Annotated in this window: 53 protein-coding genes (2 of these 53 cut by a window edge); 26 read left to right on the forward strand and 27 right to left on the reverse strand. The window is 74.1% G+C overall.

Annotated features, from left to right (window positions below):
• On the forward strand, positions 1–526 hold the 3' portion of the coding sequence (locus FHU28_RS17700) for an NAD(P)/FAD-dependent oxidoreductase (RefSeq protein WP_184685612.1). Its footprint begins 773 nt before the window's first position; 526 of the gene's 1,299 nt are visible here — the last part of the coding sequence; its start codon lies off the left edge, out of view; its stop codon occupies positions 524–526.
• 17 nt (positions 527–543) lie between these two features.
• On the opposite strand, the gene FHU28_RS17705 is transcribed toward FHU28_RS17700, so the two are convergent.
• From FHU28_RS17705 to FHU28_RS17715, 3 genes are all read right to left on the reverse strand, one after another.
• The gene (locus FHU28_RS17705; protein ID WP_260413056.1) at positions 544–1,674 is read right to left on the reverse strand and encodes an AI-2E family transporter; all 1,131 of its coding nucleotides are present in this window, start codon (positions 1,672–1,674) and stop codon (positions 544–546) included.
• Between the two features lie 40 nt (positions 1,675–1,714).
• On the reverse strand, positions 1,715–2,500 hold the full coding sequence (locus tag FHU28_RS17710) for a spermidine synthase (protein WP_184685614.1): 786 nt from the start codon (positions 2,498–2,500) through the stop codon (positions 1,715–1,717).
• A gap of 71 nt (positions 2,501–2,571) precedes the next feature.
• Positions 2,572–3,543, reverse strand: a complete 972-nt coding sequence (locus FHU28_RS17715) for a DUF2267 domain-containing protein (RefSeq protein WP_184685616.1) — start codon at positions 3,541–3,543, stop codon at positions 2,572–2,574.
• 182 nt (positions 3,544–3,725) lie between these two features.
• Here FHU28_RS17715 and FHU28_RS17720 point away from each other — a divergent pair, with 182 nt between their 5' ends.
• Positions 3,726–4,037 (forward strand): hypothetical protein, encoded by a 312-nt coding sequence (locus tag FHU28_RS17720; protein WP_184685618.1) that lies wholly within the window; start codon positions 3,726–3,728, stop codon positions 4,035–4,037.
• Positions 4,038–4,117: 80 nt separating this feature from the next.
• On the opposite strand, the gene FHU28_RS17725 is transcribed toward FHU28_RS17720, so the two are convergent.
• Both FHU28_RS17725 and FHU28_RS17730 read right to left on the reverse strand, forming a co-directional pair.
• Positions 4,118–4,465, reverse strand: coding sequence for an STAS domain-containing protein (locus FHU28_RS17725; protein WP_311773611.1), 348 nt, complete (start codon positions 4,463–4,465; stop codon positions 4,118–4,120).
• Positions 4,466–4,508: 43 nt separating this feature from the next.
• A complete protein-coding gene (locus FHU28_RS17730; RefSeq protein ID WP_311773612.1) occupies positions 4,509–4,853 on the reverse strand; it encodes an STAS domain-containing protein in 345 nt (114 codons plus the stop codon).
• Between the two features lie 257 nt (positions 4,854–5,110).
• Here FHU28_RS17730 and FHU28_RS17735 point away from each other — a divergent pair, with 257 nt between their 5' ends.
• The 5 genes from FHU28_RS17735 (at position 5,111) to FHU28_RS17755 (ending at position 9,447) form a co-directional block, all read left to right on the forward strand.
• Positions 5,111–6,871, forward strand: a complete 1,761-nt coding sequence (locus FHU28_RS17735) for a PP2C family protein-serine/threonine phosphatase (RefSeq protein WP_184685621.1) — start codon at positions 5,111–5,113, stop codon at positions 6,869–6,871.
• Positions 6,868–7,914 (forward strand): cobalamin B12-binding domain-containing protein, encoded by a 1,047-nt coding sequence (locus tag FHU28_RS17740; protein ID WP_184685623.1) that lies wholly within the window; start codon positions 6,868–6,870, stop codon positions 7,912–7,914. The genes FHU28_RS17735 and FHU28_RS17740 overlap by 4 nt, the downstream gene beginning before the upstream one ends.
• Before the next feature lie 76 nt (positions 7,915–7,990).
• Positions 7,991–8,338 carry an STAS domain-containing protein gene (locus FHU28_RS17745; protein ID WP_184685625.1) on the forward strand — a complete coding sequence of 116 codons (348 nt, stop codon included), beginning with the start codon at positions 7,991–7,993 and terminating at the stop codon, positions 8,336–8,338.
• Positions 8,339–8,409: 71 nt separating this feature from the next.
• Positions 8,410–8,856, forward strand: a complete 447-nt coding sequence (locus tag FHU28_RS17750) for a response regulator (protein ID WP_116510576.1) — start codon at positions 8,410–8,412, stop codon at positions 8,854–8,856.
• A 117-nt stretch (positions 8,857–8,973) separates the two neighbouring features.
• Positions 8,974–9,447: an ATPase gene (locus FHU28_RS17755; protein ID WP_073829760.1), complete on the forward strand. Its 474-nt coding sequence runs from the start codon at positions 8,974–8,976 to the stop codon at positions 9,445–9,447.
• A 10-nt stretch (positions 9,448–9,457) separates the two neighbouring features.
• Here FHU28_RS17755 and FHU28_RS17760 read toward each other — a convergent pair whose 3' ends face one another.
• A complete protein-coding gene (locus FHU28_RS17760; RefSeq protein ID WP_184685627.1) occupies positions 9,458–10,297 on the reverse strand; it encodes a hypothetical protein in 840 nt (279 codons plus the stop codon).
• 352 nt (positions 10,298–10,649) lie between these two features.
• Here FHU28_RS17760 and FHU28_RS17765 point away from each other — a divergent pair, with 352 nt between their 5' ends.
• Positions 10,650–11,600 carry an endonuclease/exonuclease/phosphatase family protein gene (locus FHU28_RS17765; protein ID WP_184685629.1) on the forward strand — a complete coding sequence of 317 codons (951 nt, stop codon included), beginning with the start codon at positions 10,650–10,652 and terminating at the stop codon, positions 11,598–11,600.
• Positions 11,601–11,604: 4 nt separating this feature from the next.
• On the opposite strand, the gene FHU28_RS17770 is transcribed toward FHU28_RS17765, so the two are convergent.
• Together FHU28_RS17770 and FHU28_RS17775 are read right to left on the reverse strand one after the other, a co-directional pair.
• On the reverse strand, positions 11,605–12,033 hold the full coding sequence (locus FHU28_RS17770) for an OsmC family protein (protein WP_013285994.1): 429 nt from the start codon (positions 12,031–12,033) through the stop codon (positions 11,605–11,607).
• Between the two features lie 79 nt (positions 12,034–12,112).
• Complete coding sequence (locus tag FHU28_RS17775; protein ID WP_184685630.1) at positions 12,113–13,060, reverse strand: serine/threonine-protein kinase; 948 nt, start codon at positions 13,058–13,060, stop codon at positions 12,113–12,115.
• Between the two features lie 128 nt (positions 13,061–13,188).
• Between FHU28_RS17775 and FHU28_RS17780 the strand changes: the two genes are divergently transcribed.
• Complete coding sequence (locus tag FHU28_RS17780) at positions 13,189–13,413, forward strand: hypothetical protein (RefSeq protein ID WP_073829757.1); 225 nt, start codon at positions 13,189–13,191, stop codon at positions 13,411–13,413.
• A 3-nt stretch (positions 13,414–13,416) separates the two neighbouring features.
• Here FHU28_RS17780 and FHU28_RS17785 read toward each other — a convergent pair whose 3' ends face one another.
• Both FHU28_RS17785 and FHU28_RS17790 read right to left on the reverse strand, forming a co-directional pair.
• A complete protein-coding gene (locus FHU28_RS17785) occupies positions 13,417–14,214 on the reverse strand; it encodes an alpha/beta fold hydrolase (RefSeq protein ID WP_184685631.1) in 798 nt (265 codons plus the stop codon).
• A complete protein-coding gene (locus FHU28_RS17790; protein WP_184685632.1) occupies positions 14,211–15,104 on the reverse strand; it encodes an SDR family oxidoreductase in 894 nt (297 codons plus the stop codon). Before FHU28_RS17790 ends, FHU28_RS17785 begins: the two co-directional genes overlap by 4 nt.
• A gap of 136 nt (positions 15,105–15,240) precedes the next feature.
• On the opposite strand from FHU28_RS17790, the gene FHU28_RS17795 reads away from it, so the two are divergent.
• From FHU28_RS17795 to FHU28_RS17815, 5 genes are all read left to right on the forward strand, one after another.
• Complete coding sequence (locus FHU28_RS17795; protein WP_073829754.1) at positions 15,241–15,987, forward strand: response regulator transcription factor; 747 nt, start codon at positions 15,241–15,243, stop codon at positions 15,985–15,987.
• Positions 15,965–17,497, forward strand: coding sequence for a sensor histidine kinase (locus tag FHU28_RS17800; RefSeq protein WP_184685633.1), 1,533 nt, complete (start codon positions 15,965–15,967; stop codon positions 17,495–17,497). The genes FHU28_RS17795 and FHU28_RS17800 overlap by 23 nt, the downstream gene beginning before the upstream one ends.
• Before the next feature lie 45 nt (positions 17,498–17,542).
• Complete coding sequence (locus FHU28_RS17805; protein ID WP_184685634.1) at positions 17,543–19,969, forward strand: ArnT family glycosyltransferase; 2,427 nt, start codon at positions 17,543–17,545, stop codon at positions 19,967–19,969.
• 3 nt (positions 19,970–19,972) lie between these two features.
• Positions 19,973–21,196 (forward strand): dolichyl-phosphate beta-glucosyltransferase, encoded by a 1,224-nt coding sequence (locus tag FHU28_RS17810; RefSeq protein ID WP_184685635.1) that lies wholly within the window; start codon positions 19,973–19,975, stop codon positions 21,194–21,196.
• 98 nt (positions 21,197–21,294) lie between these two features.
• On the forward strand, positions 21,295–22,020 hold the full coding sequence (locus FHU28_RS17815; RefSeq protein ID WP_184689665.1) for a helix-turn-helix transcriptional regulator: 726 nt from the start codon (positions 21,295–21,297) through the stop codon (positions 22,018–22,020).
• Positions 22,021–22,031: 11 nt separating this feature from the next.
• On the opposite strand, the gene FHU28_RS17820 is transcribed toward FHU28_RS17815, so the two are convergent.
• Positions 22,032–22,433 (reverse strand): VOC family protein, encoded by a 402-nt coding sequence (locus tag FHU28_RS17820; RefSeq protein ID WP_184685637.1) that lies wholly within the window; start codon positions 22,431–22,433, stop codon positions 22,032–22,034.
• 180 nt (positions 22,434–22,613) lie between these two features.
• Here FHU28_RS17820 and FHU28_RS17825 point away from each other — a divergent pair, with 180 nt between their 5' ends.
• From FHU28_RS17825 to FHU28_RS17840, 4 genes are all read left to right on the forward strand, one after another.
• The gene (locus FHU28_RS17825) at positions 22,614–22,772 is read left to right on the forward strand and encodes a hypothetical protein (protein WP_184685639.1); all 159 of its coding nucleotides are present in this window, start codon (positions 22,614–22,616) and stop codon (positions 22,770–22,772) included.
• Positions 22,769–24,184 carry a methyltransferase domain-containing protein gene (locus tag FHU28_RS17830; protein ID WP_184685642.1) on the forward strand — a complete coding sequence of 472 codons (1,416 nt, stop codon included), beginning with the start codon at positions 22,769–22,771 and terminating at the stop codon, positions 24,182–24,184. Before FHU28_RS17825 ends, FHU28_RS17830 begins: the two co-directional genes overlap by 4 nt.
• On the forward strand, positions 24,177–26,240 hold the full coding sequence (locus tag FHU28_RS17835) for a sulfatase-like hydrolase/transferase (RefSeq protein ID WP_184685643.1): 2,064 nt from the start codon (positions 24,177–24,179) through the stop codon (positions 26,238–26,240). The genes FHU28_RS17830 and FHU28_RS17835 overlap by 8 nt, the downstream gene beginning before the upstream one ends.
• A 176-nt stretch (positions 26,241–26,416) precedes the next feature.
• Positions 26,417–27,700 carry a citrate synthase gene (locus FHU28_RS17840; RefSeq protein ID WP_184685645.1) on the forward strand — a complete coding sequence of 428 codons (1,284 nt, stop codon included), beginning with the start codon at positions 26,417–26,419 and terminating at the stop codon, positions 27,698–27,700.
• A gap of 177 nt (positions 27,701–27,877) precedes the next feature.
• On the opposite strand, the gene FHU28_RS17845 is transcribed toward FHU28_RS17840, so the two are convergent.
• The 11 genes from FHU28_RS17845 to FHU28_RS17890 form a co-directional block, all read right to left on the reverse strand.
• The gene (locus tag FHU28_RS17845) at positions 27,878–29,275 is read right to left on the reverse strand and encodes a glycosyltransferase family 4 protein (protein ID WP_184685647.1); all 1,398 of its coding nucleotides are present in this window, start codon (positions 29,273–29,275) and stop codon (positions 27,878–27,880) included.
• Positions 29,276–29,332: 57 nt separating this feature from the next.
• The gene (locus FHU28_RS32730; protein ID WP_260413058.1) at positions 29,333–29,458 is read right to left on the reverse strand and encodes a hypothetical protein; all 126 of its coding nucleotides are present in this window, start codon (positions 29,456–29,458) and stop codon (positions 29,333–29,335) included.
• An 85-nt stretch (positions 29,459–29,543) separates the two neighbouring features.
• Complete coding sequence (locus FHU28_RS17850) at positions 29,544–31,511, reverse strand: TOMM precursor leader peptide-binding protein (RefSeq protein ID WP_184685649.1); 1,968 nt, start codon at positions 31,509–31,511, stop codon at positions 29,544–29,546.
• Positions 31,508–33,406: a hypothetical protein gene (locus FHU28_RS17855; RefSeq protein ID WP_184685651.1), complete on the reverse strand. Its 1,899-nt coding sequence runs from the start codon at positions 33,404–33,406 to the stop codon at positions 31,508–31,510. Before FHU28_RS17855 ends, FHU28_RS17850 begins: the two co-directional genes overlap by 4 nt.
• The gene (locus FHU28_RS17860) at positions 33,403–34,284 is read right to left on the reverse strand and encodes a TauD/TfdA family dioxygenase (RefSeq protein ID WP_184685653.1); all 882 of its coding nucleotides are present in this window, start codon (positions 34,282–34,284) and stop codon (positions 33,403–33,405) included. Before FHU28_RS17860 ends, FHU28_RS17855 begins: the two co-directional genes overlap by 4 nt.
• Complete coding sequence (locus FHU28_RS17865) at positions 34,277–35,887, reverse strand: nitroreductase family protein (RefSeq protein WP_184685655.1); 1,611 nt, start codon at positions 35,885–35,887, stop codon at positions 34,277–34,279. The genes FHU28_RS17860 and FHU28_RS17865 overlap by 8 nt, the downstream gene beginning before the upstream one ends.
• Before the next feature lies 1 nt (position 35,888).
• Entirely contained in the window at positions 35,889–36,677 is a 789-nt protein-coding gene (locus tag FHU28_RS17870; protein WP_260413059.1) for an ABC transporter permease, read from the reverse strand.
• Positions 36,678–36,684: 7 nt separating this feature from the next.
• Positions 36,685–37,479 (reverse strand): ABC transporter permease, encoded by a 795-nt coding sequence (locus tag FHU28_RS17875; protein ID WP_184685657.1) that lies wholly within the window; start codon positions 37,477–37,479, stop codon positions 36,685–36,687.
• Positions 37,476–38,483: an ABC transporter ATP-binding protein gene (locus tag FHU28_RS17880; RefSeq protein ID WP_184685658.1), complete on the reverse strand. Its 1,008-nt coding sequence runs from the start codon at positions 38,481–38,483 to the stop codon at positions 37,476–37,478. Before FHU28_RS17880 ends, FHU28_RS17875 begins: the two co-directional genes overlap by 4 nt.
• An 18-nt stretch (positions 38,484–38,501) precedes the next feature.
• On the reverse strand, positions 38,502–39,854 hold the full coding sequence (locus FHU28_RS17885) for a glycosyltransferase family 2 protein (protein ID WP_184685660.1): 1,353 nt from the start codon (positions 39,852–39,854) through the stop codon (positions 38,502–38,504).
• Between the two features lie 92 nt (positions 39,855–39,946).
• Positions 39,947–40,165 carry a hypothetical protein gene (locus FHU28_RS17890; protein WP_184685662.1) on the reverse strand — a complete coding sequence of 73 codons (219 nt, stop codon included), beginning with the start codon at positions 40,163–40,165 and terminating at the stop codon, positions 39,947–39,949.
• 545 nt (positions 40,166–40,710) lie between these two features.
• Between FHU28_RS17890 and glgX the strand changes: the two genes are divergently transcribed.
• The 3 genes from glgX to treZ are packed head-to-tail and all read left to right on the forward strand — an operon-like array spanning position 40,711 to position 46,865.
• Positions 40,711–42,831: a glycogen debranching protein GlgX gene (gene glgX, locus FHU28_RS17895; RefSeq protein ID WP_184685664.1), complete on the forward strand. Its 2,121-nt coding sequence runs from the start codon at positions 40,711–40,713 to the stop codon at positions 42,829–42,831.
• Between the two features lie 3 nt (positions 42,832–42,834).
• Entirely contained in the window at positions 42,835–45,135 is a 2,301-nt protein-coding gene (treY, locus tag FHU28_RS17900; RefSeq protein WP_184685666.1) for a malto-oligosyltrehalose synthase, read from the forward strand.
• Positions 45,132–46,865 carry a malto-oligosyltrehalose trehalohydrolase gene (gene treZ, locus FHU28_RS17905; protein WP_184685668.1) on the forward strand — a complete coding sequence of 578 codons (1,734 nt, stop codon included), beginning with the start codon at positions 45,132–45,134 and terminating at the stop codon, positions 46,863–46,865. Before treY ends, treZ begins: the two co-directional genes overlap by 4 nt.
• Before the next feature lie 4 nt (positions 46,866–46,869).
• Here the strand turns inward: treZ and FHU28_RS17910 are convergent, their stop codons facing one another.
• Positions 46,870–49,698, reverse strand: coding sequence for an AfsR/SARP family transcriptional regulator (locus FHU28_RS17910; protein ID WP_184685670.1), 2,829 nt, complete (start codon positions 49,696–49,698; stop codon positions 46,870–46,872).
• Between the two features lie 120 nt (positions 49,699–49,818).
• Positions 49,819–50,439, reverse strand: coding sequence for a calcium-binding protein (locus tag FHU28_RS17915; RefSeq protein WP_184685672.1), 621 nt, complete (start codon positions 50,437–50,439; stop codon positions 49,819–49,821).
• A gap of 233 nt (positions 50,440–50,672) precedes the next feature.
• Between FHU28_RS17915 and FHU28_RS17920 the strand changes: the two genes are divergently transcribed.
• The gene (locus tag FHU28_RS17920; protein ID WP_184685674.1) at positions 50,673–51,320 is read left to right on the forward strand and encodes a maleylpyruvate isomerase family mycothiol-dependent enzyme; all 648 of its coding nucleotides are present in this window, start codon (positions 50,673–50,675) and stop codon (positions 51,318–51,320) included.
• Between the two features lie 24 nt (positions 51,321–51,344).
• On the opposite strand, the gene map is transcribed toward FHU28_RS17920, so the two are convergent.
• Positions 51,345–52,118, reverse strand: coding sequence for a type I methionyl aminopeptidase (gene map / locus FHU28_RS17925; RefSeq protein ID WP_184685676.1), 774 nt, complete (start codon positions 52,116–52,118; stop codon positions 51,345–51,347).
• 66 nt (positions 52,119–52,184) lie between these two features.
• Here map and FHU28_RS17930 point away from each other — a divergent pair, with 66 nt between their 5' ends.
• The 3 genes from FHU28_RS17930 to bla all read left to right on the forward strand — a co-directional run bounded on the left by FHU28_RS17930 (position 52,185) and on the right by bla (position 54,269).
• On the forward strand, positions 52,185–52,475 hold the full coding sequence (locus FHU28_RS17930; protein ID WP_073829730.1) for a helix-turn-helix domain-containing protein: 291 nt from the start codon (positions 52,185–52,187) through the stop codon (positions 52,473–52,475).
• Positions 52,476–52,524: 49 nt separating this feature from the next.
• Positions 52,525–53,133, forward strand: a complete 609-nt coding sequence (locus FHU28_RS17935) for a DUF6518 family protein (protein WP_184685678.1) — start codon at positions 52,525–52,527, stop codon at positions 53,131–53,133.
• 239 nt (positions 53,134–53,372) lie between these two features.
• On the forward strand, positions 53,373–54,269 hold the full coding sequence (gene bla / locus FHU28_RS17940) for a class A beta-lactamase (protein ID WP_221454131.1): 897 nt from the start codon (positions 53,373–53,375) through the stop codon (positions 54,267–54,269).
• A 13-nt stretch (positions 54,270–54,282) separates the two neighbouring features.
• On the opposite strand, the gene FHU28_RS17945 is transcribed toward bla, so the two are convergent.
• Positions 54,283–55,761, reverse strand: coding sequence for a glutamate-cysteine ligase family protein (locus FHU28_RS17945; protein ID WP_184685682.1), 1,479 nt, complete (start codon positions 55,759–55,761; stop codon positions 54,283–54,285).
• A gap of 156 nt (positions 55,762–55,917) precedes the next feature.
• Here FHU28_RS17945 and FHU28_RS17950 point away from each other — a divergent pair, with 156 nt between their 5' ends.
• The gene (locus FHU28_RS17950; RefSeq protein WP_184685684.1) at positions 55,918–56,289 is read left to right on the forward strand and encodes a DUF3817 domain-containing protein; all 372 of its coding nucleotides are present in this window, start codon (positions 55,918–55,920) and stop codon (positions 56,287–56,289) included.
• Here FHU28_RS17950 and FHU28_RS17955 read toward each other — a convergent pair.
• Positions 56,270–56,372 carry the 3' portion of an alpha/beta fold hydrolase gene (locus FHU28_RS17955; RefSeq protein ID WP_184685685.1) on the reverse strand. 788 nt of this gene lie beyond the right edge of the window, so 103 of the gene's 891 nt are visible here — the last part of the coding sequence; its start codon lies beyond the right edge, outside the window; the stop codon is at positions 56,270–56,272. The genes FHU28_RS17950 and FHU28_RS17955 overlap by 20 nt on opposite strands.

Raw genomic sequence — 56,372 nt, forward strand, 5'->3', positions numbered from 1 at the left:
CGTCTGGTGCGTCGGCGTACGCCCCGACCCGTTCGTGGCCGACCTGGGGCTGCGCACCGAGAAGGGCCGGCTGGTGGTCGACGAGTACCTCAACGTCCCCGGCTTCCCGGAGGTGTTCGCCTGCGGCGACGCCGCCGCCGTGCCCGACCCGACCCGCCCGGGACAGGTGTGCGCGATGACCGCGCAGCACGCCCAGCGGCAGGGCAAGCTGGCCGCGCACAACATCGCCGCGTCCTACGGGCAGGGCACCCGCAAGTCGTACAAGCACCACGACCTGGGCTGGGTCGTCGACCTGGGCGGCAAGGACGCGGCGGCGAACCCGCTGAAGGTGCCGCTGGCCGGGCTGCCGGCCAAGGCCGTCACCCGGGGCTACCACCTGCTGGCGATGCCGGGTAACCGTCCCCGGGTCGCGGCAGACTGGGCGCTCGACGCGACGCTGCCCCGCCCGGCCGTACAGCTGGGCCTGGTGCCGGCCAACGCGGTGCCGCTGGAGAGCGAGTCCCCGGAGCTGGCCCGCCGCGGCTGACCGTGGCCCGAGCGCCGTCAGGCCGGATCCCGGCCTGACGGCGCTGCGTCCGCGTCCGGGCCTGACGGCTCGACGTCTGCGTCCCCGCCCGACGGCTCGCCGTCAGCCGGGCGGGGCAGGGCCTGCCGCCCGGCGGGCACGAACTCGCGCAGCAGCACCTGCGTGATGCCGGCCGCCGGGATCGCCAGCAGTGCGCCCACCAGCCCGGCCAGCTCGACCGACAGCAGGACGCTGACCAGCACCGTCAACGGGTTCAGCCGGACCGCGCGGGCCATGATGACCGGTTGCAGCAGATGGTTCTCCACCTGCTGGTAGACCACGAAGAAGACCAGCACCACGATGCCGGCGGTGGGGGAGTGCAGGAACCCCGCGCCGGCCGCGGCGATCGCACCGAGCGTGGCGCCGACGAGCGGGATCAGGTCGAACACGGCGACCGTCAGCGCGATCACCGCGGCGAACGGCACACCGAGCAGGAACAGCACGACGAACGTCAGACCGCCGCAGATCACGCTGATCAGCAGGTTGCCGCTCAGGTAGCCGGTGACGATCCGGGACGAGTCGCGCCCGATGCGCCGCAGCCGCGCCGCCGCGCCGTCGCCGGTCAGCCGCAGCGTGGCGGCCACGATCTTCGGCGCCTCCAGGACCATCAGGTACGCCAGCACCACCACGGTGACCAGGGCGGCAACCGCCTGGACGACGCTGCGAACCACCCCGACTGTCGGGTCACCGAGCCGGGCGCCGAACCGGCGGAGCTGGCCGGGTTCGGCGTACCGGAGCAGGTGGAAGCGCTCCAGCAGCCGCCCGAACGGTCCCTGTCCGGCCTGCGCCTCGCGTACCAGCTCCGGCGCCCGGTCTGCGAACCGGCCCACCTCGTCCACCAGCGGCACCACGATCAGCGCGCCGATGGCGGCGAACAGCGCGAACGCGGCCAGGAAGACCAGCAGCGTGGCGAGCGCGCGGCGGCGTACCCGACGTTCCAGACGGTCCACGAGCGGTTTGAGGGCGACCGCGAAGAACACCGCCACCAGCCCCCACACCAGCACCCGCCGGGTGGCCCAGACCAGCGCCAGTCCGACCGCAGTGGCGAGGACCAGACCGATCACAATCAGCGTCCGGCGCGCGGTGGACCGGTCCGAGGCGGCGCTCATCCGGCGCGGCTACCCGCCGCGCGGGTGGGGAAACCCCGGCTCAGCCCAGGTCGGCGTCGGTGACCGGGAGGGCGCCGGCGGCGAAGGCGTCGAGCGTCGCGGCGTGCAGCACCGTGCCGGGCACCGGATCGGCGGCGACGCGGTTGGCGAGCCGGTCCACCGGCAGCCGCCCGGCGGCGGGCGACGCGGCCAGCACCACGTTGCCGTACCGCCGCCCGCGCAGCATGCGCCGGTCGGCCACCAGGCAGACGTCGGCGAACACCGCCCGCAGCGTGGCCACCTGTCCCCGGGTGTGCGCCAGCGGCGGCAGGTCGGTGAGGTTGATCAGATAGAGGCCGTCCGGGCGCAGCACGCGGGCCACCTGCGCCGCGAACTCGAGCGCCGCCACCTGCGGAGGCATCCGGGCCGCCCGGTACACGTCGGCCACCACCACGTCGTACGCCCCGGACGGCGCCTCGGTGACCGCCTCCCGGGCGTCGCCGAGCGCCACCACCACCTCCGGCGGCAGCGGCGGCAGCTTGCGCCGGACCAGCTCGACCACGCCCGGGTCCCGCTCGATCACCCGTTGCGCCGAGCCGGGCCGGGTGGCGGCGAGCCAGCGCGGCAGCGTGAGCGCGCCCCCGCCGAGGTGCAGCGCGGTCAGCGCCACGCCCCGGGGGGCGGCCAGGTCGATCGCGGCGGCGATCCGCCGCACGTACTCGAAGTGCAGGTACCGGGCGTCGGCGACGTCCACGTACGACTGCTCGACGCCGTCGGCCAGCAGCGTGCGCCCGGACGGGCGGGCCGGGTCCACAACGATCTCCAGGGCCTCGGCGTCGCGTTCCACGGCGGGACACGCTACCTCGCGGCGGCGGGCGGCCCCGGCCCGCGGGGGACCGGGGCCGCGCCGGCGCCGGCTCAGCCGGCGGCCATTCCGGCGCCCGCCTCGTCGACTGCCGCGTCGACCCGGTGCGCGAGGTCCACGTCCGCCGCGGTCACGCCGTCGACCTGCTGCGTGCGGACCGTGAGCACGGCGTTGTCCGGGTCCGGCCGCCCGATCTGCGGCGCGCGCCCGACCTCGGCCTTGAGCTGGTCCAGCCGGTCGAGCACCCGGTCCAGGTTGCCGCCGGGCAACTCGATCGTGCGCACCAGCGACCGCCGGTCGCTGGACCAGTAGGGCAGCGAGGCGAGCGCGTCACGCAGCTCCGGCTCGGTCAGCGGCGCGGTGGCCGAGGACGCGCCCACCAGGCCGCCGCCGTAGTCGGTCGGCCCGAGCAGGTCGCGCAACTCGTCCGGTACGCGTAGCGACTCGACCAGTTCCGCGTCGGCCTCGGCGAGCGCGGCGAGCGTCGCCCCGGCCTGGTACCGCGCCTGCTCCGGGGTGAGGCGGCTGTGGCGGCCGACCTCGGCCAGGAAGCCGGGCAGGTCGCGGCGGCGTTCCATGCCGTCCACCGGCACCACGTCGTGCAGGGTCAGCGGCACCGCGTCCAGCAGCCGTTCCCGCTCCGCCTCGTCCAGCGCCCACGCCAGGGCCAGCACTGTCGCCTCCGCCGCCACCTTGGCCTGGGTGAAGTCCACCCCGGCGCGCCGGCTCACGTCGTCGACGAGATCCCGGTAGCCCAGGGAGAGGCCGGGTGACGGCTGCGGGTCCGGCAGCGGGCGCGGCCGCTCCGCGACGCCGACCGGCGGCGGCGCGGGACCGCCGCGCGTGGTGTCCGGCTTGTGTCGCCCGGCCGGCGGCGGACCGGACCGGTCGTGCTGGTCCAGCGAGGTGACCTGCTTGGACGCGCTCAGGCTGGCGCCGATCTGGCTCGGCCGCAGCCCTCGCTCGCGGGCCTGACGGGCCAGGGCCCGGCGGCGCTGGTTGTCGCCCTCCATCTGCTTGCGCATCGTCGCACCTCGTTCCTGGTCGGTTGCGCTTGCGCCGACCGCGTTCCCGTCGCTGCCGGGAAGCTAACGGGGGGCCGCCCGGCGGAGGCTTCACTCGCTGCGGGTGAGGAGCGCTCACCCCGGCGGGCGGCAGGATCGGATGGACCGGACAACTTCCGACGCACGCGGAAGGGCAGGTCGGCATGAAACGGATCGTGGAGATCGTCCCCGCCCGCCCCGGGTGGTACGCCCGCTGGCGCATCGGCCCGGACGTCACCCGCTGCTACCCGGTGACCCTCTGGGCGCTGCTGGAGCACCACGACGGCACCGGGCGTGAGGTGATCGGCGTCGACTGCGTCGGGCAGTGGCCCGGCGCGGACGACGACGGGGATACCGGAGACTTCGTCCGTTATCTGTTCCAGACGCCCGATTCCGGCGCGCCGGAGGACGCCGAGGCCCCGCTCGCGGAGCCGCGCGACAGCGGTCCGCGCCGGCAGGCCGCGCCTGCCGCCTGAGCCATCCTCCCGGCCCCCGGCCCCCGGCCCCTGGTCCCAGGGCCGGGGGCCACCCCTTCCCGGGAACGCCGCGCGGGCGGTCAGCCCACCTCGCGGGCGCTGCCGGTGACGCTGCGGGGCGGGGCGGCCAGCAGCTCGGCCAGGCCGGTGCGGTCCAGCAGATGCCGGATCTGGGTGTTCGTGTTCCGCAGGCGGACCGCGCCGGTGCCGGAGCGGTGGATCACCACGAGCGCGCTCAGCCCGGAGGAGTCGCAGAGGACCACGCCGGCGAAGTCGAGCTCCACCTCCTGGTAGCCGTCGAGGCGAAGCTGCGCCACGGCCTCGACGAGTTCCGGGGCGGTGTCGAAGTCCAGCTCACCGGCCAGCCGCACCCGGGCGGCGCCGGCGTCGAGCCGGTCCGCCTCGATGGTCAGCATCTGGGAGGGCACGCGTCCATGTTCCCAGCCGGGCACCGGCGGGAAACCCCCGGGGTCACGCGGAGGCGGCCGAATCCACGGCGGGCCACCCGGGCTGGTCGTCCACCGGGGAACGGTCGAGCAGGCCGGTGACGCCGGTCAGGTCGAGAATGGTCTCCAGGAACCGCGGGACCGCGCGAAGCTCGATGCGGGTGCCGGCCTGCTGGCCCTCCCGCCAGGCGTACACGATCACCGACAGGCCGGTGCTGTCCAGGAACAGCAGGTCGGCGAAGTCGAACACGAGCGTCGCGGGACGCCCGGCGAGCAGCCGGTCGACCTCCGCGCGCAGCGGCGTCGCCGTGGCGTAGGCCAGGTCGCCGCTGACGCCGAGCACCGGGACGGCCGGGTCGGAACGATCCACGGAGATGCTCAGCGGGGTCGCCTCGGGCCTTATGCGTTGAGGAACCACCATCACGCCTTTCCGCACGCTGCCGGTCGGGCAGGATGCCTGGATCGTAACAACAGCGGCACCGCTCCGCTGGGCGTGCGCGAGCCGCCCCGGCAGCGCTGCTGGGGTGGCGGTCCCGGCACACCGGCGTAGGGTGGGGCGTAGAGATCTGACCACAGGCGCCCCGCCGGCGCCCCGGGGGTGCCGACGAGGAGAGTGGGGCTCAGCTGGTGACTGCTGCCGACGTCAGGGGTACCGACCCGGGCGACGGACGGATCTCCACGCCCAGCGCCGCACGGTCCACGGCGTGGTCCGCCGCCGCTCCGGCGACGCCCGCCCTGCCGCCGCTGGCAGCCGACCGCGGTCCCGCCGTCCCGGACTGGTCCCAGGTCGTCGAGCACTTCCGGGAGGGCCTTGTCGTCTGCGACGCCGACGGCGTCGTGCGGCACGTCAGCCCGGTCGCGGAGCGCCTGCTTCCCGAGGTGAGCGCCGGCGAGCTGCTCGTCGCGGCGGGCGTGGACGCGCTGCGCGGCGACGGACCGGCCGAGTTCACCCACCACGGGCGGCGGCTGCGCGTACGGCCGGTCGCGCTGTCCGGTCACCGGCGCTGCTGGTACGTCGAGGACGTCACCGAGAGCGTCAGCCGGGCCGACGCGCTGCTGGCCGAGCGGGCCCGCTCGGCGTTCCTCGCCGTCGTCGGCGAGAAGCTCGGCAACCCGTTGCACCCCGACCGGGCGGCCGCCGCGGTGGTCCGCCTCGCCGTGCCGACGGTGGCCGACGTGGCGGTCCTGGTGCTCGCTCCCCGCTCCGGCCGGTCCCGGTGGTGGCGGGCGGTACGCGCGGACGACCAGGCGCCAGTGGTGGACAGCGGCATGCTGCCCGCCCCGGCGCTGCCCGCGGCCATCGAGGCCGGCCTGTCCGGCGCCGAGCCGCACGAGATGGACTGGCTGGTCGAGCAGGCCGCCGAGGCGGGCTGGCTGCCCGGTCTGGACACCGCCGGCGCCGTCGCCCGGGTGGTGCCGCTGCCCGGCCGGGAGGCGCCGGCCGGCGCGCTGCTGGTGGCCCGTCGCGCCGACCGCTGGTACGACGAGGCCGATGTGGACCTGATCCGCGCGTTCGCGGCACGGGCTGGCGCGGCGCTGACCACCGCCCTGCTCTACCGCGACCAGGCCGAGGTCGCCGACACACTGCAGGCCAGCCTGCTGCCGGTCGAGCCGGCACCCGCGGCCGGCGTGCAGTGGGGCACCGCGTACCGGCCCGCGCAGGCGGGCCTGCGCATCGGCGGCGACTTCTACGGTTCGCACCAGCTCACCGACGGCGGGTCGGTCTTCTTCCTCGGTGACGTGTCGGGCAAGGGCGTGGAGGCGGCCGTCTTCACCGGCCAGCTGCGCCAGTGCCTGCAGGCGTTGCACCGGGTCGAGACCCAGCCCGGGCGGCTGCTGAAGCTGCTCAACGACGCGCTGCTGGAGACCACCCAGGCGCACGGGCAGGGCCGGTTCGCCACCATGGTGCTCGGCGTGGCGCGCCCGCACCGCGACGGCGGCCTGACCCTGACCCTGGCCGGTGGCGGGCACCTGCCACCGCTGGTGCTGCGGGAGTCCGGTGACGTCGAGGTGGTGCCGTTGCGCGGCATGCTGATCGGCGTGGTGCCCGATCCCCGCATCGGCGAGGTCATCGTGCGCCTGGCGCCGGGGGAGACCTGCCTGTTGTACAGCGACGGGGTGACCGAGGCGCGGGGCGGCCTGCGCGGCGACGAGCAGTTCGGCGCCGAGCGGCTGCTCAACGCCGTGGCCGGCTGCCACCGGATGCCGGCGCCCGCGCTGGCCGAGCGGATCGAGCAGGTGACCTGCGACTGGCTCGCGCACGGCGACCACGACGACATCGCGGTGCTTGCGCTGCGGGCGACCGGCCCGGCCGGGCGGACGCCCCGGCACCTGCACGCGGTGCCCGAACCGGGCGCGGCCGAGCGAACGAGGGAGTGGTCCGCGTGACAGTGCCGGTTGTCGAGGCCGATCCGGGTCACGCCTTCGCCCGTTACCTGCAGTGCCTGGCCGACGCCGACGAGGCCGCCGCCGTGGCGGTGGCCAGAGAGCTGCTGGAGGCCGGTGTGCCCGCCGAGCGGGTGCTGCTCGATCTGGTCGCCCCGGCGCAGGCCGAGGTGGGCGAACGGTGGGCGCGCAACGAGTGGAGCGTCGCCGAGGAGCACGCCGCCACGCACATCAGCGAGCGGGTGGTGGCGGCGGTGGCCGCGTACGCCGATCCCCGGCCGACCCGCGGACGGATCGTGATGGCCTGCATGGACGGCGAGTGGCACGCGCTGCCGGCCCGGCTGGTGGCCGAGGTGCTGCGGCTGCGCGGCTGGCAGGTCGTCTTCCTCGGCGCCAGTGTGCCCGCCGCCCACCTGGTCTCCTACCTGCACCGCTACGACGCGGAGGCGGTGGCGCTCGCCTGTGCCCTGCCGATGCGGCTGCCGCACGCGCATCGGATGGTGGAGGCGTGCCGCCGCTCCGACGTGCCGGTGGTGGTGGGTGGCCGGGGCTTCGGCGAGGACGGCCGCTGGGCGCGTGTGCTGGGTGTGCCGTGGGCGCCGGACGCGCCGGCCGCGGCCGACCTGGTCGCCGACGAGCGGGCGCTGCGCGAGGTGCCGCCCGCCCAGCTGGACCACCTGGCCGACGACGAGTACGCCAGCCTGGTCAAGCGGCGCGGCGAGCTGATCGACAGCGCCCTGGCCGACCTGCGGGAGCGGGTGCCGTCGGTGGCCGGCTACACCCCGGCGCAGCTCGACTCCACGATCAGCGACCTCGGCTACATCGTGGACTTCCTGGCCGCCGCGCTCTATGTGAACGACGGGACGCTGTTCACCGCGTTCGTCGAGTGGCTGGTGGAGATCCTGGTCAGCCGCGGGGTGCCGGCCGCAGCGGTGGGACTGACCCTGGAGCACTATGGACAGCAGCTGCGCGACTTCCCGCGCGCAGCCGGTTTCCTCGACCGGTCCCGGGCTCTGGTCGGCGGCCTGTCGGCGGCGGGCCGCTGACGGCATCCGGGTGGGCCGTCCCATATACTTGCACTACTGCAAGGGTTTGCCTGCGGTGGGAGCGAGGGGGACCGTTGTGACGTTCACCGTCACGTACGCCCGGCGGAACGAGGGCGACGCCTGCCTCCGGCTGGCCGGTGAGCTCGACCTGAGCACGGCCCCCGAGCTGAACTCGGCGATCGACCGGCTGGTCGCCGAGGGGCGGCGTGAGTTGCTGCTCGACCTCGCCGAGCTGACCTTCTGCGACTCGACCGGCATCGCCGCCTTCCTCCGCGGGGACAACCTCGTCGCCGCCGACGGTGGCTGGCTGCGCCTGACCGGGGCGACCGGCCGGGTGGCCCGGGTGCTCCACGTGACCGGGCTGGCCGAGGTGCTCCGGTACCCCCGTTACACCGTCGACCCGGCCGAGCCGGTCGCCTCCTGATCCGATACATTTCCCCGCCAGCAACCGGCCGCCCGGCCGGCCGCCCTCCTCGAGACAAGCAGGTAGAACGCATGGGTCAGACCAGCCCGAGCCCGGTTCGCATCCTGGTCGTGGACGACGATCCGGGTGACGTCCTGATGATCGAGGAGGCGCTCGCCGACTCCGACGTCGACAAGGTGATCGACGTGGTCGCCGACGGTCAGGAGGCGATGGAGTTCCTCCGTCGCGAGGGCCGGCACGCCGAGGCGCAGCGCCCGGACGTGATCCTGCTCGACCTGAACATGCCCCGGATGGACGGGCGGCAGGTGCTCGGCGAGGTCAAGGGTGACGAGAGCCTGCGGACCATCCCGATCGTGGTGCTCACCACCTCCAACGCCGACACCGACGTGGTCAGCAGCTACACGTTGCAGGCCAACGCGTACGTGACCAAGCCGATCGACCTGGACGACTTCAACGACGTGGTACGCCGCATCGACGAGTTCTTCGGACGGGTGGTCGTGCTCCCGAAGCACCCGTAGGGGCGGGAAGTCCGGGCGTCCGCAATCTGAACATTTTGCGCGAACGGCCGCCCTCGGCGGTGCCCGGACCGCAGGATCGGCAGTGGGGACGAACACCGGCTGCCTGGGGGGCGACGCATGAGGTTCTCGGTGGTGGAGACCGGATACGACAGGCGTCAGGTGGATTCCTGCCTCGACGAGCTCAGCCTCCGGCTGGGGCGGCTGGCGGCGCGGGCGGAGGGCGCCGCCGGGGCCGGCCGGGAGTGGGACCAGATCCGGTCGGACGCCCTGCACCTGTGCGACTTCCTGCACCGGCGGGCCGCGCCGGTCGAGGGCCCGGGGACGGCCGGACCGTCGGCGGCCGAGCGGGAGGCCGCCGAGCTGCTGGCCACGGCCCGCGCCGAGCTGGAGGCCGCGCGCCAGGAGGCCCGCCGGTTGCGGGAGGAGGCGTACGCCGAGGCCCTGCGGGCCCGCCGCGAGTTCGAGGCGGCCCTGCTGGCACGACGTCGCCGCGAGTCCCGGGTCGACGAGATCCTGGCCGGCGCGCGCGGGGAGCGGGTGCCGGCGGACACCCCGACCGCCGCCGCGGGCGTGCGGCCCGGTGCCGCCTGACCGGTCCGCCTCAGGTCAGCGCCGCCACCACTGTCGCGGCCCGGTCCTCGTGCCGGGCGTACGCGTCCGGGAACGCGGACACCTGCACCGCCTGGGCGGCGGCGGTGACGCTCATGTCCGCCCAGCCGGGCACCTCGCGCAGGGCGGTGTAGAAGGCGCGGGCCGCGTACGACGGCCGCATGAGCTGGGCGACGGTGCCCCAGCCGCTGCTGGGACGCTGCTGGAACAGCCCGACCGAGTCGTGGTCGGAGCCGCTGCCCTGGTGCGGGTGGTCGAAGGATGCCGGGAGCACGTTGCTGGCCAGGTTGTACAGGTTGCTCTCCTGCATCGCGGTGGCCACGGCCACGACGAGCGCCCGGCGGGGCATCTTCATCTCCCGCCCCACGTCCACGATGACCTTCGCGTTGTTCATCTGCCGCTGGTCCAGCCCGGCGACCGGCCGCGGGTTCTTCGGGCGGGCGGGCTTGCGCGGCGGCTTCTTGGCCGAGGCCGTCGGGCTCGGCGTGACGGCCGGGGCGGGCAGCGCCGGTGCGGCGACGGCCGGTGGCGCGAGGCGGGTGAAGTCGCGGGAGGCCCGCAGGTCGGCGGCGGCCCGGTCGGCGACCGCCTCGTGCACGTCCAGACGCGTGGGCCCGGTCTCGCCGACGCCCGCCACGCCGATCAGGCCGAGGCAGCAGGTGACGCCGGTGGCCACGGCGATCCGGCCCGGTACGGAGCGGGCCGGGCCGCGCCGGGGCGGCTCCGGGGCGCGGTGACGCCCCACTCTCCGTTCGGCTGATGCCGGGTCAATCGTTCGGCGAACCGGGCGGTTGGCGGGCAACGGCTGATGATCGGGGTGGTCGGGATGCACCCGCCGAGGCTAGAAAGCTTCCGGGCCTTTGCCATCGGGGTGATTGGTGGCATGCGCCACAATCTGCCGGATTCGCGGTCGGCATTCCGCGCGGTGGATCAGGAAAGGAGTGAACCGCGCGTACCCGGAAGATGCCTCATGTCGGTTTAAGCCGTGGGAACCGGGCGAAGGTGCGGGCGCGCGGCGCCGCGACCAGGCCTCCACCGTTCGGCGGACGGTGGGCTGGTCGACCGGCCCGCCCGGCGCGGCGGTCCACCGACGGGCGGCATCGACCACGCCTGATGACGCCGGCCGTCGTGGATCATGGCGAGGCCCCGGCGCGGTGACCCGGGCGCTCGTTACGATCTCCACGGTGACCGAGCAGCAGGCCGACGAGCGCGCCCCCGGAGAGCCGCCCGGCTCCCGGAGGCGGCGCGGGCTCGTCGTCATCGCCTGCGCCGTGCTGCTCGCGGCGCTCCTCGCCGGGCACCGGGCGGTGCCGAACGTGCGCGGGCTGGGCAGCCTGCTGGACAGCGCCGTCCCGCTGCTCGGCCTCGGCGTACCCCTGCTCGCGCTCGTGGCGCTGCTGCGCCGCTCCCGCCCGGCGCTGCTGGCGGTACTGCTGCCGGCGCTGGTCTGGGCCGGCCTGTACGGGCGCGCCTGGCTGCCCCCGGCGGCCGGCGCGGCCGGCGCCTCGGTGCGGGTGGTCAGCCAGAACCTGCGCGTGGGCAACCCCGACCCGGCCGCCACCGTGGACGCGCTCGCGGGCGACGGACCGGACCTGATCGGGCTCCAGGAGGTCGCCGACGGCGACCGGGTGGCGTCGGTCCTGGCCGGGAAGTACCCGCACCACGCGGTGGTGTCGACGGTGGCGCTGTGGAGCCGGTGGCCGATCCGGGAGGCGCACGGCGTCGACACCGGGCTGGGCTGGGAGCGCGCGCTGCGCGCCGTGGTGGCCGCACCCCAGGGCGACCTGACCGTGTACGTCGTCCACCTCGGCTCCGCGCGCGCCGGGCACACCGCCACCCGGGACCAGACCGTCGCCGCGCTGGCCGACGCCGTGCGCGCCGACCCCGCCGAGCGGCTGGTGGTGCTCGGCGACCTGAACACCGCCACCACCGACCGGGTCTTCGACCCGCTGACCCGGCTGCTGCGCGACGCGCAGGCCGAGGCCGGGCAGGGATTCGGCTTCACCTGGCCGGCGGAACTCCCGGTCACCCGCCCGGACCACGTCCTCTACCGGGGACTCACCCCCACCGCGGCCGGGGTGCTGCGCACCCCGGACAGCGACCACCGGGCGGTGACCGCCGGCTTCCGCTGGTGAGCGCTCAGTGCCGGCCGTTCTCCGCCGGGGTCACCGTGAGCCGGTGCCGGCTCGGATCGCCGCTGGAGAACGGCCAGAGTCGATCGGCGTACGCGACCAGGTCGGCCAGCTGATCCCGGGTCAGTCCCGCCGAGGAGATCTCGGCGTGCACGTCGGCCCGGTACCGGCCGTCGTCGTCACGGCCCAGCTTCGCCTCGGCGGTCACCTGCACGGTGTGCGCCTCGTCGGTGATCTCCCCGGCCGCCTCCACCGCTGCGTGATGCAGGCAGGAGGCGAACGCCGCGGCCAGGAGCTGCTCCGGCGTCAGACCGGTGCAGTGCGGCGCCAGCGGGGACGCCAGGGCGGAGGAGAGACCGCCGTCGTCGGTGCGTACGTGACCGCCCGCCGCGGTCGCCGTGGCCGTCTCGGCCAGCCAGGAACTCGGATCCGGCATCGCGTTCCTCCCGTCACTCACCGGCCGCGTTCCCGGACCCTGAGCAGCGAAACCGCGCCCGGGCAGGCAGTACGCGCGCTCAGCGGATCCGGCCGCTCGGCGCGGCGTCGACGGCCATCGCCTCGGTGGCCTCGGCGGCCGCCCGGCTGGTCCACGGCGACACCTGCTCCGTGCGCTGGCGGGGCAGCATCGCGCTCATCGGCACGTACACCCGGGCGTCCACCGCCTCGGCCAGCAGCAGCGCGGCCATCGGGCTGGTCGGCCGGGCCGCCGGGTCGGCGTCGAGGCAGGTGCGGCACAGCTCGGCCACCTCGGGCGGCAACCCGGGAACGTCGGGCAGCGGCCGGGGCGTCCGGCGACCCGGCGACCCGAGCAGCTGGGTGGTGCTGTCCGCCTCGTACGGCAGCTGACCGGTGAGGCAGTAGTAGAGCAGCACGCCGAGGGCGTACATGTCGGCGGCCGGCGTGGCGGGCTGCCGGTCGAACTGCTCCGGCGCCAGATAGGCGGGCGTGCCCACGACGACGCCGTCCGGAGTGTGGTCCGGCGCGCCGGCCGAGGTGGCGATGCCGAAGTCGAGCACCTTCACCCCGCACGGGGTGAGGATCACGTTCGCGGGCTTCACGTCCCGGTGCACGATGCCGTGCGCGTGCGCGGCCGCGAGCGCGGCGCACACCTCGGCGCAGACCCGCACCGCGATCCGCCAGTCCAGCGGCCCGGAGCGCAGGTGCGCGGCGAGCGTCTCGCCCTCGGCCAGCTCCATCACGATGTACGGCACCGGCCGGCCGTCCGGCAGCGTGGCGGTGCCGAAGTCGTGCACGCTCGCCACGTTCGGGTGCACCAGCCGCGCCGCCGAACGCGCCTCGGCCCGGATCCGCTCCACCGAGCCGGCCTCGCCGTCGAGCCGGGGCGAGATCAGCTTCACCGCGACGGTCCGGTCCAGCACGCGGTCGTGCGCCCGCCAGACCTCCGACATGCCACCCAGGCCGGCTCGCTGTTCGAGCTCGTACCGCCCGCCCAGCGTCCGCATCGCCCACTCCTCGCCTCGTCCGGTGCCCTCCGGTCCCGCTACCCGGCGCCGGAGCTGTGCAAACCGCCGGGGGTTCCCGTCCCGGCGGGGTAGCTTCGCGGCGGGGGGTCGACACAGGGAGGGCGGCGGTGGCTTCGGTGCGCGTACGGTTCGTCGGCGGTCCGGCCGACGAGCTGACCCGGGATCTGCCCGCGGGGCCGGACGGTGGGCCGCCGCCACGGTGGGTGATGCGTCATCCCGAGGAACCGGCCGAGGGGGTGGCCGACCACCTCTACGAACGCGACGAGCACGCCGCGCCGGGCGGCTGGACGATGCGCTACGTGCACACGTTCCCGTTCGGCGCGACCGAGTGAGGCTCAGGCCGGGCGGACGCCTGTGGTGCCGAGGATGACCGAGGCGACCAGCTCCGGGTCGTCGTGCATCGGCACGTGCCCGCACCCGGGCAGGTCCAGGTGCCGCGCGGCAGGCAGCCGGGTCCGCGCCAGCGCGGCCTGCCGGTAGGGCAGGATCCGGTCCCGCGTACCCCACGCGATGGTCACCGGCACGGTCGGCGCGCCCGCGTAGGCGTACCCCCGGCCGGCCCGGGCGACGGCGCGGAACGCCCGCGCCTGGCGCAGCGCGCGGGCGTCGGCGAGCGCGTCGTCGAGCGCCATCCGGTTGGGCCGGGCCAGGATCATGCCCATCGCCAGCATCCGCAGCGCGGGCGCGGCGAACAGGCGGCGCAGCACCGGTTCGGGCAGCCGGGCGGCGTTGCGGTGCAGGGTGAGCACGGTCAGCGCCCAGCGCAGCTCGCGCGCGGTGCAGAAGCCGGCCGGCGACAGCGCGGTGGCGGAGGAGACCGCGCCGAGCGCGGCCAGCTCCAGCGCGATCGCCCCGCCGAGGCTGTTGCCCGCGACGTGCGGGCGCTCCAGCCCGAACGCGGCGAACAGCTCGATCATGGCGGCGGCCAGCCCGCGCATGTCGGCGGGAAGCCCGGCGGCGGGCACCGGCGAGCGGCCGAAGCCCGGCATGTCGACGGCTATCACGTCGTGCGCCTCGGCGAGCCGGTCCAGCACCGGCCGCCACGCGCCGCAGTGGTGACCGATGCCGTGCAGCAGCACCAGCGCGGGTCCGGCGCCGCGCCGCTCGTAGACGACGTCGACCGGCGCGGTCACGGCCGCCTCTGCGGCGTGCTGGCGCCGAAGCCCCGCCCCAGCGCCCGGGACTGCTCCTCGATCAGCGGTACGGTGGTCCGCGCGGTGCGGCCCACCAGGCGGTCGGCCAGCGGGCTGACCAGCACCGACCGTACGGCCTGCACGCCGGCCACGGCGCGTGGCACGTACACCCGGCGGCTGCGGCGCTCGATCGCCCGCACGAACGCCTCGGCGCACTCGACCACAGTGGTGGTGCGCCGCAGCGGCCACGGCAGCCTGGCCAGCGCCGTGGAGAAGGCCGGCAGGTCGGCGCGCGCCTCGCGGACCAGGTCGGTGTCCACCCACGACGGATGGGCGGTGCCGACCGCCACGCCCCGGTGCGCCAGCTCCAGCCGGACCGCGTTGCCGAACTGCTCGACGCCCGCCTTGGAGGCGCAGTAGGCGGCCATGCCGGGCAGCGCGGCGAACGCCGCGGCCGAGGACACGATGAGCAGGTAGCCACCCCGGTCGACGAGCGCCGGCACGGTCGCCGCGGCGGTGCGCATCACTCCGATCAGGTTCACCTCGACGGTACGCACCAGCGCCTCGACGTCGCCGACGGCGATCGTGCCGCGGTTGGCCACGCCCGCGTTCGCGACCACCGCGTCGATTCCGCCCAGCGTCTCGACCGTCCCGTCGACCGCCGCGGCGAGGGCGGCCTGGTCGGTGACGTCGGCGGCGAACCAGACGTGCCCGGGGCCCAGCTCGGCGGCGAGCGCGGCGAGCCGGTCGGGTTCCAGCCCGACCAGTGCCAGCCGGGCGCCGCGGGCCGCCGCGAGGCGGGCGGTGTGGGCGCCGATGCCGCGGGCCGCCCCGGTCACGAGCACCACCTTGCCGGCCAGCCGGCCGGAGAAACGACCGTCGATGGACATGCCGGCAAGTTACCACCGGGTAGCCTGCGTGCGGAAGACCCGACCGGACCTGCCCGGATCGTCGTCGCGTGGCGCGCACAGCTGGTACACAGGATCGGGACAGCCCGGCGACAGCGGGTCCGCCCACGATGGGGGCATGGTCATGAACGCGCAGTCCGCGCAGGGTCGGATCGAGCTGCGCCGACCGGACGGCGAGCCGGTGCGCGTGCTCGTGGTCGACGACGAGCCGACCCTCACCGACCTGCTCTCCATGGCCCTGCGGTACGAGGGCTGGCAGGTCGCCACCGCCGGCAACGGGATGGCGGCGATCAGCACGGCCCGCCAGTTCCGCCCGGACGCCGTGGTGCTCGACGTGATGCTGCCCGACCTGGACGGCTTCCAGGTGCTGCGCCGCCTGCGGGAGGAGTCGCCGAGCGTGCCGGTGCTGTTCCTGACCGCCAAGGACGCCGTGGAGGAGCGCGTCGCCGGGCTCACCGTCGGCGGCGACGACTACGTCACCAAACCGTTCAGCCTGGAGGAGGTGATCGCCCGGCTGCGCGCGCTGCTGCGCCGCTCCGGCTTCGCGGTCGCCGCCCGCCAGGAGGCGGTGCTCACCGTCGGCGACCTCACCCTCGACGAGGACAGCCACGAGGTACGCCGCGGCGACGACCTGATCACGCTCACCGCCACCGAGTTCGAGCTGCTGCGCTATCTCATGCGCAACCCGCGCCGCGTGCTCAGCAAGGCGCAGATCCTCGACCGGGTCTGGAACTACGACTTCGGCGGCCAGGCCAACGTGGTCGAGCTGTACATCTCGTACCTGCGCAAGAAGATCGACGCGGGCCGGGCGCCCATGATCCACACGTTGCGTGGGGCGGGTTATGTCCTCAAGCCCGCCGAGTGACGGTCGCGGCCGGCTGCGCCGCCGCCTGGCCGGCTGGTCGCTGCGCCGCCGGCTGGTGCTCTCCGTGGTGGCGCTGCTGGCGCTGGTCAGCGTCGGCATCGGCGGCCTGACCACCGTCGCGCTGCGGCACTTCCTGATCGACCAGATCGACAACCAGCTCAGTTTCGGCGACCGCCGCCCGGACGACCTCGAACGCTGGGCCCGGCGGGGCATGGATCCGCCGCGCCCGGAACAGCAGCCCGCCCCGCCGGACTCCGACGAGGTGGCGCCCGCGCCCCCGGGCGGTTTCCCGCCGGGCTCGATCGCGGTCCGGGTGCCCGCCACCGCCGAACCCGTCGGCCGGGTCCGGTCCGGCAACGGTGACAGCGAGGAGGTGCCCGCCGCGGACCTGACCGCGCTGGCCCGCGTACCCGCCGGTGAACGCCCGCGCACCGTCGTCGTCGGTGCCCGCGGCGAGTACCGGGCGGTCGCGATGCGGTCGCCGCGCGGCGACGGCGACGTCCTGGTCCTCGCGATCCCGATGGCCCAGGTGGACGACACCGTCATGTGGATGGTCGTGGCCCAGGCCGGGGTGATCGGCGCCGGGCTGGTCATCGCCGGCGCCCTCGGCACGCTCGTCGTCCGGGCCACGCTGCGCCCGCTCAACCGCGTCGCCGCCACCGCCGCCCGGGTCACCGAACTGCCGCTGGACCGTGGCGAGGTGGCCCTGTCGGTGCGGGTGCCGGCCGCCGACACCGACCCCCGCACCGAGGTCGGGCAGGTCGGCGGCGCGCTCAACCGGATGCTCGGCCACGTCGCCGCCGCGCTCGCCGCCCGGCAGGCCAGCGAGACCCGGGTACGCCAGTTCGTCGCCGACGCCAGCCACGAGCTGCGCACCCCCCTGGCCGCCATCCGCGGGTACGCCGAGGTGGCCCGCCGGGGCCGCCAGGAGGTCCCGCCCGACGTGGCGCACGCGCTGCGCCGCGTCGAGTCGGAGAGCACCCGGATGACCAGCCTCGTCGACGACCTGCTGCTGCTGGCCCGGCTGGACTCCGGCCGCCCGCTCGCCGCCGAGCCGGTAGACCTGACCGCCATGGCGGTGAACGCGGTCAGCGACGCGCACGTCGCCGGCCCGGACCACCGCTGGCAACTCGACCTGCCCGACGAACCGCTCACCGTCACCGGCGACGCCCACCGGCTGCACCAGGTGCTGGCGAACCTGCTCGCCAACGCGCGGGTGCACACCCCGGCCGGCACCACTGTGACCGTACGGCTCGCACCCGCGCCCGGTGGCGTCGAGCTGCGCGTCACCGACGACGGGCCGGGCATCCCGGAGCAGTTGCAGCCGGAGGTCTTCGAGCGCTTCGCGCGCGGCGACAGCTCCCGCTCCCGCGCGCAGGGCAGCACCGGCCTCGGCCTCGCCATCGTCGCCGCCGTGGTGGAGGCCCATCACGGCCGGGTCGACGTGGTCAGCCGGCCCGGCCACACCGCGTTCACGGTCTGGCTGCCCGGATCCACAGCCGACGCATAGGCCGTTCACGGGAGCGGGTCAGCGGGCGCTCCGAGGCTTGCCGGCATGGACAGAACCGAGAGCCTGCTGACCGCGCCCGCGGCCGGACCACCCGGAACCGTGCCCGTGCCCCTGAAGACCCGCACCGGTTCCGATCCGCGCTGGGCCCGCCCTGCCCTGCTCGGCCTGCTGGCCGCCACCGGGCTGTTCTACCTGTGGGGACTGGGCGCCTCCGGCTGGGCCAACGCGTTCTACTCGGCAGCGGTGCAGGCCGGCTCGCAGAACTGGACCGCGTTCCTCTACGGCTCGTCCGACGCGGCCAACTCGATCACAGTGGACAAGACGCCCGCCTCGCTCTGGCTGATGGCGCTGTCGGTCCGGATCTTCGGCTTGAGCAGCTGGTCGATCCTGGTGCCGCAGGCGCTGCTCGGCGTCGCCTCGGTCGGCGTGCTGTACGCGACGGTGCGCCGCTGGTACGGCCCGGCCGCCGGCCTGCTCGCCGGCGCGGTGCTCGCGCTCACCCCGGTGGCGACGCTGATGTTCCGGTTCAACAACCCGGACGCGCTGCTGGTGCTTCTGCTGGTCGCCGCCGCCTACGCGACTGTGCGCGCGGTCGAGACGGCGAGCACCCGGTGGATCGCGCTGACCGGCGTGCTCGTCGGCTTCGGCTTCCTCACCAAGATGCTCCAGGCGTTCCTGGTGATCCCGGTCTTCGCCGGGGTCTACCTGCTGGCCGCGCCGAGCGGCCTGGCACGGCGCATCCGCCAGCTCCTGCTGGCCGGGCTCGCCGTCGTCATCTCGGCCGGCTGGTGGGTGGCGATCGTGGAGCTGGTGCCCGTCGGCGCCCGCCCCTACGTCGGCGGCTCGCAGAACAACAGCATCCTGGAGCTGACGCTCGGCTACAACGGCCTGGGCCGGATCACCGGCGACGAGGTGGGCAGCGTCGGCGGTAGCGGCGGACGCCCCGGCGGCGGACCGTTCTCCGGACAGGCCGGTCTGCTGCGGATGTTCGACACCGAGGTGGGTGGGCAGATCTCCTGGCTGCTGCCGGCCGCGCTGATCCTGCTGGTCGCCGGGCTGTGGCTGGCCGGGCGGGCGCCGCGTACCGACCGGACCCGGGCCGGTCTGCTGCTCTGGGGCGGCTGGCTGCTGGTCACCGGCCTGATCTTCAGCTTCATGTCCGGCATCTTCCACGCGTACTACACGGTCGCTCTGGCCCCGGCGGTCGGCGCGCTGGTCGGCATCGGCGTCACAGTGCTCTGGCGGGCCCGCTCTGTTTCGGCTCCGGCTGGCTCGGCTTCGGTGGGCTCGCCTCCGGTGGGCTCGGCTCCGGCGGGCTCGGTGGGGCCGGCTCGCGCGGGTTCGGTGGTGGCGGCGGGCGCTCCGGTCGTGGCGGGCCGGGGGCGTGCGCTCGTCGCCACGCTGGTCCTGGCCGGCACGCTGGCGGTCACCGCCTGGTGGTCCTGGCAGCTGCTCGGCCGCACGCCCGACTGGCACCCGTGGCTGCGCACCGCGGTGCTGGCCCTGGGCCTGACCGCAGCCGCCCTCCTGGCCGCGCTGCCGCTCCTGCCCTCCCCACCCTCCCCGGATCCCGCGGTGATCAAGGAGTTTGTGTCCGGAGAGGGCGCTCCCGAAGACGCGAACTCCTTGGTCAACTCCGCTGGAGCGGGGTCGGCGGGAACGGAGAGCTGGGTGGGGCGGCGGGTCGTGCGGTGGGCGGTGCCGGTGCTGTCGGTGGCCGGTCTCGCCGTGGCGCTGGCCGGTCCGGCGGCGTACGCGATGCAGACCGCCTCCACCCCGCACACCGGCTCGATCCCGAGCGCCGGACCGTCCGGGGCGGGCGGCTTCGGGCCGGGTGGTCGGATGCCCGGCGGTGGGAACGGGCAGTTCCCCGGCGGCCCGGGTCGCGGGAACGGCCAGTTCCCGGGTTTCCCGGGCGGCGGCGGGTTCCCGGGCTTCCCGGGCGGCCAGAACAGCGGCGGCCAGAACGGCGGTCAGGACGGCGGCGGTCAGGACGGCGGATTCTCCGGCTTCCCTGGTGGCGGCCAGGCTCCGGGCGCACCCGGCGTCACCGGCCAGGAGGGTAGGGGACCGGACGGTCGCGGGCAGCGCGGCGGGGGCATGGGCGGTCTGCTCGACGCCCGCGAGCCGAGCGCCGAGATGACCGCGCTGCTCACGGCCGACGCCGACGACTACACCTGGGTCGCCGCCACGATCGGCTCGAACAACGCCTCCGGCTACCAGCTGGCCACCGGCCGGCCGGTCATGCCGATCGGCGGCTTCAACGGCAGCGACCCGTCGCCGACGCTCACCGAGTTCCAGCGGTACGTCGCCGACGGGCGGATCCACTACTTCCTCGGCGGCGGCGGGTTCCGGGCCAACGGCGGCAGCAACGCCTCGGCCGAGATCGCCGCCTGGGTCGCCGGAACCTTCACCGCGACCACCGTCGACGGCGTGACCGTGTACGACCTGAGCAGCGGAAAGCGGGGCTGAGCCGTGACAGGCACGTACGCGCCCCGGGCCGCTGTGCGGGCCCGGCCCGCCACCGGCAGCGCGGTGCTCGACGTGGTGGTTCCGGTCTACAACGAGGAGGCCGACCTGGGCCCGTGCGTCCGGCGGCTGCACGCGCACCTGACCGCGCACTTCCCGTACCCGTTCCGGATCACGGTGGCCGACAACGCCAGCGTGGACGGCACGCCGGCGGTGGCGCGGGCGCTCGCCGACGAACTGTCCGAGGTGGGGGTGCTGCGCCTGGACGAGAAGGGACGCGGGCGGGCGCTTCGCGCCGCGTGGTCGGCCTCGCCCGCGCCGGTGCTCGCGTACATGGACGTGGACCTCTCCACCGACCTGGCGGCGTTGCTGCCGCTCGTGGCGCCGCTCATCTCCGGGCACTCGGACGTGGCCATCGGCACCCGGCTGGCGCGGACCAGCCGGGTGGTCCGGGGCGCCAAGCGGGAGGTGATCTCGCGGGGCTACAACCTGCTGCTGCGCGGCACGCTCGCGGCGCGTTTCTCCGACGCGCAGTGCGGCTTCAAGGCGATCCGCGCCGACGTGGCGGCCGGGCTGCTGCCGCTGGTACGCGACACCGGCTGGTTCTTCGATACCGAGCTGCTGGTCCTGGCGCAGCGGGCCGGGCTGCGCATCCACGAGGTGCCGGTGGACTGGGTGGACGACCCGGACAGCCGCGTCGACATCGTCGCCACCGCGCTGGCCGACCTGCGGGGCATCGGGCGGCTGGGCCGTGCGCTCGTCACCGGGGCGCTGCCGCTGGCACAGTTGCGCGCCCAGCTCGGCCGCGGCCCGTTGCCGGCCCCGCCGGCGCGGGTTCCGGCCGGCCTGCCGCGTCAGCTCGCCCGGTTCGCCGCGGTGGGCGTGGCGAGCACGCTCGCGTACCTGCTGTTGTTCCTGCTGGCCCGCGGACCGCTCGGGGCGCAGCCGGCGAACCTGCTGGCACTGCTGCTCACAGCGGTGGCGAACACGGCGGCCAACCGGCGGCTCACGTTCGGTGTCAGCGGACGCCGGCACGCCGGACGGCACCATCTGCAGGGGCTGCTCGCGTTCGCGCTCGGCCTGGCCCTGACCAGCGGCTCGCTCGCCGCGCTGCACGCCACCACCGCCCCGAACCGCAGCCTGGAGCTGGTGGTGCTGGTGGCGGCGAACCTGGCCGCGACGGCCCTGCGCTTCCTCCTGCTCCGCCTGGCGATGCACCACCGCCAGTGAGCCCCCCACCCCGTCGATCATGAGGTTGGCGGCGCGACACGCCGGACGCCAGTGGCGTCAACTTCATGATCGACGGGGAGGGTGGCAGGGTTGAGGGCGTGTACCGGGAGTGGAGGACGCCGGGGGTTCCGGGCGCGGTCCTGTGGAGCAGCGTGTCCGGCGGGAGCGAGACGCGGGTGCTGCCGGACGGGTGCGTCGACCTGCTCTGGTCCAGCCGGAGCGGGCCGCTGGTGGCCGGTCCGGACCGCACCGCGCACCTGTCGCGGTCCGCGCCGGGGGACCGGTGGATCGGACTGCGCCTGCCGCCGGGGACCGGCCCGGCCGTGTTCGGCGTGCCCGCCGAGGAGCTGCGGGACCGCCGCGTACCGCTCGCCGACCTGTGGGGCCGCGCCGCCGCCGAGGTGGCCGAGCGGGTCGAGACCGCGCTGTCCGCGCCGACCGGCAGCGACGGGACTGACGCCGCCGCTGCCGTGCTGACGCGGGTGGCCCGGGATCGGCTGCGCGAGGCCGGCGGCCCCGACCCGCTCGGCGCGCGGATCGCCGGACGCCTGTCCGCCGGGGCCACTGTCGCCGCGACCGCCGCCGAGGTCGGCCTCGGCGCGCGTGCTCTGCACCGGCGCAGCCGGACCCTGTTCGGGTACGGCCCGAAGACGCTGGCCTGCATCCTGCGGATGCGCCGCGCGCTGGACCTGGCCCGTAGCGGCGCGCCGCTCGCCGAGGTGGCGGTGCGCAGCGGGTACGCCGATCAGGCCCACCTCACCCGCGAGGTGCGGGAGCTGGCCGGGGTGCCCCCGACGCGGCTGCTCACCCCGGCCACCGCCTGACCGGCGGCCGGTCAGTCGCCCGCCGGCAGCGGGGCGAACAGGTCCACGCCGTTGCCGTCCGGGTCGTGCAGGACCGCGTACCGCTGGCCCCAGAACGCGTCCCACGGGGGTAGCTCACCGTGGTGGCCGGCGGCGGTCAGCTCGGCGTACCAGCGGTCCACCTCGGCCGGGTCGGCGCACCGGAAGGCCAGGCTCATCCGGTTGTTGCCGCCGGACGGGTCGAAGTCGGGGTAGAAGCTGCGGATCACCTCGACCGTGTCCCAGGCCAGCCGTACGCCGTTCGGCAGGGTGACCTCCACGTGCCCTTCCGTCTCGGCGCCGGCCGGGATCGGCAGCCCCAGCCGCCGGTAGAAGTCGAGCGTGCGTGCCATGTCGGTGACCACGGCCCCGACCAGATCGAACTGCGGTGTCATGCCGCCACGGTAGGCGCGAGGCGGACCGCCCGTCTTGAACGGATCGGACGGGGGACGAGTGGCCGGTGTGGCCGCGCGTGCGGCGCCCGAGGCGTTACGGTGGGGAACAAGTCCGGCTCTGAGCATCAAAGCTCGCATACCGGGCGCGCACCGACGACCGGCGACGGAAGGAAAGCAGCCGTGAACCACCTGGCCTACCTGGACGCGGGATCGGGCAGTCTCATCGTGCAGGCGGTGGTCGGCGGCGTGGCCGGAGTGGCCGTGGCCGCCAAGCTCTACTGGCGGCGCCTGGTGTCCCGGTTCCGCCGCCAGCCCAGCGACCAGGGCCCCGCGGCGTGACGGTCCCCGACACCGGTGTCCGCGTCGAGCCCGGCTCCTTCCGCGACCCCGGCAACCGGGTGTTCCACCGGGGCGAAGAGGTGCTGCGCGGGCTCGACGAGCGCTCCGCCCGTGACTGGCGGGCACTGTCCGTCACCGACTTCTTCCGCCGCGCGGCCGAGCAGGGACAGATCGTCGCCACCGAGGAGTTGACCCCGGTCCCTGTCGACACGCCATGGGCGGCGGTGCTGCGGCACGAGCGGATCCCGTTCGTCTCGCACCCCTACGAGTGGTCGTCCGCGATGCTGCGCGACGCGGCGCTGCTGCACCTCGACGTGCTGCGAGCCGCCCTGGAGGCCGGCTTCACCACCAAGGACGGCTCGGCGTACAACGTGCAGTGGCGCGGCGCGCGACCCGTCTTCATCGACGTCGGCTCGTTCGAGGCGCTGCGCGACGGCGAGCCCTGGGCCGGGTACCGGCAGTTCTGCCAGACGCTGCTCTACCCGCTGCTGATCCAGGCCCACCTCGGGCTGGACTTCCAGCCGTTCCTGCGGGCCCGCGTCGACGGCGTCGAGCCGGACCAGATGCGCCGGCTGTTCGGCGGCGCCCGGCGCTGGCGGGCCGGTGTGCCCACCCACGTGCACCTGCACGGCGCGATGCAGGCCCGCAACTCCGCCGCGAGCACCACCGACGTCCGCGCCCAGTTGCGCGCCGCCGGCTTCTCCCGCGCACTGGCGCTGGCCACGGTACGCGGACTGACGAAACTGGTCCGCCGCCTCGACCACCGGCCGGGCGGCAGCCACTGGTCGGACTACCAGCGCACCTGCGCGTACTCGGTGCCGGACCGGCAGGCCAAGGAGGAGTTCGTCGACCGCGCGGTGGCCGCCACCGGCGGAGGCTCGGCGCTGGACCTGGGCGCCAACGACGGCCGGTACGCCCGGATCGCCGCCCGCCACGCCGCGCACGTCGTCGCGGTCGAGCAGGACCCGGCGGTGGTCGACACGCTCTACCGCGCCCTGCGGGACGAGGGCGAGACGCGGATCCTGCCGTTGGTGATGGACCTGGCCGACCCGTCGCCCGGCGGCGGCTGGCGCGGCGTCGAGCGGGCCGCGTTCGCCGACCGGGCCCACGCCGACGTGGTGCTCGCCCTGGCCGTCGTGCACCACCTGGCGATCGGACGCAACGTGCCGCTGCCCGAGGTGCTGGACCAGCTCGCCGCGCTCACCGCCACCGGCGGCAGCCTGGTGGTCGAGTTCGTCCACCCGGACGACCCGATGGCCCGCCGCCTGCTCGTCAACAAGCCCGACGGCCTGTTCCCGGACTACCGGCGCGACGCCTTCGAGGCGCTGCTGGCCCGCCAGGGCCGGGTGGTCGCCCGCACCGAGCTGCCGTCCGGCACCCGCACGCTCTACCAGGTGGTGGTGGGTGGCTGAGCGCACCCTCGCGCCACCCCGGGACCACGCGGCCGTCCCGGACCGGCGGGAACGCCGGCCCTGGTGGCGGTCCGAGGCGGCGCGGCTGGCGGAGGTGACGGCACTGGTCGGGCTGGTGGTCACCCAGCCGCTGCTCGACGTGCTCGGTCACAGCCCCGACTTCTTCCTGTTCCACCGCGCCTCCCGCGGCGACGTGCTGCTCCTGGTCGCCCTGATCGCGCTCGCGCCGACCGCGCTGTTCGCGCTACTGGGCGCGTTTGCGCTGCTCGGCGCGCTCGCGGTGCCCGCCGGACGCCTCGTCCGCGCCGCCGTGCACACCGTGCTCGTCGGCCTGCTGCTCGCCGCGCTGGCGGTCCAGGTCGGCCGGCACGTCACGCCGCTTCGGGGCGTACCCCTGCTTGTGGTCGCCGGTGTGGCCGGAGCCGCCGGGGCGGCCGCGCACCGGCGGTGGCGGACGCCCCGGCGGGTGCTGCGGGTGGCCGCCGCCGGGCCGCTGGTGTTCGTCGGGTTGTTCCTGTTCGCCTCGCCGGCCTCGGCGGTGGTGCTGCCGCGCGGCGAGGGCGGCGCGGCCGGGGTGGCCGGTCCGGGCACGCACCCGCCGGTGGTCATGATCGTGCTGGACGAGCTGCCGCTGGTGTCGCTGCTCGGGCCGGACGGCCGGATCGACGCCGCCCGCTACCCGAACTTCGCCGCGCTCGCGGCCGGGTCGACCTGGTACCGCAACGCCACCGGCGTCAGCGGCTGGACGCCCTACGCGCTGCCCGCGATGCTCACCGGGCGCTACCCCGAGCGGGGCGTGGCGCCGCACTACTCGCAGTACCCGGACAACCTGTTCACCGCGCTCGGCGGCCTGTACCGGATCAAGGCCGAGGAGAGCATCACCCGGCTCTGCCCGCCGAGCCGCTGCGAGCAGGCCACCACGCCGGAACAAGGGCTCGGGGTGCTGGTCCGGGAGAGCGGAAAGCTGCTGGGCCGGATCGCCGCGCCGGTGGACAGCCGCGTCGACCCGGAGGACTCCTACCGGGAGCGGACCGCCGCCGAGGCCGGGCTGGACGCCGCCGAGCCGGTGCCGGACGACCCCAAGTTCCGCTGGGACACCCTCGACGACAACCAGCCGGCCCGGTTCACCTCGTTCCTGGCCGGGCTGCGCCCCGACCCCCGGCCCACGCTGCACTTCCTGCACCTGCTGATGCCGCACTCGCCGTGGGCGTACCTGCCGTCCGGGGCGCACTACGCCGCGCCCGAGGATCTGCCGAACGACGGCGCCGGCTGGGTCGACCTGGCCCGCGCCCGGCACCTGGCCCAGCTCGGCTACACCGACCGGCTGATCGGCGAGACGCTGCGCACGCTGCGCGCCACCGGCCTCTACGACCAGGCGCTGGTGGTGGTCACCGCCGACCACGGGGTGAGCTTCCGGCGGGACTGGCAGGGGCGGGGGATGGACGCCATCGACCACGCCGCGAACGAGGTGGCCTGGGTGCCGATGTTCGTCAAGAAACCCGGCCAGCGCGCCGGCCGGGTGGACGACCGCAACTGGGAGCACGTGGACCTGCTGCCCACGATCGCCGACGAGACCCACATGCGGGTGCCCTGGCGGATGGACGGCCGGTCGGCCGCAGCGGCCCCGCGCGAGGGGAGCGACAAGCGCTTCTACGACCGCCCCGGCCAGCCGGTGACGATCACCGGCGGGGTGCCCGCCCCGCTCCCGCCCGTACCCGTCGACCCGCTCGTCGGCACCCGGGTCCCCGACGTGCCGGTGGGCGGGTCCGCCACGGTGGCCGACCGGGGCGCGTTCGACGCCGTCGACCCGGCGCGCGGCGGCCTGCCCGCGCTGGTCTGGGGGACGGTCCCGGACGACGTGCCCGACGGCGCCCGGCTCGCCGTCGCGGTGAACGGCACGGTCGGCGCCGTGGTGCCCGTGGTGCCCCCCGACGCCGGTGGCCGGCGGTTCGCGGCGTTCCTCCCCGACGACCGGCTCTTCGCCGCCGGCGCCAACCGGCTCGACCTCTACCGGGTCGGCGACGACGGGTCGCTGCGGCGGCTCACGCTGTCGTGACGGGCCCTCCGCGGGCGCCCATGGTCGCGCTCCCAACCGGTTTCCGGACCGCCTGGCCGGGAAACAGGTGACGCACACCTCACCCCGAAACCATGACGAGCGGTGTTCTCCGCGCCGTGATTACGGTAGAAGCGAAGGCAATTCAACGAAGATCTTGCCGGCGAAGCGAGGAACAGATGACGGAAGTCAAGCTCGACCACCCCGGTGGGCAGCTGTCGATGCCGGTGCAGTCCGCGGTTGAGGGCCCCGCCGGGATCGGGGTGAGCAAGCTGCTCAAGGAAACCGGGATGACCACGTACGACCCCGGTTTCGTGAACACCGCGTCCTGCTCGTCCGCCATCACCTACATCGACGGTGATGCCGGCATCCTGCGGTACCGGGGTTACCCGATCGACCAGTTGGCCGAGAAGTCCTCCTTCCTGGAGGTCTCCTACCTGCTGATCTACGGCGAGCTGCCGACCCAGACGCAGCTCACCGAGTTCAGCGAGCGGATCCGGCGGCACTCGCTGCTGCACGAGGAGATGCGCCGGTTCTTCGACGGCTTCCCCCGTGACGCGCACCCGATGGCCGTGCTCTCCTCGGCCGTCAGCGCCATCTCCACCTTCTACCAGGACAGCCTGGACCCGTTCGACTCCGAGCACGTGGAGATGTCCACCGTGCGGCTGATGGCGAAGGTCCCGACCATCGCCTCGTACGCGTACAAGAAGTCGATCGGTCAGCCGCTGCTGTACCCGGACAACTCGCTCGGCTACGTCGAGAACTTCCTGCGGATGACCTTCGGCGTGCCGGCCGAGCCGTACGAGGTCGACCCGGTGGTGGCCCGGGTGCTGGACATGCTGTTCGTCCTGCACGCCGACCACGAGCAGAACTGCTCCACCTCGACCGTGCGGCTGGTCGGCTCCAGCAACGCCAACCTGTTCGCCTCGGTCTCGGCCGGCGTGAACGCGCTGTTCGGCCCGCTGCACGGCGGCGCCAACCAGGCCGTGCTGGAGATGCTCCAGAAGATCCAGGCCGACGGCGGCGACGTCCGCTCCTTCGTGCAGAAGGTGAAGGACAAGCAGGACGGCGTGAAGCTGATGGGCTTCGGGCACCGGGTCTACAAGAACTACGACCCGCGCGCCGCCATCGTGAAGAAGGCCGCCCAGGACGTGCTCGGCCGGATGTCCAAGCCGGACCCGCTGCTGGACCTCGCGGTGCAGCTGGAGGAGATCGCGCTCGCCGACGACTTCTTCGTGTCCCGCCGGCTCTACCCGAACGTGGACTTCTACACCGGCCTGATCTACAAGGCCATGGGCTTCCCGACCAAGATGTTCACGGTGCTGTTCGCGCTGGGCCGCCTGCCCGGCTGGATCGCGCAGTGGCGCGAGATGATCAACGACCCGGAGACCAAGATCGGTCGCCCGCGGCAGATCTACACCGGTGCCGTCGAGCGGGACTACGTCCCCGCCGACAAGCGCTGACGTGCAAGGAAGGGCCCCTTCTTAACGCCTCCGGTAGAGGAGGGGCCCCCTTTTAACACGCGGACGACGAAGGCCGCCGACCCTGCTCGGGTCGGCGGCCTTCGTTCGTGCGCACCGGGGCGAGGGCGTTAACAAGGGGCCCTTTCTCTACCGGAGGCGTTAATAGGGGGCCCTTCCTTACCGCAGGCCGGCGGCGGTGAGGAGGTTGCCGTGAGGGAGGGCCGGCACGGTGTGGCCGTGGGCCATGCGGTGCTGGGCCCGGGCAGCCGTGAACGCGGGGTCGCCGGTGATGGCGGCGGCGTACGCGGCGGCGGTGCGGGACGCGATGGCGGCCCAGCCGTACCGCTCGTGCACCATGGCGCGGGCCCGCCGGGCGAGCGCGCGGGCCCGGTCCCGGTCGGACAGCAGCGCGTGCACCGCCTCGGCGAGCCCGTCCGGGTCGTGCGGGGCGAACGTCATCCCGGTGACGCCCGGCTCGACGATCTCGGCCAGCCCGCCGGTGCGGGAGACGGCCAGCGGCGCGCCCGCGGCGGCGCCTTCCAGCGCCACCATGCCGAACGGCTCGTAGATGCTCGGCACCGCGAAGCAGTCCGAGGCGGCCATCACGGCGGGCAGGTCGGTGCCGCCGAGGAAGCCGGGCATGCTGACCGTGGCGCCCAGCCCGAGGCGGTGCACCTCGGCCTCCAGTTCGGCCCGGTACGGCCCGTCGCCGACGATCACCGCGCGCAGCCCGGGGTGCCGGTCGCGCAGCCGGGGCAGCCCGGCCAGCAGGTGCTGCACGCCCTTCTCGTACACCAGGCGGCCGGCGAACGTGACCAGCGGGCCGTCGGCGGCGAACCGGGCGCGGGCGGCGGCGACCGCCGACGCGGGCACCCGCCAGCGGTGCGGCTCGACGCCGTTGGGCACCACGTCGACCCGGGCGGCGTCGACGCCGAACAGCGCGCCCACCTCGTCGCGCATGTAGCCGGAGCAGACGATCACCCGGCCGGACTCGCCGGCCAGCCAGTGCTCGACGCCGTGGATGGTGCGGTTCATCTCCTCGGGTAGCCAGCCCTGGTGCCGGCCGGCCTCGGTGGCGTGGATGGTGGTCACCAGCGGCACGTCGAGGTGCTCGCGCAGCGTCATCGCGGTGTGCGCGACGAGCCAGTCGTGGGCGTGGATGACGTCGTAGGCGCCGGAGGAGGCGGCGCGCAGCGCGGCCCGGGTCAGCGTGTGGTTGAACGCCATGGTCCAGGCCAGCAGCGAGCCGGTGGCCAGTGGGAACGTGACCGGGTCCTCGGCGGCGCGGACGATCCGCACCCCGTCGGCGTACTCCTCCAACGGCGCGCCTTCGGCGTGGCGGGTGACGACTGTGACCTCGTGCCCGGCGGCGGCCAGCGCGACGGACAGCGCGTGGACGTGGCGGCCGAGGCCGCCGACGAGCACCGGCGGGTACTCCCACGACAGCATCAGGATGCGCCGGGTCCGGGGCGCGGCACCCGCCTGCGGCGGCGGAGTCGGCCGGGAGGTGAGAGTGGGCCGGTGGAGCCGGTCCGTCGCGGTGGCGGGCTGGGCGCCGACCCGCAGAGTGGTCACGTCGATCTCCGTCCATGCATGGTGAGGCACGCCGGCATCGGTGGCGGCGACGAGCGGTCAGGAGCGACCGGACGGCCGGCCGGGCGTCGGCACCAGATCGCCGACGACCGCCTCGGCCGGGTACCGATCGCGGGCCACCGGGAGGGCGATGACGTCGATCGGGAACCGGAACCGTCCAGTCACCCCGCCAACCTACTGCGCCGGGATCGACTCGCGCGCGGTGAGCGATCCTCGTCACTGTCCGGCGAAGTCCGTGCACATAAGACGGTCACGGGAACGGGTGTGGATGCGGGTTGATCTCCTCCGGGGTGAGCGGGTCGGCCCGGTATCCGAGCCGGACGGGCAGGTCGCGTAGCCGGGGCAGGTCGACGCGCCGGTTGCGGTGGCCGAACGCCATCGGCAGCAGGCCCGGGATCAGCACCTTGACGCTGGTCAGGTCGACGGCCTCCTGCTCGCGGGCGGTCTGGTCGACGACCACCACGTCCAAGCCCTCGTCGAGGTAGCGTCCGACCACGTGCCGGAGATCGTCGAGCAGGTCGGTGGCCGGGCGGTAGCGTGCCGCCGGTGGGAACGCGTCCGCCATGGACAGGATCTCGTCGCGCTCGTACAGGAACGCGAACCGTGGCCAGCTGTCCGGGCTGGCCGCCGCCAGCAGGTGGTCCTCCATCGTCCGGATCAGGTCGGGATCGGCGACCAGGCCGGCGGCCGTGGTGTCCTCGGCGACCATCTCCCGGGTGGCCTCGGCGACGCTGGCGAGCTCCACCAGCGCGGACCAGAGGGCGCGCTCCGGGTCCAGGTGCGCCCCCGCTCCACAGAACGCCCGTGGACGTCCCGGCCGCACCTCGTCGTCGACGAGCATCAGCCAGACCGCCGGGACGCCCTCCGGCATCGTGATGTCGAAGACGTCCAGGCGGCTGCCGGTGGTCCGCTCCAGCCAGTTGACGAGCACGCGGGTCATCGGATCGGCGGAGGTCATCGGGTCGACGCGCGGCACGGGTAGCCGGGCGTACCAGGTGGACAGGAAGGCGTCCCGTTCGGCGACCTCGAAGATGCCGTGCAGGATCGCTTCCTCGAGGTTGGCGCCCAGCGCGCAGCCGTTCGAGCACTCCGAGCCGAAGCCCGTGCCGTGCGAGCCGTAGTAGGCGAAGGTCTCCGGCACCAGCACCGGGCCGTCGCGCCGGAACGAGTAGGCGTACACCCATTCGACAGGCCGGTCCGGGTCGTACGCCACCGTGTAGTCGTCCGGCGGCGCGGGCGGCAGCCCGAACTCCGTCGGCTCGATGGCCCGCTGCGGTCCGAGCTCGCGGAACGAGGCGCGGGTGACGGTACGGCGGGCGCGTGGAACGTTGCCGCCGAGCCGTTCCAACGCCTCGGCGACGGCGACGGCGACGCTCGCCGGGTAGGTGAAGGTCCGGCCGTAGCCGGCCAGTTCGCCGCAGCACAACGGGCCGCCGATGGCCCCGGCGAGGACCATCGGGTGGTTGTGGTGGACGGTGATCGACGACAGCAGCCCCGTCTCCTCGTCGTGCAGCGCCGCCAGCAGGGCGAGGTGCTCGTCGGGAAGGCTGCGGGCACGGTAGTCGTCGGGCGCCCGTTTCGGCCGTGACGTCAGCGCGAAGGTGCCGGCGGCGGGGCTGTCGTCAGGCAACGGGCCGCACACCGGGCAGCCGGGCTCGGGAACGAACCGGTGCCGTCTGACCGCCAGCGACGCCGTGGCGACCTCCAGCACCGCTTCCGCGCACCGGCCGTCGTCGCCCCGGGCGACCCGGCGCAGCTCGTCGGCCACGAGCGCGGCGACCGTGGCGCGCACCGGTGGGCCGAGGACGGGTCGGGCGGGCCGCACGCCGCCGTCGTAGATTCCCTGCCACAGCGCGGACCGGTGCGGTGTCCCGGTGGTCCGCGCCCGGCGTTCACGCACCTGGACGCAGCGGTGACAGCCCGGCCGTCCGGGCGTGACGAAGGGGCCGATCCGTACGCCGCGCGGCGTGGTGTACACCGGCAGGAAGGCCCGGCCGGCGTCCGCCGCCGCCCGGGCGGCAGCCTCGACGCCGCCGGCAACCTCGACGTCCCCGGCCGGCTCGTCGACGACGAAGACGTCGACGTCGGTGACCGGGGCGGTGCGCAGGGCCTGTTCCACCGCCCGGCGCAGGGCGCCGGCGCCGAGGATCCGCAGGCCGTGGCGCGGCACCACGTCGGACGGAGCCGGTGCGGCCGGCATGGTGGTGACCTCGGTCATGCGCTGCTCCCCGCTCGTGCCGACAACGTCGCCGCGATCATGAACGGCATCACCCGCTGCGCCCCGGGCAGCGAGTCGGCGGGCCGCACCAGCAGCGACTGCCCGTCCCGTGCCAGCTCGCGCAGCAGCGGCGGCAGCAGCGTGTCCCAGTCGCCGCTGCCGACGTCCGGCCCGATCTCCGCGCCGTCCGGGCAGCGGCCGGTCAGGACGGCGACCGCCGCCTGCATTGCGTTCTCCAGGGCGATGTCCGTGTCGGTGGCGCAACTGTGGGCGAGCCACCTGTCGCCGGCGGCGACGAAGACGGTCGGGGTGCTCGATCCGTCGCGCCACGCCCGCGGCTCGTGGCCGACGAGGGCCAGCTCCTGCGCCATGACGCGGGTCGATTGGGGCCACCGGGCCGGGTCGAGCCAGCCGCCGGGGGCACCGTCGGCCGTGGTGGTGTCCGGTGGGGTCGCGGCCGCGCGACGCAGCTTCAGGATCGCCCGGCCACGCGCCTCGGCCCAGGTGTGGCCGCCCGCGATCACCACGACGTCCGGCTGCGCGTCGACGACCGCGTCGCGCCCGGTGTCCCACCACAGCGGGACGGTGTCGCTGGCGCGGGCCCGTGCGGCGAGCGTCTCCAGCGCCGCCGTGGCCGCGCGCAGCAGGGCCTGCTCACGGCTGCCGCCGACGGCGGTGAGCACCAGTGGGGCGCCACCGGCCAGGTCCACGACTGTCGCCTCGACGCAGCTGACCGAGATCTGCGAGTGGGTGCCGGTGTCGATGGCCAGCAGCGGACCCAGCCGCGCGTCGACCAGGAACGGCATCCGGTTGACGAACTCCTCGACGTCCACCGGCGTTCGGTCGGCCATGGCGTCGACGTGTGCGGCGAGATCGGCGTACGCGGGCGCTGGCCGGCAGGAGCGGCAGCGGGGGTGGACGTCGAGCAGATGCTCGCTGGTCACAGCGGTTTCGAGGTCTACGCGGGTCATCCGGTTCGTGGCCGCGGTCTCCGCTCCCATGCGGTGGCGCAGGTACGCGAAGCCGAGCGCCGCGCCGATCAGGCCGCAGACCGGCGCCGACAACCATTCGGACGCCTCGTCGGAGTCGCCCAGGGGGAGCCGGGCACCCTGCCGGCTGAGCAGGCCGCATTCCCAGCAGCCGCCGGTGACGCCGCCGCCGGTCGGGCCGATCCACGCCTCCTCGCCGCTGGGCACCGCGTGCAGGACGGGCATCCCGATCGCGCGGGCCGCCCGGTTCAGCCGCGTCGCCCGCGCGGCCATCGGCCGGGTGGCGCAGTGCAGCACCGCGTCGTACCCCGCCAGCAGGCCGGCGAGCCCCTCGTCGGTGTCGAGGGCGGCGGCCGCGTCCAGCAGCGTCAGTTCGGTCGTCGGGTCCTCGGCCCGACGCAGCTCGACGATCCGCCGGAAGCCGTCGCGCTCGGTGCCGGCCTCGGCGGTCTCGACCAGCGAGGCCGCGCGCAGCCCGAGTTCGAACAGCGTCTGGACGAGCGCGCGCATGCCGGCGCCGGCGCCGACGAGCAGCACCCGTCCGTTGCGGAACGACTCGAAGCGGCTCAACGGCGCGTCGGTGACGTGCTCGGCGAACGCGATCGAATCCCGGTAGCAGGCGAGTTCCCAGTCCCGCAACGAGTGTGGCGGCTCGCTGTCGAGGTCGCGGGCGATGCCACGCTGCACCAGCATCCGGACCAGGTCGGTGACGAGCTGCCGCTGCGCCGGGGGCAGACCGGCGGTGAGCGCCTGCACCGTGTGGTTGCCGTCCAGGTGCGGGGCGAGCCGCTGCACGAGGCCGTACGCCGAGGCGCCCGCCAGGTGGGTACTGGCGAGCCCTGTCTCCAGGTACACGCCGTCGTCGACCGGTACGTACATCAGGTCGTCGCGGAGCTTGACCCTCACGCGGCCACCTCCTTCCGCAGATGTCCCATCCGCACCGCGACAGTGCGCCCGGGATCGGTGAACGCCTGCCGGCCGTGCAGGTACCGGGAGTTGTCCACGACCAGCACGTCACCGGACTGCCACGGCACCGCCACCGTCAGCCGCGCGGCGATGTCCGCGGCCGTGGCCACGAGCTCGTCGGGCACCGGGGCACCGGTGGCGGACCGCACCCTCAGCCGCCGGTCGTGGTATTCGCCGGGCTGTGGACGGCTGATGAACAGCGAGTTGCAGAACGCCGGCACCCCGCCGAAGAGGGTCGGTGGTGTGCACCGGGTGCCGAAGCCGACTGTCATCGCCTCCTCGTCGACGTCGATGTGGATCGACTCCCAGGGCCGCAGGTACGGCTCCCACTGCCGCAGCATCCGCTCCGCCGTCGCCGGGTCGGTCGTACCGCACATCCGCTGCCACACCGGCGTCGGCAGCACGCTCTCCCAGCGCAGCGCCAGCTCTTCGCAGGCGGCCCGGACCGCGGCGGGCAGGGCGTCCAGCAGCGCGAGACCGTCGCACAACGTCGTGGCCCCGCCGTCGGCGGCGGGCCGCTCGCATCGGAACATCAGCAGGTCCGGGGCGCCCGGCGCGTACGACGCCTCCCGGTGCAGCGGCATGCCCTGCGTGCCCCGGGTGACGGTGGTCGTCGTCGGGTCGCCGTCGATCACGTCCCGCTCGTCGTGGAACCCGCCCTGGTACGGCGACGCGGTCATCAGCGCGTCGCCGAGCGCGACGTAGGCGTCGTGCCGCCACCCGCCGCGCAGCAGCACCGCGCCGTGCTCGGCGACCGCCGCGAGCACCGTGTCCGGCGCCGGGGCGCCGGCAAGCGCCGGAACGTCCTGTTCAGCCATGAGGGTTCCCTTCGGTGAGATGGGCCGCCAGCACCCCGGGACGCGGCGCGGGCCGGCCGATCAGCAGTTGCGTCAGCGGGGACGCCCCGTCCGGTAGCCCGAGCCGGGCGGCGACCGCGTCGGCCGTGAGGCCACCCAGCGCCCGGCTCGCCGCGCCGGTCGCGGTGGCGGCGAGTCCGGCCAGTTGAAGGGCCACTCCGGCGAGCAGGTGCAGCCGGTGGAACGAGGCCGCGGAGAGCTGGTCGACGGGCCGGCTCCCGGCGTGCACCAGGTAGAGGGTCGCGCCGCGAGTGACCATCCGGCGGTCGACCCGGTGTGGGTACGCCGCCGCGTCGTCGACCGCTTCGGGCGGTCCGGTCGGCACCAGCCGGTGGCGGTGCGGCTGGTAGCGGTACGCGTCCGCCGCGATGCCGTCGACAGTCCGGGCGAGGCACCAGATCGCCGGGTACAGCGGCTGCCGGGCCAGCGCCGCCAGGGCCGGCGACCCGGCCCGGCCGGCGGCGCAGGCCAGGATGTCGGCGACCTGCCCGGCGGTCAGCCCCGGACCGAGGTTCGCCGCGGAGGCGCGGCGGGCGGCGGCCGCGACCAGATCGAGCGGCCGGGCCGGCGGCAGGTCGAGGGGCCGGTCCGCCGCCGGACCCACCGGGAGGCGGTCCGCCGGGAGGCGCTGGGCCGGAGAACCGTCAGCCGGGACGCGGTCGGCCGGGAGCCGGTCGACCGAAGGCGGCTCGGCGTCGGCGTCCCGGTCGTACGTCGCCCGGTGCAACGCCACCGCGCTCGGGTGGGCGGCGTCGTGGCCGAGCCGGTCGTGGTCCAGCCCGGTCGCCGAGGGCGGCCCGCCGGATGCAAGCGGTGCCCGGGGGACGTCCGCGTCCGCGGGGAACTCGATCGCCGCGTAGGTGGCCTCCAGTTCGGCGTCGAGTCCGAGCAGCTCACCGGCGAGCGCCGGATCGAGGTCCAGGCGCGGCGTCGCGTCCACCGGGGACGTGAGCAGTTGGGCCAGCAGGGCACCGGAGTCGATGATGCTCAGCCGGTAGCCGAACGCTCCGTACTTGCTGGCGTTCTTCCACGGCCGGTGGGTCAGCAGCAGCGCGTGCCGGGGCGTCGCCGCGATGCCGAGAAGCCGGTCGAGCCAGGCCGCCGGGCTGCCGGGGCGCAGCAGCTCCAGGCAGTGATGTGGCTGGTCGTAGTGGTAGACGCCGGCCGGGAGATCGGGTGAGCCGGCCCAGGCCAGGTAGATCTCGTTGGGGTGGAACGCCCCGCCGGACGGCACGGACCGGCGCAGCGTGTGCCAGCCGGGCAGCAGCCGCGACGGCGTGGGCGTGTCCAGCGGGGCGCCGGTCAACGCGGACAGCCCGGCCAGAGTGATCATCTCCGCCCGGCGTGGCGCGTAGCCGAGCAGCATGGAGCTGAGGCGGTCGAGGCAGCCGTCGCCGAACGGCACGCAACCCGGGCCGGGCCACCGCAGCGGCCGGCGGGCCGCGCCCGGATACCGCTTGCCGTAGGGCGGGAGATACACGGTCGGCTGCTCGGCGTCGACCCGCACCGCCGCCAGGTACCGGCCGACGGTCCCGGCGGAGGCCGTGGCCCGCGAGGCTGCCATCTCAGCTCCCCGCGCTCTCGTACCGGCGCAACCCGGCCCGGAAGACCGCCCACGCCCCGGCCGCGCACGCCGCCGCGACGACCGGGGTGAGCGCGCCCGCCGTGGTCGAGGTGCCCTTGTCCAGCAGCGCGGCCGTCGGGAAGTAGCCGACGAACGCGACGGGTACGAGCGTCAGCAGCGAGCGCAGGCCGGTGCCGTACAGGGTCAGCGGATAGCGGGCCAGATCGCCGAGGGTGTGCACGCTCGCCGCGAGCGAGCTGGACGGGCTCAGCAGCCAGAAGACGACGGCGTTCGTGGCCAGGTTGACCGCCAGCTTGACCAGCACACCGCTGGCGAGCAGCACCACCGCCCAGAGCACTGTCAGCGGCGTCCAGGCCAGGTCGAGGTTGACGGCCGCGGTACCGAGCAGCGCCGCGCCGAACCCGACGTTGCCGAGACCGTTGAACCCGACCGCGTTGCCGGTGACCTGGAGCACCACCGGATACGGCCGGACCAGCAGGTAGTCCAGCAGGCCGAGGTTGACCAGGCCGCCGAGGTGCCAGGTCCCCTCGAACAGCAGGGAGCCGACCCCCTCGGCGAGCATCACCATGGCGCAGACGTACAGCACCTCCCAGCGGGTCCACCCGCCGAGCGCCGTCACCTGCCGGAAAACCATGACCACGAAGATCAGCCCGGCCAGTTGACCGAGCACTGTCGCCCCGATCGTCAGGAGGGCGTCGGCCCGGTACTCCAGCACCGCCCGCAGATGCGCGCCGAGCAGCCGCCGGTAGATGCGTGCCTCGTGCATCATCGGCCGGTCACCCGCCGTGCGCCGTGAGCCGGCGAACGCCCGCGGACCACAGCAGCCGGGCCGCGCCCCACAACACCACGACCCAGAGCAGCTGTACGCCGATCAGCGTCACCGCCTCGGCGCCGCGTACCTGCCCCAGGTAGATCAGCGCCGGAGTGGAGACGATGCCGGGGAACGGCGACAGCTGGCACACGACCTGGAGCCAGCCCGGGAACAACGCGATCGGGACCAGCGCCCCGGAGAGGATGTTGGTGATCGCCACCCGCGACATGCTCAACCCGTGGAAGTTGCCGGTCCAGAAGCACAGCAACCCGACGAGGTAGACCAGGCCGAACTTCAGCGGCACCACCGCCAGCAGGCTGAGCAGGAACAACGCGGCCTGGCCGGCGCCGGGCAGCGCGGCGCCGCCGAACGCCACCACCAGCGTCGCCGCCATCACCCCCACCGTCAGCACCTCACCGACGACGTATCCGAGCGACAGCGCGAAACGGGAGAGCTGGTAGTCGACCGGCCGGACCAGGTCGAGCGCCACAGTGCCGTGCAGCACCGGGCCGGCGATCTGCGCGTCGGTGAAGCTCGACAGCAGCGCCCCGGTCAGGAACGCCACCACCAGGTAGCCCTTCATCTGCTCCCAGGACAGGCCGCCGACCTCGCCGCCGGACGCGCCGGCGAAGACTGCCTGCCACACCGCGAACAGCGCCACGGTCTGCACCACGACCCCGGTCAGCTGAAGGAGGAACTCACCCCGGTAGATCAGCAGCGTCGACCAGGACATCCGCGCCAGCGTCAGGTAGGCCCTCATGCCGGCGCCGACATGCTCAACTCGCCGGCGTACGCCCGGCGCACGACGTCCTCGATGGACGGCTCGTCGATCCTGATGTCCAGCACCGGCGCCTGACGGGCGACCACCGACACGATCTCGCCGGCGCCGTACGCGCCGTGGTCGAACGTGACGGCGATCTGCCGCGCCGCGCCGTCGCGGACCAGCCGGACGCCCGGCAGTTCCGCCCCGAGGTCGCCGTGCCAGTCGGCGCCGAGCGTCAGGTGCACGGTCCGCTGGTCGGCGACCAGCCGCCGGACGGCGTCGATCGAACCGTCGAAGATGATCCGGCCCCCGTCGATGATCACGAGGCGGCGGCAGACCTGCTCGATGTCGCCGATGTCGTGCGTGGTCATCAGCACCGTGGTCCCGTTCGCGCGCTGGGCCCGCAGGAAGTCCCGGACCGCCTGCCGGGCGATGATGTCCAGCCCGATGGTCGGCTCGTCGAGGAACACCACAGGCGGTGAGTGCAGCAGCGCGGCGGCCAGGTCGGCCCGCATCCGCTGGCCGAGCGACAGTTGCCGGGCGACCACCGGCAGCAGCTGGCCGAGACCGAGCAGCGCGTCGAACTCCTCCAGCCGTGCCGCGTACCGGGCCCGTGGGATGCGGTGGATGTCGCGCAGCAGGGCCAGCGAGTCACGGACCTGAAGGTCCCACCAGAGCTGGCTGCGCTGGCCGAACAGCACGCCGATGTTGCGGGCGTTGGCGTGCCGGTTGCGGTGCGGATCGAGGCCGCAGACGCGTACCTGCCCGGCGGTGGGGTGCAGGATGCCGGTGAGCAGCTTGACTGTCGTCGACTTCCCGGCGCCGTTCGGCCCGACGTACGCGACCGCCTCACCGGAGGAGATCGACAGGTCGACACCGTCCACGGCGACGTGCTCGGCGTGCCGGGGCCGTACGAGATGGCGCAGCGAGCCGCGCAGGCCCGGCTGCTTGTCGGCGATCCGGAACCGCTTGGTCAGACCCCTGGCCTCGATCACAGGCATCGGCGCTGCCGTTCCGGGTCAGCCGGCGGCGACGGCGGCGCGGTGGTGCGGGCGCAGCCGCAGCACCGGACCGAGCCCGTCGATCTCGGTGAGGGTGGTCTCGAACGCGGCACCCAGGACCCGGCCGAGGTACCCGAGGCTGGCCGGATCCGGGTCGAACCGCGCGGAGAGGTCCGTGCCGGTGGAGACCAGGTGCACCTCCGTGGCGAGACCACCCGCGACGTTGACGAACTGGCACAGGTCCTCCCAGTAGAGGTACCTCCAGAAGTCGACGCTGACCACGGCGTCCAGGCTGTCCGGGGCGATCGGTGGCCTGATCCCGACCAGGTGGAAGTTGGTCGGGCCCGCCGGCGCCCCGTAGTCGTAGGTGAGCGCGCCTTCGGGAAGCCCGGCCGCGGCGCTGCCGGTGCCGACCCACAGCACCCGGTCGCCCGGCAGGCGATCGCCGAGCCGCTCGACGGCCGGACCGATCCGGCACCAGGAGCGGCGTACGCACTCGTCCATCGCCCGGCGGTAGTGCACCACCCGCTCGGCCGCGCGGGCGACGTCCACCGGCCCGGCGAACTCCCACTCCACGACCGGGTACTTCAGCGCGACCCGGTCGAGGTTGTCCATGAAGTCGTTCCAGTTCTGGATGACGTTGCGGTGGTGCGGCAGGTGGTAGACGGCGGCCAGGTCGTCGTAGGCGAAGTTGCGGTCGAGCACGCCGAGGTGCGCGTGCACCCGGTAGAACAGCTCCATGTCCTCCAGGCCCCAGCGCAGCCCGAAGCCCTCGTCGAAGCCGCCGACCGCCTCGAACACGTCCCGGCGTACCGACGCGTTGTGGGTGAAGCAGAACAGCCAGCCGGCCAGCAGCCACTCGTCGCCCGACGGCCCCTCCTCGGTCCCGAACCGCATGTCGCCGCCGCCGCGTCCGCGTAGCCGGGGAACGGGCATCGTCGACTCGTCGGCCAGCGCCGCGTGAACGTGCTCGATGCCGGTCTCGTCGCGCCGGCCCATCAGCACCGCGGGCGCGGACGGGTCGCGGTGGTGGTCGAGGTGGCGGCGCAGCAGGTCAGGCGTGGCGTACGAGTCGGCGTCGAGGAACAGCAGCAGCGGCGAGGTCGCACGCCGCGCGCCTTCGTTGCGGGCTGCCGCCCGGCCGCCGCGCTCGGGCAGTTCGACGAAGTGCAGGCGCAGCCCTTTGCCCGCGTCGGCGATGCCGGAGTACTGGCTGCCGTCCCCACCGTCGCGGACCACGATGACCTCGAAGCGGTCCGGGGCCAGCGTCTGGCGTCGGAGCGACCGCAGGGTGAGCTCCAGACAGGGAGCGTCCGCGTGCGTGGGGATCACCACGCTCAGCTCGGCGGCTCGATCGGGCTCAACGCTCATCTGACGTACCTCTCCACTTGTCCCACGAGCCGGACCACCGGCCGCTGACGATGGGACGGAGCCGCCGGCGATAGCCGGCGGCTCCGCGATGATCAGTGGCAGTTGACGCAGCACCACTGGATCGGCCGGCCCTGGCACGCGGCGCCGCCGCAGGAGCCCTTGCCCATGGCAGACGGGTCGGTCAGCGTGATCCCGCCGGCCGTCGGCATGGCGTAGAGCCCCGCCGACGCCTCGTCACCGGCGCCCGACCAGGAGACCGCCGTGGTGTCCAGGTCGGACAGGTCGATCGACAAGTTCCTGCTTTCACCCATCGATTCATCCTCTTTTCGGATCGATGTGGACAGTGGAACGAAGCGTAGGCCGGTCCTGACGGGATTGGCACCGCGCTGATGTAACAGGGAGATAAAGCGAGGCGGAACCGTCAATTCGCGCAGGTGACGGCCGGTCGGGAACGGAAAGGTCCCGGGCGGTGACGCGGCGTAGTTCCGGATCCACTATTCGAGAAGCCCCAGCTCGGGCGGGGTGGAGCGATGAATCGCTGCATCAATTGCCCCCTTTTTTGATCGTGTGAAGTCGATGTAACAAGAAGATAAAGTGGGGGAGTGGCGTCTATGAATGCGGGTGACCCTCTATTGTGAAGTGACCTGCCTATTCCGTCGAGTCCGGCTATGAAATGCCGGGACGGGTGAGCCCGATCGTCGCAGGGCGCCCGAACGTGACACCCGGCCCCACGGGGGCGGATTTCGGTTACCGTCCGAACGGGTGGATTGACGAGGCGTACGACGGGGCATCACCGGCGTGCGCATCGGACCGCCCCCTGTCCGCTGCGCTCACGATCATGGGCCGAAGGAGCGACATGCAGGTCTGGCCGGGCGAGAGCTACCCCCTCGGCGCCACGTACGACGGGATGGGGACCAACTTCGCGATCTTCTCCGAGATGGCGGAGAAGGTCGAGCTCTGCCTGTTCGACGAGTGGGACATCGGCACCGAGCGCCGGGTGGAGCTGCGCGAGGTCGACGCGTACGTCTGGCACGCCTACATCCCCGGCATCGAGCCCGGCCAGCGGTACGGCTACCGGGTGCACGGCCCGTGGGACCCGGCGAACGGGCTGCGCTGCAACCCGCACAAGCTGCTGCTCGACCCGTACGCGAAGGCGGTCGACGGGGAGGTCACCTGGCACCCGTCGGTCTACGACTACGAGGTCGGCGGCGACCTGGACCGGATGAACACCGAGGACTCGGCGCCGTACATGCCGAAGTCGGTGGTGGTGAACCCGTACTTCGACTGGGGCAACGACCGCCCGCCGCGCACCCCGTACCACCACTCGGTGATCTACGAGGCGCACGTGCGCGGGCTGACCATGCGCCACCCCGGCATCCCGGAGGAGCTGCGCGGCACGTACGCGGCGATCGCCTCGCCGGTGATGATCGAGCACTTCAAGCGGCTCGGCGTGACGGCGGTGGAGCTGATGCCGGTGCACGAGTTCGTGCACGACCACCGCCTGGCCGACCTGGGGTTGCGCAACTACTGGGGCTACAACTCCATCGGCTTCTTCGCCCCGCACCACGGCTACTCCGCGCTGGGCCGCCTGGGCCAGCAGGTGCAGGAGTTCCGGGGCATGGTCAAGGCGCTGCACGCCGCCGGCATCGAGGTCATCCTCGACGTGGTCTACAACCACACCGCCGAGGGCAACCACCTCGGGCCGTCGCTGAGCTTCAAGGGCATCGACACGCCGAGCTACTACCGGCTCTCCGAGGAGGACAGGCGCTACTTCGTCGACTACACCGGCACCGGCAACAGCCTCAACGTCCGCAGCCCGCACTCACTCCAGCTGATCATGGATTCGCTGCGCTACTGGGTCACCGAGATGCACGTCGACGGCTTCCGGTTCGACCTGGCGGCGACGCTGGCCCGCGAGTTCTACGAGGTGGACCGCCTGTCCACGTTCTTCGAGGTGGTGCAGCAGGACCCGGTCGTGGGCCGGGTGAAGCTCATCGCCGAGCCGTGGGACGTCGGCCCCGGCGGCTACCAGGTCGGCAACTTCCCGCCGCAGTGGACCGAGTGGAACGGCAAGTACCGCGACACCGTACGCGACTTCTGGCGCGGCGAGCCGGCCACGCTCGCCGAGTTCGCCTCCCGCATCTCCGGCTCCGCCGACCTCTACCAGGACGACGGCCGCCGCCCGTTCCACAGCATCAACTTCGTCACCTGCCACGACGGGTTCACGCTCACCGACCTGGTCTCCTACAACGACAAGCACAACGACGCAAACGGCGAGGACAACCGGGACGGGGAGAGCCACAACCGCTCCTGGAACTGCGGCGTCGAGGGGGAGACCGACGACCCGGGCGTACGCGCGCTGCGGGCCCGGCAGCGGCGCAACTTCCTGGCCACGCTGATGCTGTCCCAGGGCGTGCCGATGCTCGGCCACGGCGACGAGCTGGGCCGCACCCAGCGCGGCAACAACAACGCCTACTGCCAGGACAGCGAACTCGCCTGGGTCGACTGGGACCGGGCCGACGACGAGCTGCTGGAGTTCGTCCGCCGGCTCACCGACTTCCGCAACCGGCACCAGGTGTTCCGCCGCCGCCGGTTCTTCACCGGCCTGCCGGTGGGCGGCCGGGCCGCCGGCTCCGGGCTGCCGGACCTGGCCTGGTACACCCCGGACGGCCGGGAGATGACCGGCGAGGACTGGGGCAACGACTTCGGCCGCTCGGTGGCCCTGTTCGTCAACGGCGACGGCATCGGGGAACGCGGCCAGTACGGCCAGCGCCACCGGGACGACTCGTTCCTGCTGCTGTTCAACGCGCACGACGCGCCGCTGGACTTCACGCTGCCCGGCGAGGAGTTCGGCAGCCGGTGGGAGCTGGTGATCAGCACCGCGGAACCCGACCCGGAGAAGACGACACTGGTCGAGGCGGGCGGCACGGTCTGCGTACCGGACCGCTCGCTGCTGGTCCTGGAGAGGACGGCCTGACCCATGCCCGCCACCCCCCGCTCGACCTACCGGGTCCAGGTGCGGCCCGGCTTCGACCTGGACGTCACGGCCGAGCTGGCGGGCTACCTCGCCGCGCTCGGCGTCACCCACCTCTACACCGCGCCCCTGCTCACCGCCACGCCCGGCTCCGCGCACGGCTACGACGTGGTCGACCACCGCGCGGTCAACCCGCAGCTCGGCGGTGAGGCCGCCCGGGCGCGTCTGGTCCGGGCGCTGCGCGCGGCCCGGCTGGGCCTGGTCGTGGACATCGTGCCCAACCACGCCGGCATCGCCCGGCCCGAGGCCAACCCGGCCTGGTGGGACGTGCTGCGGCGGGGACGCGAGTCGGCGTACGCGCGCTGGTTCGACATCGACTGGGACCGGGGGCGGCTGCTGCTGCCGGTGCTCGCCGACACCGCGGGCGCGCTGGACGACCTGAAGCTCGTAGACGGGGAGCTGCGCTACCACGAGCACCGCTTCCCGGTCGCCGACGGCACCGGCGACGGGACGCCCCGCCAGGTGCACGACCGGCAGCACTACGAGCTGGTGAACTGGCGGCGCGGCGACGCCGAGCTGACGTACCGCCGGTTCTTTGCCGTCTCCGACCTGGCCGGCCTGCGGGTGGAGGACCCGGAGGTGTTCGACGCCACCCACGCGGAGATCCTGCGCTGGGTCGACGCGGGTGAGGTCGACGGCATCCGGGTCGACCACCCGGACGGGCTGCGCGACCCGGCCGGCTACCTGACCCGGTTGCGCGCCGCCGCGCCGGAGCGCTGGCTCGTGGTGGAGAAGATCCTGGAGTACGGCGAGGACCTGCCGGACTGGCCGGTCGACGGCACCACCGGCTACGACGCGCTGGCCGCCGTGTCCGGGCTGTTCGTCGACCCGGACGCCGAGGCGGACTTCACCGCGCTGGACGGCCGGCTCACCGGGCGGCACACGTCCTGGGAGGACCTGACGCACGCCACCAAGCTGGAGGCCGCCACCCGGCTGCTCGCCGCCGAGCTGACCCGGCTGTCCGCGCTCGTGCCCGAGCTGCCCGGCGAGCAGGTCCGCGCCGCCCTGGCCGAGCTGGCCGCCTGCTTCCCGGTCTACCGCGGCTACCCGCCCTCCGGCGCCCGGCACCTGGCCGCCGCCCGCAGCGAGGCCGGTCGCCGCCGTCCCGACCTGACCGGCGTGCTCGACCAGGTCACCGCGAGGCTGCGCGATCCCGGCCACGAGCTGGCCGCCCGGTTCCCGCAGCTGACCGGCGCGGTGATGGCCAAGGGCGTGGAGGACACCGCGTACTACCGGTGGAGCCGGTTCGTCGCGCTCAACGAGGTCGGCGGCAGCCCGGCCCACTTCGGCGTACCAGCGGCCGAGCTGCACCGCTTCGCCGCCGCCCGGCAGGTGCGCTGGCCGGCGAGCATGACCACGCTGTCCACCCACGACACCAAGCGCGGCGAGGACGTCCGCGCCCGGCTCGCGGTGCTGTCCGAGCTGCCGGGCCGCTGGGCCGAGCGGGTCGCCGACTGGATGTCGCGCGCGCCGCTGGCCGACCCCGCGCTGGCCCACCTGCTCTGGCAGACCGCCGTCGGGGCCTGGCCGATCGAACGGGAGAGACTGCACGGGTACGCCGAGAAGGCCGCCCGGGAGGCGTCGGTCGCCACCAGCTGGGCCGACCCGGATCCGACCTTCGAGCACGAGCTGCGCGCCCTGGTCGACCGGATGTACGACGACCCGGAACTGCACGCCCAGATCACCGCGTTCGCCGCCGAGATCACCCCGCCCGGCTGGTCCAACGCGCTCGGGCAGAAGCTGGTCCAGCTCGCCATGCCTGGCGTGCCCGACGTCTACCAGGGCACCGAGCTGTGGGAGAACTCGCTCGTCGACCCGGACAACCGGCGGCCTGTCGACTTCGCCGTACGCCGGGACCTGCTGGCCCGGCTCGACGCCGGCCGGCGGCCCGCGGTGGCCGGCGACGGCGCGGCCAAGCTGCTCGTGGTGTCCCGGACGCTGCGGTTGCGCCGCGACCGCCCGGACCTGTTCGGCGGCTACCGGCCGGTGCCGGCGCGCGGCCCGGCCGCCGCGCACGCGGTGGCCTTCGACAGGGGTGGCGCGGTGGCGGTGGCGACCCGGCTGCCGCTGCGGCTGGCCCGCTCCGGCGGCTGGCGGGACACGGCCCTGTCACTTCCCGTTCACGAGCGCACCGACTTGTTCACCGGACGGGTCTACAGTGGTTCTGAGCTGCTCCTCGATGATCTGCTGAGCACCTATCCCGTCGCCCTCCTCGCACCCACCGACTCTGTGGAGGCCGCCGCATGACCGAGTTCACGGTGTGGGCGCCCGAGGCCGCCCGGGTGCGGCTGCGCCTGCCCGGCGCCGCCGACCACGCGATGCGTCAGGGCCCGGACGGCTGGTGGCGGGTCGAGGTGCCCGGCACCGGGCCGGGCACCGACTACGCGTTCCTGCTCGACGACGACGAGCAGGCCCTGCCCGACCCCCGCTCGGCCTGGCAGCCGGCCGGGGTGCACGGGGCCAGCCGGCTCTACGACCACGCCGCGTTCGGCTGGACCGACTCCGCGTGGACCGGCCGGCAGCTGCCCGGCAGCGTGCTGTACGAGCTGCACATCGGCACGTTCACCCCGGAAGGCACGTTCGACGCGGCGATCGCCCGGCTCGACCACCTCGTCGACCTCGGCGTGGACATGGTCGAGCTGCTGCCTGTGAACGCGTTCAACGGCGAGTACAACTGGGGCTACGACGGCGTCTGCTGGTTCGCCCCGCACGAGCCGTACGGCGGCCCGGACGGCCTGAAACGGTTCGTCGACGCCGCCCACGCCAAGGGCCTGGGGGTGATCCTCGACGTCGTCTACAACCATTTCGGGCCCTCCGGGGCCTACGCGCCGCGGTTCGCGCCGTACCTCACCGAGCAGAGCAACACCTGGGGCCGCACCGTCAACCTGGACGGCCCGCACTCCGACGGGGTGCGCCGCTACATCGCCGACAGCGTGCTGGGCTGGCTGCGTGACTACCACGTCGACGGGCTGCGGCTGGACGCCGTGCACGCCATGCCGGACGGCCGGGCCGTGCACTGGCTGGAGGAGGTCGCCGCCGAGGTGGAGGCGCTGTCCACGCACCTCGGCCGGCCGCTGTCGCTGATCGCCGAGAGCGACCTCAACGACCCACGCCTGATCACACCGCGGGAGGCGGGCGGGTACGGCCTGCACGCGCAGTGGAACGACGACGCCCACCACGCGCTGCACACGCTGCTCACCGGCGAACGGCAGGGCTACTACGGCGACTTCGGCTCGCTGGAGTGCCTCACCGACGTGCTGACCGGCGGGTTCTTCCACGCCGGCACCTGGTCCAGCTTCCGCGGCCGCAGCCACGGCCGTCCGGTCGACAGGCAGCGCACGCCCGGCCACCGCTTCGTGGCGTACCTGCAGAACCACGACCAGATCGGCAACCGGGCCACCGGCGACCGGATCTCCGCCACGCTGTCGCCCGGGCTGCTGCGCGTCGGCGCGACGCTGCTGATGACAGCGCCGTTCACGCCGATGCTGTTCATGGGGGAGGAGTGGGCGGCCACCACGCCGTGGCAGTTCTTCACCAGCCATCCCGAGCCGGAACTGGCGACGGCTGTCGCCACCGGCCGCCGGCGGGAGTTCGCCGGCCACGGGTGGGCCACCGACGACGTGCCCGACCCGCAGGACCCGCAGACGTTCCTGCGGTCCCGGCTGGACTGGGCCGAGCTGGACAAGCCGGAGCACCGCGAGACGTACGACCTCTACCGGCGGCTGATCGAGCTGCGCCGCTCGCGGGCCGACCTGTCCGACCCCCGGCTGGACCGGGTCGACGTCCGCCACGGCGACCGGTTCCTGGTGATGCGGCGCGGCGACACGCTCGTGGTGGCGAACCTGGCCGACCGGGCGCAGCGGATAAACCTGCCCGGGGTGGTACGCCGGGTGCTGCTCGCCACGTCCGAGGGCGTCACGGTGATGCGCGACGGCATCGAGCTGCCGCCGGAGTCGGCGGCGATCGCGGCGCTCTGACCGCTCACCGGTGAAGTTTGCGCCGTACCGCCTCGGCGTCGGCGTGACCGAGCTCCTCGTACAGCGCGAGTGACCGCCGCCAGGCGTCCCGGGCGGCGTCCGCCCGCCCGGCCGCGGCCCACGTGTCGCCGAGGTGGTCCAGCACGATGCCTTCGGCGTGCCGGTCACCGATCTCGGCGAACAGGGCGAGGGCCTGCTGGAAGCAGTCGACGGCCTGCTCGTACTCGCCCAGGTGGTGGTGGGCGAAGCCGATGCTGTCCCATGTGTTCGCCTGCCCGTACGCGCTCCCGGCCTGCTCGGACAGGGCGAGCGCGCGGCGGCAGAAGGTGATCGCGTCGTGGTGCTCGCCGAGTTGCGAGTGGTACCAGCCGATCGCGTTGAGCGCGACCGCCTGCTTGAGCGGGCTCCCGACCCGTTCGTAAAGGGCGAGGCTCTGCCGCGCGTGCGGCAGAGCCTCCCGGGGCTGCCGCTGCCGGTCGTGCAGCATGCTGAGGTCGAAGTGGGTGTGCGCCCGCCCCTCGTCGTCGCCCAGCGCGGCGAACAGGTCCAGCGCGGCGAGCAGGTTGCGCTGCGCCTCGGCGTGCCGGCCGAGGTTCGAGCAGGCCCCGGCCAGGAGCCGGTGCGCCTGCGCCTGCGCCGGGCGGTCGCCCGAGCGCCCGGTCGCCTCGACCGCCCGGCGGGCCACAGCGGCCCAGTCGTGCCAGTGGCCCTGCCTGTCGAAGTAGGTGGCCAGGGTCCACGAGAGCTGCCCGGTGGCGACGTCGAGGCCGTTGCCGGCGGCGTACTCGATGATCGCGAGGAGCACCTGGTGCTCGCCGGTGAACCAGGCCAGCGCCGCAGCCAGGTCGTCGAGCCGTTCGGCGGTCACCCACGGCGCGGCGGGCGCCAGGGTCAGCGGGTCGCGCTGCGGGGACAGCAGCAGCGCGGCCGCGTGCGCGGTGTGCAGATGATGGTCGACCAGCCGGCGCAACGCGGACCGGGAACCGGCCGGGTCACCGCTCGCCCGCTCGACCGCGAAGCTCCGGACCAGGTCGTGCATGCGGTACCGGCCCGCGACGTGTTGCTGCACCAGGTGCGCGTCGACCAGTTCGCGCAGCGGCGGGCGCAGCTCGTCCGGCGTACGGGCGGTCATGCTGGCGGCCGCGGCCCGGCCGATGTCCGGGCCCGGGGCGAGGCCGAGCAGCGCGAAGACCTCCGCCGCGGCCGGGGTGAGCGCCGCCAGCGAGCGGGACAGCACCACCCGTAGGTTCGTCGTCACCTCGTCGCCGGCCAGCGCGTCCAGCGGGCTGACCGCTGAGGTCAGCTCGGCCGCGACGGACGACAGGGCCAGTTCGGGGTTGAGCGCGGCGCGGGCCGCCACGATCCCGAGAGCCAGCGGCAGGCCCCCGCAGAACCCCAGGATGTCCGCGACGGCGTCCGGCTGTCCCGCCACCCGCGCGGCGCCCACCTGCCGGACGATCAGCTCGCGGGCCTCGTCGTCGGGCAGCACGTCCAGCGGCAGCGGTCGCGCGCCGTGGGTGGTGACGAGACCGGCCAGCTGCCGGCGGCTGGTCACCAGGACCGCGCTCGTGGGGGTGCCCGGCAGCAGCGGTATCACTGTGGCGGCGTCGCGGGCGTCGTCGAGGACCACCAGCAGCCGGCGGCCGGCGACGAGCGTGCGGTACAGCGACGCCTGGGCCTCCGGGTCGGCCGGGACGCGCGCCGGTTCGACGCCGAGCGCTTCGAGGAAGCCGCGCACCGCGACCGGCCATTTCACCGGTTCCGAGGCCGGGTCGAAGCCGCGCAGGTTGACGTAGAGCTGCCCGTCGGGGAAGCGATCGGTGTTGGCGTGCGCCCACCGTAGAGCGAGCCATGTCTTGCCGACGCCACCGCCGCCACCGATGGACGAGATCACCACCGGCGGCCCGGCGCCGTCCGGGCGTCCCGCGTCGCCGAGTTGTTCGTCGAGGCGCGCGAGCTGGGCGGTCCGGCCGGCGAAGACGCCGGGCGACGCGGGCAGCTGCCGGGGCACGGCGCCCGCGTCCCGTGCCCCGCCCGGCGACGGGCCGGTGGCCGCCGCTGCCGGTTCCCCCTCTTCCGGGAACTGCGGCGGCGCGACCGCCGCGTCGGCGGTGAGGATCTGCTGGTAGAGCTGTGCCAGCGGCGGGCTGGGGTCGGCGCCGATCTCGGCGGCCAGCCGGCGGCGCAGCCGGTGGAAGTGCTCCAGGGCGTCCGCCTGCCGCCCGCACCGGTACAACGCGAGCATCGCCTGCGCCGCCAGGCGCTCGTCCCACGGGTACCGGCCGCTCAGATCCAGGACGTCGGGGAGGAGGCGGGCGTGCGCGCCCCGGCGCATCGCGATGTCGTTGCGGTCCAGCGCCGCCGCGAGCCGCTGCCGGTCGAGGGTCTGCCGGTAGGCCGCCAGCCACGGCGTGGTCAGCCCGTCGAACGCCTCGCCGCGCCAGAGCCCCAGCGCCCGCTCCAGGCAGCCGATCGCCGTCACGTCGTCCCCGGCGCGCCGGGCCTGCTCGGTCAGCGCGCGGAAGCGGTGCAGGTCGACGCGGTCCGGGTCGACGGCGAGCAGGTAGCCGGGATGGCGCCGGACGATACGGACCTCGTCCGCGCCGGCCAGCGCCTGCCGGAGCCGGGACAGGTAGCCACGCAGGGTGGCGGCGGCCCCGTCCGGCACCTCGTCGCCCCAGACCCGGCTGATGAGCTGCCCGGCCGCGACGACCCGGTTGGGCTCGACCAGCAGAGCGGCGAGGACGCACTGCTGACGGGCGTGACCGATCCGGACCGCCCGGCCGTCGACCCGGACGTCCAGGTCGCCGAGCACCCGGAACTCCACCGCCACGGACTGTCACGGTAGCCGCGGACGGTGCTGGTTGGAGCGGCCTGACGACGATCCGACAGGCGGCAGCGCGACGGTCCGCGTTCCCGGTCTCCCGGTGCGCGGACCGCCGTGCCGGCGGGATCACGGGCAGTTGGTCGGGAGATCCACTGTGGGCCGGAAATCGTCGATCACCGCGTCCGGGCCGCAGTCACCCTCGTCCCAGCCGGGGCCGCCGACCAGGGTGTCCACGCCCTTGTCGCCGAAGAGGTAGTCGTCGTTGCTGCCGCCGTCCACGCGGTCGTTGCCGTCCAGGGCGCTGGGTCCGATGAAGCGGTCCCCGTGGATGGTGTCGACGCCACCGTCGCCGTGGAGGTTGTCGTTGCCCAGGTCGCCCCAGATGTCGTCGCCGTGAAAGCCGCCGTAGACGATGTCGTCGCCGCTGTTGGCCTGGATGTTGTCGCTGCCGGCGAGCCCGCAGATCACGTCGTCGTAGACGCTTCCGACGATGACGTCGGAACCGGTTGTGCCGATGATGAACTCCGGGCCGTTGTTGTTGGTGCTGGTGTAGAGCCCGCCGACGGGCACGTACTGCGGGTCGTATCCGAACGGCACCGGTGCTCCGGAGTAGGGGCCGCAGTCGGCGGGGACGATGTAGGCCGCCGACGCCGGGGCGGCGCCGCCGGCCAGGCCCGCGGCGGCCAGGACGAGCGCCCCGACCATCGAGGCGGTGGTACGGGCGGTGGAGAGGTACCTGTGTGACATGACGCTTCTCCCTTGCGGTTGATGTGTGCGAGAAGCGTCATCGGCGAGCGTTCAGCGGACGTGCAGCAAACGTGCAGCCCTCGCCCTCAGCGTCGATCTTGGAGTTGTGGCGCCTCGAAGGTCGCACAAGTCCGGTTCGTGAACCACCACAACTCCAAGATCGGCGGGCGGGGAGCGGTGAGTTCGTCCAGGCAGCGCGGTCCTACCTCCGACGGCCCGACCCTGGAGGTTTCATGTCCGACACGCTGACCCGCCGTGAGCTGTGGGCGCTCGCGCACACCGAGCGCGCCGCCCTGGCCGACGACCTCGCCGGTCTCGACGCGGCGCAGTGGGCGCGGCGCTCGCTGTGCGGCCGGTGGACGGTGCAGGAGGTGGTCGCGCACCTCACTGCGGCGGCGAGTGTCGGCCGCGCCCGCTGGGTCGCCAGCGTGCTCGGCGCCCGGTTCGACTTCGACCTGCACAACGACCGCCGGCTGGCCGAGCACCGGGGCGCCGACCCGGGGGAGACGCTCGACCGGTTCCGCCGGATCATCGGCAGCACCACGTCGACGTTCGGGCCGACCGAGGCGTGGCTCGGTGAGGTGGTCGTGCACGCCCAGGACATCCGGCGTCCGCTCGGCCTGGCACGGACGCCGTCGGTCGAGGCGATGACGCCGGTCGCCCGGTTCTACGCCGGGCGGGACTTCACGGTCGCCGGGCGCAGCGCCATCGACGGCCTGCGGGTGGAGGCGACCGACGGGCCGTTCACCGCCGGCGACGGCCCGCTGGTCAGCGGCACCACTGTGGCGCTGATGATGGCGATGGCCGGGCGGGCCGCGTACTGCGACGACCTCACCGGGCCCGGCGTCCCCACGCTGCGGGAGCGGTGCGCGGCCGCGTGACCAGGGCCCCCGGCCGGGCCCGGGTCACGACCTCGGCAGCGTCAGGATCTCCGCGCCGTCGTCGGTGATGGCGATGGTGTGCTCGCTGTGCGCGGTACGGCAGCCGGTCGCGCTGCGCAGCGTCCACCCGTCGGCGTCGGTGACGAGCGTGGCGGTGTCCGCCATCACCCACGGCTCCAGCGCCAGCAGCAGCCCGGGGCGCAACGTGTAACCGCGCCCGGGCCGGCCGGTGTTCGACACGTGCGGGTCCTGGTGCATCGTCGACCCGACGCCGTGGCCGCCGAACTCGGTGTTCACCGAGTATCCGGCCGCGGTGAGGACCGATCCGATGGCGTGCGAGAGGTCGCCGACGCGGGCGCCGGGACCGGCAGCGGCGATCCCGGCGCGCAACGCGCGCTCCGTCGCGTCGATCAGCGCGACGCTCTCCGGAGGCCGGGCGTCGCCGACGAGGAAGCTGATCGCGGAGTCGGCCACCACCCCGCCGAGGCTGACGGCCAGGTCGAGACTCAGCAGGTCACCGTCGGCGAGCGCGTAGTCGTGCGGCAGCCCGTGCAGCACCGCGTCGTTGACCGACGTGCAGATGTAGTGGCCGAACGGCCCGCGCCCGAAGGACGGCTCGTAGTCGACGTAGCAGGACTGCGCCCCGGCCTCGACGATCATGCGCTGGGCCTGCCTGTCGATGTCGAGCAGGTTGGTGCCGACAGTGGTGCGGCTGCGAAGCGTCTGAAGGATGTGGGCGACCAGGGCGCCGGTGTCCCGCGCCCGCCGTACGTCGGTGGGGCTCAGGATCTCGATCATGCAGGCGCCTTCCTCGCGCGACCAATAAGTATCCCGGTCATGTTATCCCGGTATTAGAATCTCGGCATGGTCCGGTTGCCCCTCACCCCCGCCGAGGTCGAGCGCGGGCAGCGCCTCGGCGCGCTCCTGCGTCGCGCCCGGGGCGAGCGATCCATGCTGCTCACCGCGCTCGACGCGGGTGTCTCCCCGGAGACGCTCCGGAAGATCGAGTCCGGCCGGGTAGCCACCCCGGCGTTCCCCACCATCGCCGCGATCGCCGACGTCCTCGGCCTCTCCCTCGACGCGGTGTGGTCGGAGATCAACCACTCCGACGACGCGGTGCGTCTCGCGCCGTCCGAGCGGCGCCTCGCCTCGTAGGGCCGCCGTGTCGACGAGGAGAGCATACCGAGTATGTAAGCTCGCATGCATGCCACCCTCGCGTCGCGCCGTCGCGTTTGTCGTACCCGTCGCCGGATTCCTGCTCGGCTTCCTGGACTTCGTCTGGATCAAGCGGGTGCCGTTCCCGTTCGCCGAACTGGGCAACTCCACAGCCACCTGGGCGGTGGCCGCGTTCGCGCTGGGCTGGTGGATCAGGTCGGGCGCGGTGCGCGCCGCCGTGGCCGCCAGCGTGCTGCTGATCGTCGCGGTGCCCAGCTACTACCTGGCGGCCACGCTGCTCCAGGGCGACGACCTCGCCGTGATCTGGGCGGTCACCTCGTTCGTCTGGATGGCGTTCGGCGTGGTGGCGGGCGTGGTGTTCGGTGTCGCCGGAATCTGGGCGCGGACCGACGGATGGCGGCGCGTCGTGGGGACCGCGCTGCCGGTGGCCGTGTTCGTCGAGGAGGCGCTGCGGTTCGCGCTGAAGTCGCGGTCGGACTATCCCGGCGTGTGGTGGAACGTCGCCATCGACCTCGGGCTCGCCGCGCTGCTTGTGGTGCTGGTCGGCCGGTCCGCCCGGGTGCGGCTGCTGGCCGCCGCGGTGGCGCTGCCGCTGGCCGCGGCGGGCGCTGTCACGTTCGCCGCCGTCGCGGGCTGACCTGCCCCGCCGGCCGGCGGGCCACCGGCCGAGGCGGCGGCCGCAGGGGCGGCCAAGGCGGCGCGCCGCAGCGCCGGCCAAGGCGGCGCGCCGCAGCGCCGGCCGAGGCGGCGAGCCACAGCGCCGCCGAGGCGGCGGACCACCGGCCCGACGGGATCGGCGACAATGATCCGAGAACGGCGTGGTCCGGACGAAAGGGGAGGAAACGGGTGATCCGACGGCAGGTGCTCGCGGCGGCGATGCTCACGGCGACGGCCCTGGTGGCCGGCTGCACAAAGGACCAGCCCGAAGCGGCACCGTCCACCAGCGCCCCGACCGCATCCACGCCGAACGCCACACCGAGCGCCGAGCCGGTACCCGCGCCGGCCGAGCTGGCGGCGCTGGAGCGGCGCTTCGGCGCCCGCATCGGCGTCTACGCCGTCGACACCGGCACCGGGCGCACCCTCGCCCACCGGGCCGACGAGCGGTTCGCGTACGCCTCGACGTGCAAGGCGCTCGCCGCGGGCGCGGTGCTGGCCGCCACGTCCGACGCCGACCGGGACCGCGTGCTCCGATACCGGCGCGCCGACCTGGTGGCGCACTCACCGGTGACCGAACGACACGTGGACACCGGGATCGCGCTGCGGGATGCCGCCGAGGCGGCGGTGCGGCACAGCGACAACACCGCCGGCAACCTGCTGTTCGACGCGCTCGGCGGCCCGGCCGGCTTCGAGCGGGCGCTGCGGGACGTCGGCGACCGGGTCACCCGGCCGGTCCGCACCGAGCCGGAACTCAACGCGGCCACACCCGGTGACACGCGCGACACCAGCACGCCCCGCGCGCTCGTCGGCTCGCTGCGGGCGTACACGCTGGGTGAGGCCCTGCCGCCCGCGGACCGTGACCTGCTGCTGGGCTGGATGCGGGCCAGCACCACCGGCAGCGGCCTGGTCCGGGCCGGCGTGCCGGCCGGGTGGCAGGTGGCCGACAAGTCGGGCACCGGCGGGTACGGCACCCGCAACGACATCGCCGTGGTGTGGCCCCCGGACGGGGCGCCGATCGTGCTCGCCGTCCTGACCAGCCGCGACAGCCGCGACGCGAAGCCCGACGACGCGCTGGTCGCCCAGGCCGCGCGGGCGACGGTGACCGCTTTGCGCTGACGGGAGGCCCGGCTCAGGGGATGGGCCACTCGTGCACGGGCCGGTTGCTGTGCATCAGATCGACGTAGTGGCGGACCACCTCGCGCAGCGCCGCCGGCCGGTCCAGGTGATCGGCCGACTCCAGCCGGTGCAGCGTCTCCACCTGCCAGGTCGCGCCGTTACGGCTGGTCAGGCAGCGCTGCTCGACGATGCCGAGCAGCCGGTCCCGTTCGGCCGGGTCCACGCCCCACCGGTCCAGCCCGTGGTGGGCCAGCGGCAGCAACCGGCGCAGCACCAGCTCGGTCACCGGCAGGTAGCCCAGCCCGGGCCAGTACACCTGGGCGTCGATGCCGTGCCGGGCGCAGGCCTGGAAGTTCTCCTCGGCCGCGCTGAACGACATCTGCGACCACAGCGGACGGTCGGACTCGGCGAGCGCCCGTACCAGGCCGAAGTAGAACGCGCCGTTGGCGACCGTGTCCAGCACCGTCGGCCCGGCCGGCAGCACCCGGTTCTCCACCCGCAGGTGCGGGCGGCCCTTCAGCACGTCGTAGACCGGCCGGTTCCACCGGTAGATGGTGCCGTTGTGCAGGCGCAGCTCGGCCAGCTTCGGCACCCCGCCGCTGTGCAGCGTGGTGGCCGGGTCCTCCGGGTCGCAGACCGGCAGCAGCGCCGGGAAGTAGCGCACGTTCTCCTCGAACAGGTCGAATACCGAGGTGATCCAGCGTTCCCCGAACCACACCCGCGGGCGTACCCCCTGGGCCTTGATCTCCTCCGCCCGGGTGTCGGTGGCCTGCTGGAACAGCGGCACCCGGGTCTCGCGCCACAGCTCCCGGCCGAAGAACAGCGGCGAGTTCGCGCCGAGCGCCACCTGGATGCCGGCGATCGCCTGGGCCGCGTTCCAGTAGTCGGCGAACTGCGCCGGGCTGACCTGGAGGTGGAACTGGGTGCTGGTGCAGGCCGCCTCCGGCGTGATGGTGTCGGCGGTGGTGGCCAGCCGCTCCACCCCGCTGATCGCGATCGGCAGGTCCTCGCCCCGGGCGGCGAAGATCTGCTCGTTCAGCAGCGCGTACCGGGGATTGGCCGACAGCGTCTCGGCGGTCAGGTGCTCCGGGCGCAGCGTCGGCAGGATGCCGACCATGACCATGTGCGCGCCCACCGTGCGGGCCTTGGACTCGGCGGCGTTCAGGCTGGCCCGCACGTGCTCCTCGAAGGCGGCCGTGCCGGTCCCGGCCAGCCGCCGCGGCTCGACGTTGATCTCGACGTTGAACTGGCCCAGCTCCGTCTGGAACGCCGGATCGGCGATCGCCTCCAGCACGTCGGCGTTGCGCATGGCCGGGTCGAAGTCGTCGTCGACCAGGTTCAGCTCGATCTCCAGGCCGGTCATCGGCCGTTCCACGTCGAACCGGGACTCACGCAGCATCTCGGCGAAGACGTCCAGGCACCGCCGGACCTTCTCGCGATAGCGGGCCCGGTCCTCCCGGCTGAAGGTACGCACGCCGACGTCCTCGCCCATGGTCACCACCCTGTCACCGTTGGTTCTTCCCAACCTCGCACGGAGCGGCGGGTCAGGAAAGGCCCGGAGGACCTTTTCTGTACCCCGTGGCGGCCCTGGTGATCCCCGTCGCGGGCCCGTGGGTTCCGTCCGGGCAGCCCGGACACGGCGGCTAACATGGCCGCCGACGGCGAAGGGGAGTGGCTGATGCGCGACGGGTGGATCCGGGCGTTCGTGGTGGCGGCGTTCGCCGAGGCCTGCTCGTGGGCGGCGCTGCTGGCCGGCATGGCGGTCAAGTACGGCCCGCCCGGAAACGAGATCGGTGTGAAGATCTTCGGCCCGATCCACGGCGCGTTGTTCGTGGTCTACGGCCTGCTCACGCTCGTCGTCGCCCTGCGGCGTCGCTGGACGCTCGTGCAGGCCGGGCTGGCCCTGGTCAGCGCGGTGCCGCCGTTCGCCACGGTGCTGTTCGAGCGCTGGGCGCGCCGCCGGGGCCTGCTCGACGCGCCGGCCCCGGCCGAGCGGCCGCTCACCCCCGCCGGTCGCTGAGCGCGGCGAGGTCCTCCGCGAGGAAGCCGGCCAGCACGTCGGTCAGCTCGTGCGGCGCCTCCTCGGCCATGTGGTGCCCGGAC

Source organism: Micromonospora echinospora (assembly GCF_014203425.1).
GTDB lineage: Bacteria > Actinomycetota > Actinomycetes > Mycobacteriales > Micromonosporaceae > Micromonospora > Micromonospora echinospora_A.

Excerpts from the sequence above, each read along its gene's own strand:
- map (WP_184685676.1), bottom strand. The coding sequence starts at position 52,118 with ATGATCGAGATCCTGAGCCCCACCGACGTACGGCGGGCGCGGGACACC.
- FHU28_RS17800 (WP_184685633.1), top strand. The coding sequence starts at position 15,965 with ATGTCCTCAAGCCCGCCGAGTGACGGTCGCGGCCGGCTGCGCCGCCGC.
- FHU28_RS17755 (WP_073829760.1), top strand. The coding sequence starts at position 8,974 with ATGAGGTTCTCGGTGGTGGAGACCGGATACGACAGGCGTCAGGTGGAT.
- FHU28_RS17750 (WP_116510576.1), top strand. The coding sequence starts at position 8,410 with ATGGGTCAGACCAGCCCGAGCCCGGTTCGCATCCTGGTCGTGGACGAC.
- FHU28_RS17930 (WP_073829730.1), top strand. The coding sequence starts at position 52,185 with ATGGTCCGGTTGCCCCTCACCCCCGCCGAGGTCGAGCGCGGGCAGCGC.
- FHU28_RS17850 (WP_184685649.1), bottom strand. The coding sequence starts at position 31,511 with ATGACCGAGGTCACCACCATGCCGGCCGCACCGGCTCCGTCCGACGTG.
- FHU28_RS17885 (WP_184685660.1), bottom strand. The coding sequence starts at position 39,854 with ATGAGCGTTGAGCCCGATCGAGCCGCCGAGCTGAGCGTGGTGATCCCC.
- FHU28_RS17860 (WP_184685653.1), bottom strand. The coding sequence starts at position 34,284 with ATGGCTGAACAGGACGTTCCGGCGCTTGCCGGCGCCCCGGCGCCGGAC.
- FHU28_RS17880 (WP_184685658.1), bottom strand. The coding sequence starts at position 38,483 with ATGCCTGTGATCGAGGCCAGGGGTCTGACCAAGCGGTTCCGGATCGCC.
- FHU28_RS17770 (WP_013285994.1), bottom strand. The coding sequence starts at position 12,033 with ATGCCGGATCCGAGTTCCTGGCTGGCCGAGACGGCCACGGCGACCGCG.
- bla (WP_221454131.1), top strand. The coding sequence starts at position 53,373 with ATGCTCACGGCGACGGCCCTGGTGGCCGGCTGCACAAAGGACCAGCCC.
- FHU28_RS17775 (WP_184685630.1), bottom strand. The coding sequence starts at position 13,060 with ATGCGGACGCTGGGCGGGCGGTACGAGCTCGAACAGCGAGCCGGCCTG.
- FHU28_RS17805 (WP_184685634.1), top strand. The coding sequence starts at position 17,543 with ATGGACAGAACCGAGAGCCTGCTGACCGCGCCCGCGGCCGGACCACCC.
- treY (WP_184685666.1), top strand. The coding sequence starts at position 42,835 with ATGCCCGCCACCCCCCGCTCGACCTACCGGGTCCAGGTGCGGCCCGGC.
- FHU28_RS17875 (WP_184685657.1), bottom strand. The coding sequence starts at position 37,479 with ATGAGGGCCTACCTGACGCTGGCGCGGATGTCCTGGTCGACGCTGCTG.
- FHU28_RS17870 (WP_260413059.1), bottom strand. The coding sequence starts at position 36,677 with ATGATGCACGAGGCACGCATCTACCGGCGGCTGCTCGGCGCGCATCTG.
- treZ (WP_184685668.1), top strand. The coding sequence starts at position 45,132 with ATGACCGAGTTCACGGTGTGGGCGCCCGAGGCCGCCCGGGTGCGGCTG.
- FHU28_RS17950 (WP_184685684.1), top strand. The coding sequence starts at position 55,918 with ATGGCCGCCGACGGCGAAGGGGAGTGGCTGATGCGCGACGGGTGGATC.
- glgX (WP_184685664.1), top strand. The coding sequence starts at position 40,711 with ATGCAGGTCTGGCCGGGCGAGAGCTACCCCCTCGGCGCCACGTACGAC.
- FHU28_RS17865 (WP_184685655.1), bottom strand. The coding sequence starts at position 35,887 with ATGGCAGCCTCGCGGGCCACGGCCTCCGCCGGGACCGTCGGCCGGTAC.
- FHU28_RS17715 (WP_184685616.1), bottom strand. The coding sequence starts at position 3,543 with ATGCGCAAGCAGATGGAGGGCGACAACCAGCGCCGCCGGGCCCTGGCC.
- FHU28_RS17790 (WP_184685632.1), bottom strand. The coding sequence starts at position 15,104 with ATGTCCATCGACGGTCGTTTCTCCGGCCGGCTGGCCGGCAAGGTGGTG.
- FHU28_RS17705 (WP_260413056.1), bottom strand. The coding sequence starts at position 1,674 with ATGAGCGCCGCCTCGGACCGGTCCACCGCGCGCCGGACGCTGATTGTG.
- FHU28_RS17720 (WP_184685618.1), top strand. The coding sequence starts at position 3,726 with ATGAAACGGATCGTGGAGATCGTCCCCGCCCGCCCCGGGTGGTACGCC.
- FHU28_RS17840 (WP_184685645.1), top strand. The coding sequence starts at position 26,417 with ATGACGGAAGTCAAGCTCGACCACCCCGGTGGGCAGCTGTCGATGCCG.
- FHU28_RS17795 (WP_073829754.1), top strand. The coding sequence starts at position 15,241 with ATGGTCATGAACGCGCAGTCCGCGCAGGGTCGGATCGAGCTGCGCCGA.
- FHU28_RS17945 (WP_184685682.1), bottom strand. The coding sequence starts at position 55,761 with ATGGGCGAGGACGTCGGCGTGCGTACCTTCAGCCGGGAGGACCGGGCC.
- FHU28_RS17820 (WP_184685637.1), bottom strand. The coding sequence starts at position 22,433 with ATGACACCGCAGTTCGATCTGGTCGGGGCCGTGGTCACCGACATGGCA.
- FHU28_RS17890 (WP_184685662.1), bottom strand. The coding sequence starts at position 40,165 with ATGGGTGAAAGCAGGAACTTGTCGATCGACCTGTCCGACCTGGACACC.
- FHU28_RS17935 (WP_184685678.1), top strand. The coding sequence starts at position 52,525 with ATGCCACCCTCGCGTCGCGCCGTCGCGTTTGTCGTACCCGTCGCCGGA.
- FHU28_RS17915 (WP_184685672.1), bottom strand. The coding sequence starts at position 50,439 with ATGTCACACAGGTACCTCTCCACCGCCCGTACCACCGCCTCGATGGTC.
- FHU28_RS17920 (WP_184685674.1), top strand. The coding sequence starts at position 50,673 with ATGTCCGACACGCTGACCCGCCGTGAGCTGTGGGCGCTCGCGCACACC.